This window comes from Luteibacter pinisoli (assembly GCF_006385595.1).
Lineage (GTDB): Bacteria > Pseudomonadota > Gammaproteobacteria > Xanthomonadales > Rhodanobacteraceae > Luteibacter > Luteibacter pinisoli.
The window spans coordinates 4,206,358-4,263,193 of sequence record NZ_CP041046.1 but is presented as its reverse complement, the minus strand read 5'-3'; the positions used below and the strand labels follow the sequence as shown (position 1 = coordinate 4,263,193).

At 65.5% G+C, this 56,836-nt stretch carries 52 protein-coding genes, 1 tRNA gene and 1 riboswitch (2 of these 54 running past the window's edge); of the genes, 22 read left to right on the top strand and 31 right to left on the bottom strand.

Going from position 1 to position 56,836, the window contains the following annotated elements; translation table 11 throughout:
- The 3 genes from FIV34_RS19415 to FIV34_RS19405 all read left to right on the top strand — a co-directional run.
- Positions 1–84: the final stretch of a hemagglutinin repeat-containing protein gene (locus FIV34_RS19415; protein WP_139985136.1), read on the top strand. The gene continues 9,099 nt to the left of window position 1, outside the view; the window shows 84 of its 9,183 coding nt (coding positions 9,100–9,183); its start codon lies off the left edge, out of view; its stop codon occupies positions 82–84.
- Positions 81–926 (top strand): hypothetical protein, encoded by an 846-nt coding sequence (locus FIV34_RS19410; protein ID WP_139985135.1) that lies wholly within the window; start codon positions 81–83, stop codon positions 924–926. The genes FIV34_RS19415 and FIV34_RS19410 overlap by 4 nt, the downstream gene beginning before the upstream one ends.
- Positions 927–2,626: 1,700 nt before the next feature.
- A complete protein-coding gene (locus FIV34_RS19405; RefSeq protein ID WP_139985134.1) occupies positions 2,627–3,337 on the top strand; it encodes a hypothetical protein in 711 nt (236 codons plus the stop codon).
- A gap of 49 nt (positions 3,338–3,386) precedes the next feature.
- Here the strand turns inward: FIV34_RS19405 and FIV34_RS19400 are convergent, their stop codons facing one another.
- A complete protein-coding gene (locus tag FIV34_RS19400; RefSeq protein ID WP_139985133.1) occupies positions 3,387–3,899 on the bottom strand; it encodes a DUF1697 domain-containing protein in 513 nt (170 codons plus the stop codon).
- 49 nt (positions 3,900–3,948) lie between these two features.
- Positions 3,949–4,611, bottom strand: coding sequence for an outer membrane beta-barrel protein (locus FIV34_RS19395; protein ID WP_170207663.1), 663 nt, complete (start codon positions 4,609–4,611; stop codon positions 3,949–3,951).
- A 325-nt stretch (positions 4,612–4,936) separates the two neighbouring features.
- On the opposite strand from FIV34_RS19395, the gene FIV34_RS19390 reads away from it, so the two are divergent.
- Entirely contained in the window at positions 4,937–5,641 is a 705-nt protein-coding gene (locus FIV34_RS19390; protein ID WP_139985131.1) for a glutathione S-transferase N-terminal domain-containing protein, read from the top strand.
- A 116-nt stretch (positions 5,642–5,757) separates the two neighbouring features.
- Here FIV34_RS19390 and FIV34_RS19385 read toward each other — a convergent pair whose 3' ends face one another.
- The 4 genes from FIV34_RS19385 to FIV34_RS19370 form a co-directional block, all read right to left on the bottom strand.
- Complete coding sequence (locus tag FIV34_RS19385; protein ID WP_139985130.1) at positions 5,758–8,808, bottom strand: TonB-dependent receptor; 3,051 nt, start codon at positions 8,806–8,808, stop codon at positions 5,758–5,760.
- A 311-nt stretch (positions 8,809–9,119) separates the two neighbouring features.
- Positions 9,120–9,806: an outer membrane protein gene (locus tag FIV34_RS19380; RefSeq protein WP_139985129.1), complete on the bottom strand. Its 687-nt coding sequence runs from the start codon at positions 9,804–9,806 to the stop codon at positions 9,120–9,122.
- Positions 9,807–9,910: 104 nt separating this feature from the next.
- The gene (locus FIV34_RS19375; RefSeq protein WP_139985128.1) at positions 9,911–10,555 is read right to left on the bottom strand and encodes an outer membrane protein; all 645 of its coding nucleotides are present in this window, start codon (positions 10,553–10,555) and stop codon (positions 9,911–9,913) included.
- A 149-nt stretch (positions 10,556–10,704) separates the two neighbouring features.
- Positions 10,705–11,346, bottom strand: a complete 642-nt coding sequence (locus FIV34_RS19370) for an outer membrane protein (protein WP_139985127.1) — start codon at positions 11,344–11,346, stop codon at positions 10,705–10,707.
- A 257-nt stretch (positions 11,347–11,603) separates the two neighbouring features.
- Between FIV34_RS19370 and FIV34_RS19365 the strand changes: the two genes are divergently transcribed.
- The 4 genes from FIV34_RS19365 to FIV34_RS19350 all read left to right on the top strand — a co-directional run bounded on the left by FIV34_RS19365 (position 11,604) and on the right by FIV34_RS19350 (position 15,400).
- Positions 11,604–13,499: a M61 family metallopeptidase gene (locus FIV34_RS19365; RefSeq protein WP_139985126.1), complete on the top strand. Its 1,896-nt coding sequence runs from the start codon at positions 11,604–11,606 to the stop codon at positions 13,497–13,499.
- Between the two features lie 67 nt (positions 13,500–13,566).
- A complete protein-coding gene (locus tag FIV34_RS19360; protein ID WP_246058690.1) occupies positions 13,567–14,472 on the top strand; it encodes a LytTR family DNA-binding domain-containing protein in 906 nt (301 codons plus the stop codon).
- A 57-nt stretch (positions 14,473–14,529) separates the two neighbouring features.
- Positions 14,530–14,606: transfer RNA gene (locus FIV34_RS19355), tRNA-Arg, on the top strand.
- 8 nt (positions 14,607–14,614) lie between these two features.
- Positions 14,615–15,400 (top strand): uracil-DNA glycosylase family protein, encoded by a 786-nt coding sequence (locus FIV34_RS19350; RefSeq protein ID WP_139985125.1) that lies wholly within the window; start codon positions 14,615–14,617, stop codon positions 15,398–15,400.
- 7 nt (positions 15,401–15,407) lie between these two features.
- Here the strand turns inward: FIV34_RS19350 and FIV34_RS19345 are convergent, their stop codons facing one another.
- Positions 15,408–16,583 (bottom strand): BamA/TamA family outer membrane protein, encoded by a 1,176-nt coding sequence (locus FIV34_RS19345; RefSeq protein ID WP_246058689.1) that lies wholly within the window; start codon positions 16,581–16,583, stop codon positions 15,408–15,410.
- Between the two features lie 149 nt (positions 16,584–16,732).
- On the opposite strand from FIV34_RS19345, the gene FIV34_RS19340 reads away from it, so the two are divergent.
- Positions 16,733–16,981 carry a helix-turn-helix domain-containing protein gene (locus FIV34_RS19340; RefSeq protein ID WP_139985123.1) on the top strand — a complete coding sequence of 83 codons (249 nt, stop codon included), beginning with the start codon at positions 16,733–16,735 and terminating at the stop codon, positions 16,979–16,981.
- A 24-nt stretch (positions 16,982–17,005) separates the two neighbouring features.
- Here the strand turns inward: FIV34_RS19340 and FIV34_RS19335 are convergent, their stop codons facing one another.
- The 6 genes from FIV34_RS19335 to FIV34_RS19310 are packed head-to-tail and all read right to left on the bottom strand — an operon-like array spanning position 17,006 to position 20,470.
- On the bottom strand, positions 17,006–17,785 hold the full coding sequence (locus FIV34_RS19335; RefSeq protein ID WP_139985122.1) for an HvfC/BufC family peptide modification chaperone: 780 nt from the start codon (positions 17,783–17,785) through the stop codon (positions 17,006–17,008).
- Positions 17,782–18,624: an MNIO family bufferin maturase gene (gene bufB / locus FIV34_RS19330; RefSeq protein WP_139985121.1), complete on the bottom strand. Its 843-nt coding sequence runs from the start codon at positions 18,622–18,624 to the stop codon at positions 17,782–17,784. Before bufB ends, FIV34_RS19335 begins: the two co-directional genes overlap by 4 nt.
- A 23-nt stretch (positions 18,625–18,647) precedes the next feature.
- Entirely contained in the window at positions 18,648–18,935 is a 288-nt protein-coding gene (gene bufA2, locus FIV34_RS19325) for a BufA2 family periplasmic bufferin-type metallophore (RefSeq protein ID WP_139985120.1), read from the bottom strand.
- Between the two features lie 34 nt (positions 18,936–18,969).
- Complete coding sequence (locus tag FIV34_RS19320; RefSeq protein WP_139985119.1) at positions 18,970–19,734, bottom strand: alpha/beta fold hydrolase; 765 nt, start codon at positions 19,732–19,734, stop codon at positions 18,970–18,972.
- Between the two features lie 32 nt (positions 19,735–19,766).
- Positions 19,767–20,198 (bottom strand): DoxX family protein, encoded by a 432-nt coding sequence (locus FIV34_RS19315; RefSeq protein WP_139985118.1) that lies wholly within the window; start codon positions 20,196–20,198, stop codon positions 19,767–19,769.
- Complete coding sequence (locus FIV34_RS19310; RefSeq protein ID WP_139985117.1) at positions 20,195–20,470, bottom strand: BufA1 family periplasmic bufferin-type metallophore; 276 nt, start codon at positions 20,468–20,470, stop codon at positions 20,195–20,197. The genes FIV34_RS19315 and FIV34_RS19310 overlap by 4 nt, the downstream gene beginning before the upstream one ends.
- A gap of 253 nt (positions 20,471–20,723) precedes the next feature.
- Here FIV34_RS19310 and FIV34_RS19305 point away from each other — a divergent pair, with 253 nt between their 5' ends.
- From FIV34_RS19305 to FIV34_RS19295, 3 genes are read left to right on the top strand one after another with little or no spacing between them, the layout of a single operon-like run.
- The gene (locus FIV34_RS19305; protein ID WP_139985116.1) at positions 20,724–21,272 is read left to right on the top strand and encodes a thioredoxin family protein; all 549 of its coding nucleotides are present in this window, start codon (positions 20,724–20,726) and stop codon (positions 21,270–21,272) included.
- A 42-nt stretch (positions 21,273–21,314) separates the two neighbouring features.
- Positions 21,315–22,055 (top strand): response regulator, encoded by a 741-nt coding sequence (locus tag FIV34_RS19300; RefSeq protein WP_139985115.1) that lies wholly within the window; start codon positions 21,315–21,317, stop codon positions 22,053–22,055.
- Positions 22,052–23,359: a sensor histidine kinase gene (locus FIV34_RS19295; protein ID WP_139985114.1), complete on the top strand. Its 1,308-nt coding sequence runs from the start codon at positions 22,052–22,054 to the stop codon at positions 23,357–23,359. The genes FIV34_RS19300 and FIV34_RS19295 overlap by 4 nt, the downstream gene beginning before the upstream one ends.
- Before the next feature lie 34 nt (positions 23,360–23,393).
- On the opposite strand, the gene FIV34_RS19290 is transcribed toward FIV34_RS19295, so the two are convergent.
- Entirely contained in the window at positions 23,394–23,894 is a 501-nt protein-coding gene (locus FIV34_RS19290) for a DUF4142 domain-containing protein (protein ID WP_139985113.1), read from the bottom strand.
- 75 nt (positions 23,895–23,969) lie between these two features.
- Positions 23,970–24,143, bottom strand: a complete 174-nt coding sequence (locus FIV34_RS19285; RefSeq protein WP_045831119.1) for a DUF1328 family protein — start codon at positions 24,141–24,143, stop codon at positions 23,970–23,972.
- 307 nt (positions 24,144–24,450) lie between these two features.
- On the opposite strand from FIV34_RS19285, the gene FIV34_RS19280 reads away from it, so the two are divergent.
- Positions 24,451–25,230 (top strand): isocitrate lyase/PEP mutase family protein, encoded by a 780-nt coding sequence (locus tag FIV34_RS19280; RefSeq protein ID WP_139985112.1) that lies wholly within the window; start codon positions 24,451–24,453, stop codon positions 25,228–25,230.
- 62 nt (positions 25,231–25,292) lie between these two features.
- Here FIV34_RS19280 and FIV34_RS19275 read toward each other — a convergent pair whose 3' ends face one another.
- The 8 genes from FIV34_RS19275 to FIV34_RS19240 form a co-directional block, all read right to left on the bottom strand.
- Positions 25,293–25,880, bottom strand: coding sequence for a hypothetical protein (locus FIV34_RS19275; protein WP_139985111.1), 588 nt, complete (start codon positions 25,878–25,880; stop codon positions 25,293–25,295).
- Between the two features lie 126 nt (positions 25,881–26,006).
- Positions 26,007–26,834, bottom strand: coding sequence for an NADPH-dependent 7-cyano-7-deazaguanine reductase QueF (gene queF, locus FIV34_RS19270; RefSeq protein WP_139985110.1), 828 nt, complete (start codon positions 26,832–26,834; stop codon positions 26,007–26,009).
- 44 nt (positions 26,835–26,878) lie between these two features.
- Positions 26,879–27,871, bottom strand: a complete 993-nt coding sequence (locus FIV34_RS19265) for an aldo/keto reductase (RefSeq protein WP_139985109.1) — start codon at positions 27,869–27,871, stop codon at positions 26,879–26,881.
- Positions 27,868–28,296, bottom strand: a complete 429-nt coding sequence (locus tag FIV34_RS19260; protein WP_139985108.1) for a MerR family transcriptional regulator — start codon at positions 28,294–28,296, stop codon at positions 27,868–27,870. The genes FIV34_RS19265 and FIV34_RS19260 overlap by 4 nt, the downstream gene beginning before the upstream one ends.
- A gap of 52 nt (positions 28,297–28,348) precedes the next feature.
- On the bottom strand, positions 28,349–28,885 hold the full coding sequence (locus FIV34_RS19255) for an ester cyclase (RefSeq protein WP_139985107.1): 537 nt from the start codon (positions 28,883–28,885) through the stop codon (positions 28,349–28,351).
- Between the two features lie 76 nt (positions 28,886–28,961).
- Complete coding sequence (locus FIV34_RS19250; RefSeq protein ID WP_246058688.1) at positions 28,962–29,381, bottom strand: acyl-CoA thioesterase; 420 nt, start codon at positions 29,379–29,381, stop codon at positions 28,962–28,964.
- Positions 29,382–29,435: 54 nt separating this feature from the next.
- Positions 29,436–30,464, bottom strand: coding sequence for a ribonucleotide-diphosphate reductase subunit beta (locus FIV34_RS19245; RefSeq protein WP_139985106.1), 1,029 nt, complete (start codon positions 30,462–30,464; stop codon positions 29,436–29,438).
- Positions 30,464–32,965 (bottom strand): ribonucleoside-diphosphate reductase subunit alpha, encoded by a 2,502-nt coding sequence (locus FIV34_RS19240; RefSeq protein WP_425462901.1) that lies wholly within the window; start codon positions 32,963–32,965, stop codon positions 30,464–30,466. Before FIV34_RS19240 ends, FIV34_RS19245 begins: the two co-directional genes overlap by 1 nt.
- A 165-nt stretch (positions 32,966–33,130) precedes the next feature.
- Positions 33,131–33,345, bottom strand: a riboswitch (cobalamin riboswitch).
- A gap of 202 nt (positions 33,346–33,547) precedes the next feature.
- Here FIV34_RS19240 and FIV34_RS19235 point away from each other — a divergent pair.
- Positions 33,548–35,494, top strand: coding sequence for a response regulator (locus FIV34_RS19235; protein WP_139985104.1), 1,947 nt, complete (start codon positions 33,548–33,550; stop codon positions 35,492–35,494).
- A gap of 18 nt (positions 35,495–35,512) precedes the next feature.
- Here the strand turns inward: FIV34_RS19235 and FIV34_RS19230 are convergent, their stop codons facing one another.
- Positions 35,513–35,959, bottom strand: a complete 447-nt coding sequence (locus tag FIV34_RS19230; RefSeq protein ID WP_139985103.1) for a DUF2501 domain-containing protein — start codon at positions 35,957–35,959, stop codon at positions 35,513–35,515.
- A 110-nt stretch (positions 35,960–36,069) separates the two neighbouring features.
- Between FIV34_RS19230 and FIV34_RS19225 the strand changes: the two genes are divergently transcribed.
- From FIV34_RS19225 to FIV34_RS19215, 3 genes are all read left to right on the top strand, one after another.
- Complete coding sequence (locus FIV34_RS19225; protein WP_139985102.1) at positions 36,070–38,616, top strand: family 78 glycoside hydrolase catalytic domain; 2,547 nt, start codon at positions 36,070–36,072, stop codon at positions 38,614–38,616.
- 104 nt (positions 38,617–38,720) lie between these two features.
- Complete coding sequence (locus tag FIV34_RS19220) at positions 38,721–40,388, top strand: methyl-accepting chemotaxis protein (RefSeq protein ID WP_139985101.1); 1,668 nt, start codon at positions 38,721–38,723, stop codon at positions 40,386–40,388.
- A gap of 77 nt (positions 40,389–40,465) precedes the next feature.
- A complete protein-coding gene (locus FIV34_RS19215; protein WP_246058687.1) occupies positions 40,466–42,925 on the top strand; it encodes a membrane-bound PQQ-dependent dehydrogenase, glucose/quinate/shikimate family in 2,460 nt (819 codons plus the stop codon).
- Positions 42,926–42,928: 3 nt separating this feature from the next.
- Here FIV34_RS19215 and FIV34_RS19210 read toward each other — a convergent pair whose 3' ends face one another.
- Both FIV34_RS19210 and FIV34_RS19205 read right to left on the bottom strand, forming a co-directional pair.
- Positions 42,929–44,134 (bottom strand): MFS transporter, encoded by a 1,206-nt coding sequence (locus FIV34_RS19210; RefSeq protein ID WP_139985100.1) that lies wholly within the window; start codon positions 44,132–44,134, stop codon positions 42,929–42,931.
- A 70-nt stretch (positions 44,135–44,204) separates the two neighbouring features.
- Positions 44,205–44,732: a gluconokinase gene (locus FIV34_RS19205; RefSeq protein ID WP_139985099.1), complete on the bottom strand. Its 528-nt coding sequence runs from the start codon at positions 44,730–44,732 to the stop codon at positions 44,205–44,207.
- Positions 44,733–44,819: 87 nt separating this feature from the next.
- Between FIV34_RS19205 and ltaE the strand changes: the two genes are divergently transcribed.
- Positions 44,820–45,833: a low-specificity L-threonine aldolase gene (gene ltaE, locus FIV34_RS19200; RefSeq protein WP_139985098.1), complete on the top strand. Its 1,014-nt coding sequence runs from the start codon at positions 44,820–44,822 to the stop codon at positions 45,831–45,833.
- Here the strand turns inward: ltaE and FIV34_RS19195 are convergent.
- The 4 genes from FIV34_RS19195 to FIV34_RS19180 form a co-directional block, all read right to left on the bottom strand.
- A complete protein-coding gene (locus tag FIV34_RS19195) occupies positions 45,827–46,582 on the bottom strand; it encodes an N-acetylmuramoyl-L-alanine amidase (RefSeq protein WP_139985097.1) in 756 nt (251 codons plus the stop codon). The genes ltaE and FIV34_RS19195 overlap by 7 nt on opposite strands.
- A 5-nt stretch (positions 46,583–46,587) precedes the next feature.
- A complete protein-coding gene (locus FIV34_RS19190; RefSeq protein ID WP_139985096.1) occupies positions 46,588–47,040 on the bottom strand; it encodes a hypothetical protein in 453 nt (150 codons plus the stop codon).
- A gap of 92 nt (positions 47,041–47,132) precedes the next feature.
- A complete protein-coding gene (gene zapE / locus FIV34_RS19185; protein ID WP_139985095.1) occupies positions 47,133–48,251 on the bottom strand; it encodes a cell division protein ZapE in 1,119 nt (372 codons plus the stop codon).
- Positions 48,248–48,943, bottom strand: a complete 696-nt coding sequence (locus FIV34_RS19180; RefSeq protein ID WP_139985094.1) for an alpha/beta hydrolase — start codon at positions 48,941–48,943, stop codon at positions 48,248–48,250. The genes zapE and FIV34_RS19180 overlap by 4 nt, the downstream gene beginning before the upstream one ends.
- Before the next feature lie 48 nt (positions 48,944–48,991).
- Between FIV34_RS19180 and FIV34_RS19175 the strand changes: the two genes are divergently transcribed.
- A complete protein-coding gene (locus FIV34_RS19175; RefSeq protein ID WP_139985093.1) occupies positions 48,992–49,576 on the top strand; it encodes an acyl carrier protein phosphodiesterase in 585 nt (194 codons plus the stop codon).
- Between the two features lie 66 nt (positions 49,577–49,642).
- On the opposite strand, the gene FIV34_RS19170 is transcribed toward FIV34_RS19175, so the two are convergent.
- Positions 49,643–50,176 (bottom strand): c-type cytochrome, encoded by a 534-nt coding sequence (locus FIV34_RS19170; RefSeq protein ID WP_246058686.1) that lies wholly within the window; start codon positions 50,174–50,176, stop codon positions 49,643–49,645.
- Between the two features lie 311 nt (positions 50,177–50,487).
- Here FIV34_RS19170 and FIV34_RS19165 point away from each other — a divergent pair, with 311 nt between their 5' ends.
- From FIV34_RS19165 to FIV34_RS19155, 3 genes are all read left to right on the top strand, one after another.
- Positions 50,488–51,735 carry an efflux RND transporter periplasmic adaptor subunit gene (locus tag FIV34_RS19165; RefSeq protein ID WP_139985092.1) on the top strand — a complete coding sequence of 416 codons (1,248 nt, stop codon included), beginning with the start codon at positions 50,488–50,490 and terminating at the stop codon, positions 51,733–51,735.
- A gap of 75 nt (positions 51,736–51,810) precedes the next feature.
- Positions 51,811–55,053, top strand: coding sequence for an efflux RND transporter permease subunit (locus tag FIV34_RS19160; protein ID WP_139985091.1), 3,243 nt, complete (start codon positions 51,811–51,813; stop codon positions 55,051–55,053).
- Between the two features lie 136 nt (positions 55,054–55,189).
- Positions 55,190–56,836 carry the 5' portion of an efflux RND transporter permease subunit gene (locus tag FIV34_RS19155; protein ID WP_139985090.1) on the top strand. It continues 1,476 nt past the right edge of the window, so only the first 1,647 of its 3,123 coding nucleotides appear in the window; it begins with the start codon at positions 55,190–55,192; its stop codon lies off the right edge, out of view.

The following is a 56,836-nucleotide window of genomic DNA, read 5'->3' as shown; positions in this document are numbered from 1 at the left end:
AACTGCATGTATCGGCCCGATATGAACTGGACAATCAAGAGCCCGGCTTTGGAGAGCAAGAACAGCAGAGAGGGGTCAAGGTGAAGTTGCGCACTTGCATCGTTACCACTTTTCTAGCGGGTGTTTCGCTTTCGGGTTGTGCAACTGATAAATACTACTCACCCGTCGTGCAGCACTCGCCTCCGCAGAGATGGTCTGATCCAGTGACTGTGTGCGTCAGAGAACCCACGATCGTCTCCGATCTCCGGATATCACTGCGCGGCGTATACATTCCAGAGCGCCAAGATGTCCCGTGTTCTCCCCAAGCCCAGGATATTGGATTTCGAGAAGGGGATGATGGATTTGTTGGCGAAGGAAAAGTGGATCCATCCGGCTTTGGTCAGTACGCGATGTCGCTTTACACGCTGGAGATCGACAATCCCGCGTCTAGGCTCCGAGGTGACGGGCTTGCCTCGGAGCGAGTGATGCCGGTGCTCAACAAGGCGGCCGGAGTGACGCCAAGTGGCGATGGTGCGAGATTCTGGAGGCACCACGAAGAGATCTATTCGAGGGACGAACATATTAACGGTCGCGTTTGGAAGCACTACGCTTTCACTCGCTACGATAGTCGGTCGGAAGACCCTACGAAGCCGGGATCGTTCCGGACATGGGGATCGGTTGATGTTGCCGAGCCAGTAAACAATGCGCCGGCAGTATTCGATATCACTGAGGTGTACATCCTTAAGATCGATGAAGGGCACGCCATTCTGGCAACCGGGCGCTACAAGAGGATGGTCATTGAGGACCCTGGTTGGTATGCCTCTCGGAAGGCGCTCCTCGAGCGAATGGTTAGATCCTTGGACCTTACGGACGTGACGGATATCGAGGTAGAGAGGGCGCGCGCTGCGGCCAAACTCAGACGTGCTGCAGATAAGTCACGGAAGTAAAGATGTCTGCCCGGAATCGTGATGTCTCGATTGGCTGCACGATCGAAGACCCATCACTCCGCCGCTTGCCAGATCTCTTGCCGTTCTCCTGAGGATTTATCCAAAGCGAGTTCAATAACGTGATCTATAACGAAAGTAAGAATGTTTGGATCAACGCTGCTGTTCCCGGCGTCGGAGGAGAAGCCGAATTCTTGGCCGGAGGAAATTCACCCAATGGCTGACGACGAAGGTTCCCGCTTCGGTCCTGCCGAAATTGGGTGGCAATGAAGCAGGCGCAGTCGTCAATGAGGGCGCGGGTGCGATCTCCGATGTGGTGAAAGTGCCCGATACGAAGAGGCACGAAGGAGGTGGTGAGTGAAATTCTTAGGTGGATTGGCGGTAACGTTCTGTGCATTCTTCCTTGTTACATCTTCCCTTGTAATGTTTTTTGGAATTGAAATCTGCCTACTCCGCGGCATCGAACTTGATCGTCCAATCCTTTACGAGGTACTCGGTCGGGCCACCAACGCCGGCTACGGATGCGGAATATCGATGGACGTGATTTTATGCGTTGGATATCGAAGATGATCTAAATGCTCCCACCTACAGCTTCAGCCGCGTGAGAGCATAAGCACGATATTCGCGAAGCATATCCAGCCACTTAGTCCGTTTAGATGCCGTGCTGGATCGCGTGGTGATGCTCCCTAAAGCCCGTTAGGGTGAGCGTATCGAAACAAGTCGTCCAACGATGGAGTGTCGAAATGACAAGGCTAGTGAACGCCGTGATCTACGGGTCAGCAATGTTCTGTACTTCGTTCGTAATTGCGGCGTCTTGTGGTGTGATTTACACGATATGCGAAGGCTTGAAGTTTGAGGAAGAGGTTGTCTTTTTCTTTCTTCGGAGAGCGTTTATTTCTGGCGCCGTAGCAGGGGTCGCGTGCCTCTTGATCGGTTACTTCGGAGCTCATCGGCGAATCGGATCTAAGTAGCTTGCAGGTGGTTAATGCGGATGCCATTCGTTCGGGTGTGGCGGGGGTGTCTGGCTACAAGGGGGGCGGCGTGAGTAGTGAATGGATGAAAAAATCCATGCCAAAATCCGTCGTGCCCTCTGTTTACGGTAGCGTCGTCGGCCCCGCGGCGGCGTAGGTCGATCAAGTACTAATGGACACCCTCAAACCCATATCTTCAAGAAGAAGTTCCAATGGGTGCAGGCAATGATGAGATTTTTTCGAATTATCGCGATTGGATTTTTTACTTATGTAGGCACGACGGGTGGAATGTTGCTCCTCGCGTGGGTGGGTTGCGCGATAAAGGGGTGGGAGTTTGACTTCACTATCGCTGTGCCACTTGCTTGCAAGCGTGGGGCAGTTCCGGCGTCTATGGCTACGCTGCTTTTCTGTCTGCCTCAGCCAAGACCTCGAAAGCCGCACTGAGGTGAGGCATCAGAATGAAACGAATGCTCAACGCCTTGCTATATGGATCGGTCATGTTTGGTACGTCATTTCTGCTCGTGGCGTCTGCGGGCGTGATCGGAGTGATTGCCCATGATGTGAAAGTGGACGAGGACGTGGACACTTTCTTGCTCCGAGAAGCATCGATGGCTGGATCGGTAACTGGTGCGGCGTATTTCCTAGTTGCCTATTTCGGAGCTCATCGACGAATAGGGCCAAAGTAGTAGCGGGCTGAGAAGGTAGGAATGTACTAATGACAAGGAGTTATACATGCGTTACTTCGTTGTTCCGGCGATGATCGCCGCGCTCGTTCTTTCCGGCTGCGCTACTGACCCGAAGCGCCAGGTACTGAGTTCCGATGTGATCGACACGATCCGATCAGAAGGGCTCAACTTTAAGCCGCCATCCGACGCGAACTTTCTCACGCAGACCAAGGGCAAAATTGTGGCGCTCACGGCATTGAGTGTCGTTGGAGCGGCGATGGGTGGTGGCGGATCCGTGCATTTGGGCCAACGCAACAGCATGCCGAAAGGTGGTTACCTGGACGCCGATGCGTGGCTTCTTTCGCCTACGGTCGAGGGCGCCGGAGTATTCAAGGATCCGGGAAAGGCGATGGATGTTAGCGTCAGAGATCGTCTGGCCCAAAAGGGCATTGTCCATAATCCGGATGCGAGCTACGCGATCATCGGTTCGGCCGACTTCTGGGGCCTCGACTACGAGAAGCTCACTGAGTCTGACAACTACCGACTCTACTTCAATCTGACGCTTACACTGAAGCGAGGTATGTTCTTCCAACGGTCCGTATCCTGCGCAGGCGCTTCGCTTGAGAAGCACGGCTACGACGACTGGATGGCAGGCGATCGCGAGCGCATTCATCGCCCTGCCGCCGTCATTGGGGATAGCTGCGCGAGTCGGTTGCTGGCGGAGCTTGACCTTGCTGGCGAGGAGCCGGTGCCTCTGGTTGGTGAGGCCGACGGGTAGTCGGGAGGTCGTCGCGCTGGGGCGCAGCCCGTCGCGCGCAAGCGCGCCCCTACAGAACAGCGGCCATCTCGGCGAGTTTTTCAACCGTATTGATATTCCGCCCGGTCCCGGCCTTTGCGGCCGGGATGACCAGCTTCGATGAGGCCATCCCATCGTCGTAGCGGACATAGATCTCCCGCTTTCCCAGCCGGACTTCTTCGTTCCCCTGGTGCCGCACCGCCGCTAACGTATCCTTTGGCGGCGCCGCATCAAGGAAGATGGCAACCACCCGGTTACCCGGCGCGTCCGGAAATGGATTGTCAGCAAGCACGGCGGCCATTTCGGCGGCGGTCCGCACCATAACCCCAACGGGTTTGCCGGCGTACGCCTCGAGCCGCGACTCGAGCGCAGCTTTTACCGCCTGTTCCTTCAGCTTCGAAGTAAACACCACATTGCCACTGGCGATATAGGTCTTTACCGCAAGGAACCCTTCCTCCTCGCACATGGCCTTCAGCTCGGCCATCGGCAACTTCCCGGTGCCGCCAACGTTCACGGCGCGGAGCAAGGCGATATAAGCGGGCATGCGTGAATTCCCCAATGGAAGGCATGCCCGCAGTGTAAGCCGCTGTCGGTCAGAAGGTGTACTCGGCGCCAAGGCCAAGGGTGTTCACGGCCAGGAGCTGCGTGCGGCCGTCGGTGTAATGCACCTTGTTCACGAAGTAGCGGTTCGCATCGATGCTGAGGGTCAGCTTGGGAATGACGGCGTATCCGAGGCTAAGGCCGACGTACGGGCGGACGCTGTCTGCGTGATTCGACGACGTCCTGTGCAGGCCGGGGCCCTCGAGCCGGTCGCGCTGGTGGCCGTGACTCCGGGCAATGCCGCCACGTACCGCCAGGGACAACTGGTCGTCGATGTGCCATTTGAAGTTGCCGCCCAGGAGATATGCGCGCAAGTCGATGTTGCGGGTGTATAGGGCCTTGTTGTTGCTGCCCCTGATGGGCAGGTATTGCCTGTGGTTCATCTGGCCGAGCCAGGCGTAGCCGCCTTCGACGCCCAGGGCGAATCGGTCGGCGACGGCCCAGCGATAGCCGACCAGTACATTGGCGTGACGGCCGTGGGTGTCCTTCTGCACCTTGCGATCAATGTTGATGGAGGATTTCCCCAGGGTGCCATGGAGGAACAGGCCGCTTTGTGCGGTGCCCTCCTTTGACGGAGCAATACCGCCATCGGCGGCATGCGTGGCGAGGGGTACGGCGCCCAGCAGGAGGGCGGTAAGAATGAGGGTTCGTTTCATGACAAGTCCCTTGTCGTTGAGGGTGGGTCGGGTGGCGCGCGAGCAGTTTAGGCGTCGCACAACGCTCATGCGGACGTACCCGATAGCCGCGACCCTGCTTCCGGCCAAAGCCCGAATGCACCCCAGCCCGCGCCCAGACTCGTGAATAGGTCGACGCCTACAGTGATGACGAGGCAATCACCTACAGCGCGTAGCGACAAAAGCGGACGCACAGCACCGCCACAAGCCGTCGCGTATCCGGGAACAAAGGCAGGCGACGGTTGAATCCTGCACGCCCCCGCCCTACCTTCGGGGGATTACCTCGCGCGAAACCCAAGGAATCCCCATGGCAGACATCGACTCGTTCCCGATCACCGCCCGCTGGCCCGCGCAGCATCCGGACCGCATCCAGCTCTACTCGCTGCCCACGCCGAATGGGGTGAAGGCCTCGATCATGCTGGAGGAGACGGGGCTGCCTTACGAAGTCCATACGATCGATATCGGTAAGAACGAGAGCAAGCTGCCCGAGTTCGAGTCGCTGAATCCCAATGGCAAGATCCCGGCGATGATCGATCCGAATGGCCCGGATGGTAAGGCGATTGGCCTGTTCGAATCCGGCGCGATCCTGCTTTACCTCGCCGAGAAGTCGGGCAAATTCCTTCCGAAGGATCCGATCAAGAAGTGGGAAACCATCCAGTGGGTGATGTTCCAGATGGGCGGCATCGGCCCGATGTTCGGCCAGGTGGGCTTCTTCCATAAGTTCGCGGGGCGCGAATGGGAAGACAAGCGTCCACTGCAGCGATACATCGCCGAGGCGAAGCGCCTGTTAGGCGTGCTGGATAAGCAGCTCGACGGCCAGGACTGGATCGTCGGCAGCGAGTACACCATTGCCGACATCGCCACGCTGGGCTGGGTGAATAACCTGGTCACGTTCTACGGCGCGCGTGAGCTCGTCGAGTTCGATCAGTTTCAGAACGTGATTGCGTGGCTGGAACGCGGCACCTCGCGCCCGGGCGTGGAGCGCGGGCTGAAGATTCCCGCGCGTCCGTGATCTGGTAGGAGCCAACCCTGTGGGCGACAGCTTTCGCGATTCCGTTCCGGTCTTGTTGGGCTTTCGCGAAAGATGTCGCTCACAGGGTGAGCTCCTACAACGGTGGCGTATGCGGGTTAGTAGTCGTAATTGACGCTCAGGCGCACGTACCTGGGTTGCTGCATCGACGTCGGCGTGCCGTATAGCGGGTTGGCCAGGTTCGGGCTGGATTCGGCGTTGGGGAAGATCGCCAGCACCTTCTGCTCGTTGGTCACGTTGAAGACGTTGAGGTTGAAGGCGAGGCGCGAGGCGGCGAAGTCCGGCCGGTACGTGGCGCCCAGGTCCAGCTGGCGGACCCACGGCAGGCGGCCGTGGCTGCCGGGCGGCGAGGGCTCGCCGTTGCAGAAGTGGTAGCTGTTGCCGTAGCCCGCGGGGTCCGTGCGGTCCTCGCCGAAGTAACCGAGGCACGGCTTGGGCGCACCGGAGATGAGGCTGAGGTTGGCGCTGACCAGCCATTCCGGGGTGAACTGGTAGTAGCCGAAGAACTTCAGCTGGTGCTTGTGATCGTTGTTCTGCACGCCATTGGTGTTGACCATGATGTAGCTGTTGTCCCAATCCTGGGTGGTCGACACCGCGGTCTGGCCCGTGCCGCGTGATTCGCGGAACAGATCCGAACGCAGCTGCCCTTCCGTGTTGCCGTAGCTGCGCGAGAACGTATAGCTCACCTTGCCGTACCAACCATCCGCGAAGGGATGTTCCAGGAACGTCTCCAGGCCGTAGTAGCGGCGCTTGAGGCGGTCGAAGCCGAACTCCTTGTTGCTCAGCGGCACGCTCACGTAGTTGCCGTTGGTATCGACCAGGTTGAAGGTGTTGGCCTTGCCCGGGTTGAACAGCCAGCAGCTGACGGGGTTGCTCTGGGTGGTCACGTCGTAACCGAGCGACTGCGCCTTGGCCAGCACCAGGTCGATATCGCAATAGTCATCGATGGCGTTGCGCAGGATGCGCTGCGTGGCCTTCGCCCCGTAGACCCAGTTGGTGCCCAGCGTCTTGGTGAAGCCGAGGATGAACTCGTCCTGGTATTCGGACTTCAGGCCCTGCGTGGTCACCGTTTTCGGATCCGGCAACTGGCCGAAGGTGTTGTTGGCGGCGACGGGCACCGAGATGGCCGTGAGGTTCGTCGGCGTGCCATCCGCCGCGATACCGCCATAGGTGAAGTACTGCGAGGTGGTGAGCGCGCCGCCTGCGGCGTTCAGCGCCGGATTCAACGGCAGGCCGAGGTAATAGCGGCCCGCGTTGGCATACACCTTGACCGTCGCATCGCCATTCACATCCCAGCTCGCCCCCAGGCGCGGCGCCCACTGCGGCTTGTGCTGCGTGATGAAGGGATCGCCGTCGGCGTTGAAGTTCTCGAACTGGTCATTGCGGATACCGAACGACAGCAGCCAGCGATCCGAGACCTGCCACTTGTCCTCGATGTACTGCGCGCGCTGTGCCGAGCGCACGGTGGCGAGGCTGCTGTTGATGTTCTGGATGACGTAGTAACCGCCGGCGCCATTGGGGAAGCCACCGGTGGCTGGCACGCCCAGGCCGGTGGAAATCGGCGTGTTCGGATCGCCCTGGCCGTAGGTCCACGAGTACCCGCCGGGGCCTGAGGTCACCGAGCCCTGGTCGATTGCCGTGGCCGTCTGGTTGTCGATGCCGGCGGTGATCGTGTGGTCACCGAGCTTGTAGGTGATGTCGATGCGGGTATTGGTGGTGCGGTTGCCCTTGCCGGCCGGGATCAGGCTCGACACCGTCTGCGAGTTGCCGCGCGGCGCGCCGCCATTCAGCGCGGGGTTCTGGTTCACGATGCCGTCGACGTACGTCAGGCTGGGGTCGTAGCCGCCCGGCGAGTCATAGGCCGTGGTGTGCAGCTTGCCGTACTGGGCGCTGATGGTCAGGTCGTCGGTGATGTAACCGGTGTACTTCGCCGTCCACAGGTCGCCACCGTTCTTGGTGTCGTCATCGGCGCCGATACGCTGCTGCTTCGTGCGCGAGGCGTAGTCGTAATCGTAGATGGAGCCGGATGTCTGGTATTTGTCCGACGCGCCGGTGAGTTCGAGGATGTGGTTGTCGGTGATGTTCCAGTCCACCTTGCCGTACCAGCGCGGCGAGTTGTAACGGTAGTCCACGTACGGTTTCGTACTGGTATAGCCGCTGACGGGATTGACCGTATTGCCTTGCTGGCGCTCGTACTCGGCGGCCACGAATACGAAGAGCTTGTCCTTGATCAGCGGACCGCCGGCGTAGGCGCTCACCGTCGTGCTGTCGCTGCCGTTCTCGCTATCGGGTGCGTAGAGGTTCCCGGCCACGGGCGAGGCGGGCAGGCCGTTCTCGAAATAGCGGTTGCGCTGCGAGGCGCGTGCGAAGGCCGGCTCCCACAGCACCTGTGCACCGAAGTGCCATTCATTGGTGCCGCGCTTGCCCACCACGTTGATGACGCCGCCATCGGAGCGGCCGTACTGCGCGCTGTAGCCGCCGGTGTACACCTCCTGCTGCTCGATCGCGCCGTAGGGCAGCGACAGGCCGCCGAAGCCCTGCAACGGGTCGGTGGTGGCAAAACCGTTCACGTAGTACGCGTTCTCGCTGGCCGCGGAGCCGCCGAAGCTCACCAGGGAATTGCCCGTGGCGCCCTTGAAGTTGCCGCCGTTGTTGACCACGCCGGGGGCGAGCAGGGCGATGGCTTCCGAATTGCGACCCAGCGGCAGCTTGGCCAGCTGCTCGGAGGTGACGACGGTGCGAGAGTCGATGCTGGAGACGTCGATCTTCGCCAGCGCGGAGGCCGACACCGTCATGCCCGAGAGGTCCTGCGCATTGGCCGCGGTGCTGACGAACGACACCTCCGTACCGGCGCCCACCTTCAGGACGATGTTCGTGCGGGTATCCACGGTCTGGCCGTTGGCGCGCAGGGCGACGGTGTACGTGCCCAGGGGCAGCTGTCCCACGCTATAGCGGCCGCGGTCGTCCACGGGGGTCTCACGGCTCAGGCCCGTGTCGCTGGTGACGACGACGGTCTCGCCCGCCGCGGTGGGGGCCTGGCCGAAGATGCCACCGGTGGTGGACTGGGCGAAGGCCACAGGGGCGGCCAGGGCCGTGGCGACAGCCACAGCGAGTGCGATGCGGTGGGGTCGGGTAGTGCGGCTGAACATGGGAAAACGTCTCCTCGGTACGTTTTTCGGGCGCACGGCTACCTGCAGGGCCGCGGCACGGCCCTGTCATGGCTTCGATGGAAAAACCCCTGGGTGCACTCCACCGCACCGGCGAAAAAGCCGGGGGCGCGAGGCGGACTGGTTGCTTCCTTTCGGAATCCCTTGCGTGCTGCGTCGCAACACGTGCTATCGGTTATAGCGAAGAACCGCAGGGTTGTATAGGGGTTTAGCCGGCCAAACCCAAAATAATGCGAAACGAAAAACGGCCGCTTGCGCGACCGTGTGTTTCTCTACCCGATGGACTCGGCGGTTTACCAGAAGCGGTATTCGGCCGTGATGCCCGCGACATTCGCGTGCGCCGTATGACCGTGGTCGATGGGTCCTTCCGCCTTGAAGCCATAGCGATCAAAGGACAGCGTCAGCCCCACGTTCTCGTTGAAGTCATAGCCGAAGCCAACGCCACCATAGATCGCATTGTCGGTCGACGACGAGCGCTGGAGAGACATCGGCGGCGTCGGCTTGTAGACGACGTAGGCGTCGCTGCCGGCCTGGTACCGTGTCCGCACGTGCGCGAGGCCCAGGCGCGCAGTCGCGGTGAAGCCGTGGGGAAGATCCACCTTGCCGTTGACACCGACTAGCACCGCATCAGATTTCGTTTTTTCGCGATCACGGAAGCGGGTGCTGAGCCCGCCGGAAATCTGCGACCAGTCGGTCTTGCCGAGGCTGACGTAGCCGCCTTCGATACCCAGCGAAAAAGGCCGGGAAACCACCCAGCGATAACCGCCGACGACGCTGAATGCCGTACTGCTATCGTCTTTCGTCAGGAAATGGCTGGCCGACGAAACGTTGCGGTCGATGTCGTTATGCGACGTGCCGCCGCTGACGGCGACAAAGGCACCTGTCTGGGTGACCGAGGCCGACGACGATGACGCGCTTGCGGTGAATGACGCGGGCAACAGGAGAACGGCGGTTGCCGCGGCGAGCATGGCGTTACGCATGGTTACGTTCCTTCCTTGAGTGCTATGCGGAGCCGGGAGTGGCCCGCCAAGCCACGACGTTCGTCGTGGCTTGGCTTGAAACGCAGCCAACAAAAAAGCCTGGATTACCAGAAGCGGTATTCCACCGCCGCGCCGAACACGCCTACGTTCACCGTGCGCTTGTCGCCGGTGATGTCGTCCGCCTTGAGGGCGTAGTGGTCGTAGGTCAAGGTAATGCCGACGTTTTCGTTGAAGTCGTAACCGAAACCGAGGCCACCGTAGACGCCGTTGTCGTTGGAGTCGTTGTTCGAGTAGTACGGCGTGTAGCCCGGCACGGACGGCGACAGGTATTCAGTAACGGTGTACTTCACGCGCGAATGCGCGAGGCCGGCGCGAGCCGTGATGGTGAAGCCGTGCGGGAGATCCCACTTGCCGTTGGCACCAATCAACAGTGCCTGGCCCTTGAACTTGGCCTTGTACAGGTCGGAGTAGCCAGTGAAGCTCTCGTCGTCGGTGGCCTTCATGCTGCCGAGATCGACGTAGCCCGCTTCCACGCCAAGCGAGAACGGACGATCGACGACCCAGCGATAACCGGCGACGGCACCGAATGCGCTGTCGTTGTTATCGTCGAAGCTGGTGTGGCTGACGCTGTAATGCGAGCTGCCGCCGTTTACGCCGATGAACCAGCCCTGCTGGGTCACCGCGCTGGCGGAGAAAGAAGCGAAGGAAAGAGCGGCGGCCGCGGCCACCGAAAGCAGAACCTTTTGCATGATGAAATCCCTTAGTCCTTGAAAGTCCGCCGGCCCCGTTGCCGGCGTGCCCTTCGGGCAGGGGTATCTTACGGGGCTTTACGTATGGCTGCCATGGCAGCTAGTTGTGACGCGTGTCACAACGCACTGCCATGGCTGCCCGCGCACGATCAGAAGCGGTATTCCACCGCGGCACCGTACACGCTGATGTCCACGCCACGCTTATCCAGCAGCACGTCTTCTGCCTTCGTGGAGTAGTGGTCGTAGGTCACGGTGATGCCGATGTTCGGCGTGAAGTCGTAACCGAAGCCAAGGCCGGCGTAGATACCGTTGTCGCTCGACGTACGCTCGTCGTGGAACACGTCGTAACCGGGGATGGCCGGCGACAGGTGCTCGTTGGCCGTGTACTTCAGGCGCGAGTGCGCCACGCCCAGGCGGCCGGTGATGGTGAAGCCGTGGGGGAGATCCCACTTGCCGTTGGCGCCCACGAGGAGGGCCTGGCCCTTCTGCTTATAGTTCACGACGTCGCTGTAAAAGTTGTCGCTGTAGTCGAGCTTGGCGCTCATCTTGCCGAGGTTGGCATAACCGACTTCCACGCCCAGCGCGAACGGACGATCGACGACCCAGCGGTAGCCGGTGGTCACGCCGAAGGCGGTGTCGTTCTTGTCCTGCCAGCGGGTATGGCTGATGTCGTACTGCGAGCTGCCGCCGTTGACGCTGATGAACGCGCCATCGTGGGTAGCCGCCGCGGCGGAGAACGAGGCAAACGAAAGCGCGGCGGCCGCGGCCACCGAGAGCAGAACCTTTTGCATGAGAAGTCCCTGAGTCCTTGAATGTGTCTGCCGGCGTTTTGAGGCCGGCCCGCCCCCTGTGGGCCGCGAGATTTTACGGCGTTTTAACTTGCGATGCCATGACAGGTATCTCCCCGCCACCCCCCCGTGACCTCTGGCATGGGGAGACCCGGCCCCTGCCGTTTAGCATCGGAGGCTTGCGCGGACCGCAGGGGCCCGCGCGGACCCACTCGCAGGCAGGATCGCCCGGCGACCCACCGCTCCACGGGAGAAACCCTTTGAAATCCAAGCTTCTCGCATCTGCGCTGCTGGCCGCCCTGGCTGGCATCGGCGCCACGGCCTACGCCGCGGATGATGTTCCGGCCATCCAGGATGGTCCGTTCAACGGCACGCTCAAGGTCGTGGTCGATGCCACGGACCTCGACCACCGCATCCTCCGCGTCAAGGAAACCGTCCCGGCGCAGCCCGGCAAGCTGACCCTGCTGTTCCCGGAGTGGATCCCGGGCCACCATTCGCCGACCGGTCCGATCGACCAGTTCGCGGGCCTGGTGGTGAAGGCCAATGGCCAGCGCATCGAGTGGACGCGTGACGAGTTCAACGTCTACGCCTTCCACATGGACGTCCCGGCGGGCGCCACCTCGGTGGACCTCGAATTCCAGACCCTGACCCCGCAGGACACCCGCCAGGGCCGCATCGTCATGACCCCGGACATGGTCAACGTCGAGTGGAACCAGGTGGCCCTGTACCCGGCCGGTTACCGTGCCGACCAGGTCCAGGTCGAGCCGTCGGTAAAGTTCCCGGCGGGTTTCCAGTTCGGCACCGCGCTGGAGCAGGCGAGCAAGGACGGCGACACCGTCACCTTCAAGAACATCGATTTCGACAACCTCGTCGATTCGCCGATTTTCGCCGGCCGCTACTTCAAGCGCGTGGACCTGGACCCGAACGGTCGCTCGCCGGTGCACCTGAACATCATCGCTGACAGCGCCAAGGCGCTGGAGATCAAGCCGGAAGCGCTTGAGATCCACCGCAACCTCGTCAAGCAGATGGACAAGCTTTACGGCGCACGCCACTACAACCATTACGACTTCCTGCTGGCGCTGACCGACAAGCTCGGCGGCATCGGCCTGGAACACCACCGTTCGTCGGAAAACAGCGCCTCGCCCAACTACTTCACCGAGTGGGACAAGAGCTGGCTGGGCCGCGACCTGCTCGCACATGAGTACAACCACTCGTGGGACGGCAAGTACCGCCGCGGCGCCGACCTGGCCACGGCCAGCTTCAACGTCCCGATGGGCGACAGCCTTCTGTGGGTGTACGAAGGCCAGACCCAGTTCTGGGGCAACGTGGTGGCCGCGCGTTCGGGCCTCGTCTCGCAGGACCAGGCACGCGACGTGCTCGCGCTCGTTGCCGCCACCTACGACAAGGGCCGCCCGGGCCTGTCCTGGCGCAACATCCAGGACACCACCAACGACCCGACCATCGCCCAGCGTCGTCCGCTCTCGTACCGCAACTACCAGATGAGCGAAGACTATTATTCGGGCGGCCAGATGGTGTGGCTGGACGTGGACACCAAGCTGCGCGAGCTGACCAAGAACAAGCGTTCGCTGGATGATTTCGCCAAGGCCTTCTTCGGCATGAAGGACGGTGACTGGAAAGTCAATCCGTACACCTTCGAAGAAGTGGCTTCGACCCTCAACGGCATCGCGCCGTACGACTGGGCGAAGTACCTGCGTGACCGCATCGACGGCCACAAGGGTGACCTGGAAGGCATCGAGCGCGGTGGCTGGAAGCTGGTCTACAACGACAAGCCCTCCGAAGCCGTGAAGGCCTTCGAGGCACGCCGCCACTACACCGACCTGACCTACTCGGCCGGTTTCGCCGTGTCGTCGAAGGGCGACATCGCGGACGTCCGCTGGGACGGCCCGGCCTTCAACGCCGGCCTCTCGCCGGGCATGCATATCGTCGCCATCAACGGCAAGGAATTCGACGGCGATGCGCTGAAGGATGCCGTGACCGCGTCGAAGGGCACCTCCGCCCCGATCGAGCTGCTGGTGAAGAACTTCGACACCTACAAGACCATCAAGATCGAATACCACGATGGCCTGAAGTACCCGCACCTCGAGCGCGACGCGAGCAAGCCGGACTGGCTCGGCCAGCTCTACAAGGCGAAATAAGCACGACAAGGGCCCCGCAAGGGGCCCTTTTTTTCATGCCGGCACCGCATCGGCATACACTCCCGCCATGGACAGACCGCACAGCGAACCCGGCAAAGACCTGGACACGGCGCACCGCCGGCGCCGATGGATCATGGTGATCTTCTGGACGGTGATCTTCGGCACGGCCGCGATCGGCAACACGCTGACCTCGCGGATCGACGCCGCCCGCTACAACGTGCCGTACGAGACCTGGCACATCGCGATCAACGAGTTCAGCAGCCCGCTGGTCTCGCTGATGCTCCTGCCTTTCCTGCTGATGGCCTGCGACCGCTGGCCCCTGCATGCCGACACCTGGCGCCGCTACCTGCCGTACTACGTGCTGGGCAGCCTGGCCTGGTGCCTGCTCCATGTCACCGGTATGGACCTGCTGCGCCTGGGCGGCTACGCGCTGGGCGGGGACCGTTTCGACCCGGGGAACCTTGGCCTGCAGTTCGTCTATGAGTACCTGAAGGATTCCCGCACCTTCTTCTTCATCGTGGCCCTGTGCCACGCGGTGGAATGGTTCGGGCGCCAGATCAAGGGCGAGGCCAGCCTGCTGGCCGAGCCGGACGAAGGCGCCCCGGTGGAACCGGTGGACCGCCCTGAGCGCTTTCTTGTCCGCAAGCTGGGCCGCGACTTCCTCGTGGCCACCGCGGACATTGAATGGGCCCAGGCCGCGGGCAATTACGTGAACCTGCGGGTTCGCAGCCGTGACTACCCGCTGCGCAGCACCCTGGCGGCACTGGAAGCCCGGCTGGACCCGGCCGTATTCGTGCGGGTGCATCGCAGCTATGTGGTGCGCCTGGCCCAGGTCACGGCGATCGAGCCGCTGGACGCCGGCGAGGCCCGCCTGCACATGGCCGACGGCACCGTGCTGCCGTGCAGCCGCCGCTATCGCGAGGCGCTGCGCGCCGTCGCGGGCGGCCACGAGCCCGCCGTGGCGCGGGCCTGAGAGGAAAGCTAGGCCAGCGGCGGGTAATGCCGCTACAATGCCGGTCCGCTCAGATACGCGCCCGTAGCTCAGCCGGATAGAGTAGTGGCTTCCGAAGCCATTGGTCGGGGGTTCGAATCCCTCCGGGCGCGCCATTTTCCGCATGGCTACTGACGATCTCCACCTCTTTCGCCATTACGCAGGCCTCCTGCGCGACCCGGGCGTGGATTTCGCCGCGCACACGCCATTGCCCGCGGCCCTGCGGATGGCCAGCGACGGTCGCCACGAGATCTACTACGCCCCGTTCGATTTCCTGAACCCGCACGCGAAGATCGTGCTGGTCGGCATCGCGCCAGGCCGTGCGCAGGCATTGGTCGCCCTCGACACCGCACGCAGCCAGCTGCTCGCCGGCGCCAACGATGCCACGGCGGCAGCCGCCGCTAAATACGCCGCGAGCTGGTCGGGTCCGATTCGCAGCCACCTGATGCGCATGCTGGATTTCCTCGGTGTCGCGGCCCGGCTCGGCATCGCGTCGACGGCTGCGTTCTGGACCGCGCGCACCGATCTCGTCCATATGACGGCGGCGATCCGCTACCCGGTGTTCACCGGCGGAAAAAACTACAACGGCAGTGGTGTCGACCGGAGCCCGCTGCTGCTGGAGCGCATCGATACCGACTTCGCCGCGGAATGCGGGCACCTGCGGCGCGCCCTGGTGATCCCGCTGGGCGCCGCCGCACAGGTGGCGTGCGATCGCATGGTGGCGCAGGGGCGGCTAGACCCCGCGCGCATACTCGCCGGCCTTCCGCACCCCTCGGGCGCCAATGCGGAGCGTGTTGCCTATTTCCTCGGCCAGAAAGCGCGCGGGCATCTGTCGGCGCAAACCCGTCCCGAGCCCCTCGACGCAGCACGCGAGCAGGCGTTGCAGCGCATCGCCGCGTGGTCGCCCTGAGTCGGCTTCAGCGCCACGCACTACCTATCTGGATGTACCAGGCATGGTCGTCCTGGCTCCATGCCCAGTCGACGCCGGCATACAGGCCCAGCGCACTGGCGATCAGGTAGCGAAAGCCGACACCCTTGCTCGTTTCGGTGGAGGCATCGCCGAACGAGACTTTCTTGCCCCAGGCACGCCCCGCGCCGCCAAACACCAGTGCGGCCCAGCGCCGTGTCGCATTCCATCGCAGCTCGGCTTCCACCATGCCGACCGAGCGATCCTGGTAGCGGCCGTAGGACACGCCGCGCAGATCCACCGAAGGCAACTGGTAAAACGGTGTGTCGCCGGGTGCGGTGCGGTAGTCAGCACGCAGGCCAAGCACGAAGCGCTGCCCGAGGGGGATGTAGCCGAGGGTGTGTGCGCGGTACGACTGGAAGGTGTTGTCACTGCCGATGCCCGGCGCGTAGAACGTCGTCTCCACCATCGACAGCACGCCGCGCGATGGCGTCAGCGTATTGTCGCGCGTGTCGTACTCGAAGACCGCACCCAATCCCGACGCGCGGCTGGCGAAGTCCCGCGGCTTGAAGAACTGGCGGTTGCTCTCGATGTTGAGGCTGCTGTCGAGGTCGATGTAGAGCCAGCGAATGCCCGCGTACAGCGGCGTGTCGCCCAGGCGGCGCTGCACCTGCTGGAACGAAAAGATGCCGTCGAGGTTGTAGCCGATCTTACGCGGTGCCAAAACCACGCCCTGCGTGTAGAAGTCGAGGTTCACCGATGCCTTGCCGATGGCGCCCTTGTAGCGCCACTGGTCGTCACGGAAGTGGAACTCGCCCGCGATCGCGCCACCGTAGGTGCCGTTCTGCGTCTTCGCCGCACCAAAGCCGTAGATGTTCGGCGGAATGCGCTCGCCGCGATCCTTCGACGCCTGCGATTGCTTGGCCGGTTTGAAGAACACCGCCGCTGCACCACCGCCATTGCCGACGGCCGGTTCGGTGATGATGATCGGCACGATCAACGCGCCCTTGTGCTGCAGCAGCCAGCGCGACATGTCGATGGCGTGGTCGTTGGGGTCGTGCATCAGCTGCCAGAAGGTTTCCTTGGCTGGCGGCGCGGGTGGTTCGAGGGTCTGCGCGGCGGCGCCAAGGGGAACGAGCGTCAGGGTGGCCCACGCGGCGAACCGGATCAGGGGTAGGGAGGCCATGATGTGCCGCGTCGCAGGGGCAGGAGCACACATCGTCGCGGTCGGCGCGAGCGTCCAACAGCGCAGGGACGCGGGGTTTGGCCGCGTATTTCTACCTAGTATCCCCTGTAGGGTATATTCTCGAGATATACCCTATAAGGTATGCCCGTATGCCCCAACAATCGATCACCCTTCCATCCCAACTCGCTGCCGCGCTACGCGATCAGCGGGCGCGGCTTCGGCTGACTCAGGCCAGCGCTGCCGCCAGCGTCGGTCTGCTGGCGAAAACCATTTCGGCACTGGAGTCCACGCCGGAGCGTAGCTCGATCGGCTCATTGCTCAAGCTTCTTGCCGCCTTGGACCTTCAACTGGTCCTTGAGACGCGCGGAAAGCGCAGCGATACCGGGTCGGAGTGGTAGCGCATGGCACTCCTTCGTTCGGCATCACGCGAGCTCCGCTCGCTGCTCTAGGCCTTCGTTCTCCACCGCGACGACGATCCCAGATGCGAGCCAGTCTCCCAGCAGCTGGCCAGCCCGCTGGATGCCGGTCTCCTCACCAAGGCGCTCGACCAGCGTGTCACAAAGCGTGCTGAATGCGGCATCCGTGGCAAGCGTGAGCAGCGCCGTGGTTTCGATATCATCGGCACGGCGCAGGCGCGAGACGTTGTCGCGGCGCCAGACGACCAGCCCGGCCGGTTCGGCGAGCATCTCACTTTCCATGCCTTCGTGACCTTCGTGCAGGCCCGTCCACACGTCGTCGGCGTTGGTGGTGGCGCGGCGTACACGGAGGCTGGGCGACCGCACGAGACGGGCGTTGTCCCAGTCGACGTTTGCCAACGCGTCAGGCGCTATCGGCATGGCATCCGCGGCGACGAAGGCCTCACCGAGCATCCATTCGATCCACGCGATCTCATCGAGGTCAGGGTTGGCCGGATGCAGCGCCTGGAGCGTCTGCGCGAACTCGGCGCCGTAGTGGTCCAGCGTCCAGCCACGCGGTGCGTGGGCGTCGATATGGGTGATGGCGGCGACGCGGAACGCCTCGTCGCCGATGAACTGGCGTAGCAGCGGGTAACTCACTTCCAGGCAGCCCATCAGCTGGGCGCGGTAGTTGTTCTGGTAGACATGGAGTCCCGCAATAGCCGTCGCACCGAAGGCGGCGGCATCGTCGTCGCTGCCGGTCACCAGCCAGTCGCGGAAGCGCACCTGCATCGTCGCCAGGTTCATGCGGCCTCCCGGCGGATGTGACGCTGGCCGATGGCGCGGGCGATCTCGAGCTCGTCGAGCAGGTCGGTCAGCGGCGGAATATCGTCGTCGCGTTCGATCATGGTGGCGACGTCGCCGAGCAGCGAGCGCGCCATCGCATAGAGCGACCACACGTCATCGCATACGGGTTTGTCGTGCGTATCGATCAGCAGGCCCGGGCCTTCGGTGTGGCCGGCAAGATGCACCTGGCGTACGCGGTCCGCCGGGATACCGTGCAGGAAGGCATGCGCATCGAAGCCATGGTTGTGGGCGCTGACGTAGATGTTGTTCACATCCAGCAATAATCCGCAGCCGGTGCGGTGGGCCATCGCGGTGATGAATTCCCACTCCGCCATCTCCGCGCCCTCGAAGGCCACGTAGCTGGACGGGTTCTCGAACAGCATGGGCCGACCGAGCGCCTCCTGCGCCATGTCGATGTTGCGGCAGACCATGTCCAGGGCCTCCGCGGTGTACGGCACGGGGAGCAGGTCGTGCGAGCTGAAGCCGGCCACGCGCGACCAGCTCAGGTGGTCGGAGACGAACAACGGCTGGATCTCATCGGCCAACGCACGAAGGCGGCGCAGGTAGTCGCGATCCAGGCCATCGGACGAGCCGATTGACAGGGAGACGCCGTGCATCGCGACCGGATGCTTCTCACGGATGCGTCGGAGGATGTCGCGCGGCTGCCCGCCATCCACCATGAAGTTCTCGGAGATGACCTCGACGAAATCCACCGGCACGTCGCCTTCGAGGAAATCGCGGTAGTGCTCCTTGCGCAGACCGAGGCCATAGCCGGCGAAGGTGGGGATGGATGTCGTCATAGCGAAGGTCCAATGCGACGGTGTTATTGCGGTTCGGTCAGCGTGCCGCCGGCGGCCTTGCATTCGCTGGGCAGCTTCACGACCACGCCCTGGCCCTTGCAGGTGTTCAGGCCCTTGCAGTCGTTCTTGGCGGTGGCGCAGAGGCTGGTGCCCTTGCAGGTGTTCACGCCGTAGCAGCGCGACAGTTCTTCCTTCGCGGCACCGGGCTTGTCGGCGGCATGCGCTGGCGCGGCGAACTGCGCGATGGCGATGGCAACGAGGGCGGCGGCGCCGGCGAAGGTCGAGCGGGACTTGGTGACGGTGGTATTCATCAGAAGGTATTCCTTGAGGTGGGATGGGTGGCGCTTACTTCGCGTCGCGAGCGGCTTCTTCGATCACCGCGGCGACTTTCTCCGGCTGGGAGATGTAGGAGACATGGCTGCCCTCGACCTCGGTGACATGCGCATGGGCGCGCTTGTACATCCAGCGCTGGAGATCGGGGCTGAGCGCGCGGTCCTGGGTGCTGACCACGGCCCAGGTGGGCTTGGTGTGCCATGCGGCGGCGGGCAGAGTGGCGTTGAACGCGGCCTTGGCGGCGGGTACCTGCGAGACGGCCATGAAGTCGGTGCGGTTGGTCGTCAGGTCGCCGGCGAAATCGGCGCCGAACTTGGCTTCATCGAAGAACAGATGGTCGTCGCGGGTGGCTTCGATGTCGTTGCTCGGCGAGGGCATGGACGACACGAGCTGCGACACGCTCTCGCCCACTTCCGGCACCAGCGCGGAGACGTAGACCAGTGCGGCCACCTTGTCGCGGGCACCGGCCTGGGTGATCACTGCACCGCCATAGCTGTGGCCGACGAGGACCACGGGGCCGTCCTGCTTGCGGATCTGCTCGCGGGTCTGGTCGACGTCATCGGCCAGCGTCTCGATGCGCGGCTGCACCACGCTCACGTGATAGCCCTTGTGGATGAGGATGTCGTGGACGACGCGCCAGCCGGAGCCGTCGACGAAGGCGCCAGGGACGATCACGATGTTTTTCACGCCGGTGGGCGCGGGAGCATCGGCGGCGACGGCGGCGGTGCCCGTGCCGAGGGCGAGCGCGGTCAGCGCGACGAGGAGGGTCTTACGCATAGGAGTGGGCCTGCGATGGAAGGGGGGTGGGATCAGCGACGCGAGGGGAAGAGGAGCCGGTCGAGCGACCAGCCCCCACCGCCGCGGGCGAGTAGCGGGAGCAACAGCCCCGCCCAGGAAAGGTGCGTCGGCCATGCGTCCGGATACACGAACACCTCGATCACGGCGGTCATGGCCAGCAGGGCAAACGCGGATACGCGGGTGAACAGGCCGAGCACGAGGAGCACGGGAAAAAGGTGCTCCGAATACGTGGCAAGGTGCGCGGCGAGGTGGGAAGGAATCAGCGGCAGGGCGTATTCCGAGTCGAACAGGTCGTAGGTGGACTCCTTGAGGGTGAGGAAGCCCTCGACCTTGGTGCGGCCCGACTGGAAGAACACCGCCGCGATGCCGAGGCGCGCCACGAGCAGCAGCGCGCTTTCCGGGATGACCCGCGACAGGACGCCAGCCGTGGCGACACGGCTCACGCCTTGGCCTCAAGGCTGCCCGGGCCCTTCGGCGTCTTCAGGGTGACGCAGGTGCCTTTTTCGACGAGCTTCCAGGCGTTGCCCTGGTAGTCCGTCTTCGAGGTGCCGGCGCAGCTGGTGCCGGCGCCGGCGGCGCAATCGTTCTGGCCGGCCTTGGCTACGCCATAGCATTTCTCCATCGGCTTCTTCGCTTCATCGGCATGGGCGGCGCCGGTGAGGGCGGCAAGGCCGAGGGCGAGGGTGGCGGCGAGGCTGCTGTACTTGCGATTCATCGGGATGTCCTTGTGCAGTGGGTGGGTGGCTGGTGGCCAGCCGGTGATGCACATGAAAACGTCCGGGCGTATCCCGCTTGTGTCGCGTGGCGTGCCAAAACGCATCGCAATGTGTCCTGCGACGGCCTGGATACGTTTCGATACAAAACCGGCCGCTTTGTACACTTCGATACAAAAAGCCCCCTCACGGGACATGCCCGGGACAAATGGCGCGCCTTTAATGCAAGGCGTACCCACCTGACCCGAGGTCACCATGAACGTCCTCTCCAAAGTCCTTACCGTGTTCGCGCTGGGCGTTGGCCTGGCGGCCGCCTGGCCGGGCCTGTCCAGCATCGCCCGCGCTGGCGACCACACCGCGTCGGCCAGCACACCCGCACCGGAATTCACCGGCATCGACCGCTGGTTCAACTCACCCCCGCTGACCATGCAGGGCCTGCACGGCAAGGTGGTGCTCGTGGAGTTCTGGACCAACGAATGCATCAACTGCCTGCACGTGCTTCCGCACACGAAGGCGCTCTACGACAAATACGCAAAGGACGGCTTGGTCGTCGTGGGCGTACACACCCCCGAATTCGATGAAGAGCGCGACCCGGCCACCGTGCAGGCGGCCATCAAGCGCTTCGGCATCACCTGGCCGGTGGCGACGGACAACCAGCTGGCGACGTGGAATGCCTGGGGCAACCAGTTCTGGCCCGCGCTCTACCTGGTCGACCAGAACGGCCGCGTTGTGTACACCCACTTCGGCGAGGGAAACTACGACACCACGGACGCGAAAGTAGCCCAGCTGCTTGGCAAGGGCTGATGCCCGGCACGACACACCTTCAGGCGAACGAACGACACGCGCATGGACCACATTGACCACATCCTCGTTGTTGACGACGACCACGGCATCCGCACGGGCGTCGTCGATTACCTGCGCAAGAACGGCCTGCGCGCCACCGCCGCCGCCGAGGGGCGCGAGATGTTTGCGCAGCTGGATGCGTCGGCGTTCGACCTGGTGGTGCTCGACATCATGATGCCGGGCGAGGACGGCCTGGCCTTGTGCCGCACCCTGCGCGCGGGCAAGCACAAGGCGATCCCGGTGCTGCTGCTGACGGCGCGCGATGATGAAACCGACCGCATCGTCGGCCTGGAAATGGGCGCGGACGATTACCTCACCAAGCCCTTCTCGCCGCGCGAGCTGCTGGCGCGGATCAAGGCGGTGATCCGCCGTACGCGGATGCTTCCCCCCAACCTGCGCATCACCGAGGCCACCGAGATGCTGGCCTTCGGTAAATGGCGGCTGGATACCACCGCGCGACACCTGCTCGATGAAGAAGGGACGGTGGTGTCGCTCAGTGGCGCGGAATACCGCCTGCTGCGTGTGTTCCTCGATCATCCGCAGCGCATCCTCACCCGCGACCAGCTGCTCAACCTCACCCAGGGCCGCGATGCCGAGCACTTCGATCGCAGCATCGACCTCCAGGTAAGCCGCCTGCGCCAGCGCCTGCTGGACGATGCGAAAGAGCAGGCGTACATCAAGACGGTGCGCAGCGAAGGTTACGTCTTCAGCATGCCGGTGACCGTGGCCGGAGGCGGCGCATGACACGGCGCCTCCCGGCGTGGCTGCCGCGGAGCATGGCATCGCGGCTGTCGGTCATCCTCATCTGCGGGCTGCTGCTGGCGCAGGGCCTGACGTTTGGCCTGCTGGCGTACGAGCGCTACCAGAGCGCCACCATGGTGATGCTCAACACGCTGGAGCACGAAGTCGGCACCTCGGTCGCGATCCTCGACCGCCTGCCGGCCGACGAGCGTGCGGCGTGGCTTCCGCGGCTGGCGCGTGACAATTACCACTTCCTCCTTGGCCCCGGTGAGGCCGGTGCGCCGCTGGTGTCCGAGCGTTCGCGCGAGGTGACGCAGCGGATCACCAACGAGGTGGGTGCGGCGTATGCGGTGAAGGCGCAGACGGTGTCCATGAAGCCCGAGCGCTACCAGGTGCACCTCACGCTCAGCGACGGCGCGCCGCTCACGCTGGAAGTGAACCCGCATCCGCCCGCGATGGCGAGCTGGCTGCCGTTCGTCTTCATGGTGCAGATGGTGGTGTTGCTGGTGTGCGCGTGGCTTGCCGTGCGCTTCGTCACCCGGCCGCTGGCGCAGCTGGCGGGCGCCGCGGAAGCCATGTCACCCACGGCCGACACGCGGCACCTTCCCGAGGATGGCCCCACGGAAGTGGCGCAGGCCGCCGCCGCGTTCAACGCCATGCAGGACCGCATTGCCGTGTACCTGAAAGAGCGCCTGCATATCCTCGCGTCGATATCGCACGACTTGCAGACGCCGATCACGCGCATGCGCCTGCGGGCCGAATCCCTCGACGCCGGCCCGGAGAGCGATCGCCTGCTTGCCGACCTCGCTGAGATGGAACACCTGGTGCGCGAAGGCGTGGCCTACGCGCGCAGCGCACACGGTGGCGACGAAGCGCCGGTGAAAATGGACCCCGCCGCGTTCATCGAAAGCCTCGTGTTCGACTACCAGGACGTGGGCCAGCCCGTGTCGCTGGCCGGAATGGCCCACGGTGTGGCCATGGTGCGTCCGCGTGCGCTGCGGCGGGTGCTGACCAACGTGATCGACAACGCTATCAAGTACGGCGGTAGTGCGGAAGTCGCCAGCTGCCGCGGCGCCGATGGCGCATTGTCCATCACCGTGTCGGACTCGGGCCCGGGTATTCCGGAGTCAGAGCTGGAGAACGTGACCCAGCCGTTTCACCGACTGGAAGGGTCGCGCAACCGCGATACCGGTGGCGCAGGCCTCGGCCTCGCCATCGCGGTGCAGCTGATGCGTTCGATCGGTGGCGACCTTCGCCTGGCCAACCGCGAGGACGGCGGCCTGATCGTGCGGCTGTCGTTGCCTTGACCGTCAGCCGGAGCCGAAAGCCTACGCCGCTGGCTCAGAACGGCGGAAGGTCGTCGGCGAGCTTTTCGTGCGCCTTGAGCACGGGGAGCTGGCTTCGTGCGAAATCGCGGATCTCCGCGTCTTCGCCCTTGTCTGCCTCCAGCTGGAACAGGCCGGTGGTGAGCTTGTGGTCGCGGACCATCGCATCGGAGTAAGCCCGGTCGAAGGTGGCGCCGTCGAGATCCTTCAGGCGATCGATCTCCTGCTGCTGGGCTGGCTCGGGTGCGACGGCCATTTGCACGCCCTTGCTACCCGCCAGCTTCGCCAGGTCGGCATTTGAACGGGTGTGATCCTCCACCATGCGCGCGGCGAACTTCTTGACCGAATCGCTGGACGCCTGCTGCGCGGCCATCTTTCCCAACGCGACTTCGGTCAGGCCCGCGCTGCTGGCACGGCGGACAAAATCCGCGTCGGCGGTGGCGATGCTCTTGGGCGCCTGGGCAAACGCCGTGGCGGTGAACAGGACAACGGCAAGGCAGGTAAGGCTGCGCATCATCGGTCTCCGTTGCTTGAATAAAGAAACGCCCCGGTCTGGGGCCGGGGCGTTTCCCTTCGAACACGTATCAGGCGCTTATAAGCGGGGCCCGCGGCGCAGGCCACCGAACAGCAGCGACAGGATAAACAGGATCAGGAACACCACGAACAGGATCTTGGCGATGCTGGCGGCACCGGCAGCAATGCCGCCGAAGCCGAAGATCGCGGCAACGATCGCGACGATGAAAAAGACGACGGCCCAGTAAAGCATGGAGGTTCTCCTGGCGGTGGATCGGTAGTGGAGTGATTCTTCGCCTGCACGGCCATCTGCCGCCGCGCCAGGTCGGGTGCCATTCGAGCATCGGCCGTCTGAAAGAGTCGTCTTCACGCGGTGAGGCAAGGTCTCACCGCGCATTGGCGCCTTGCTCACATAGCCTTGCCGTGGCTGAACCAAGCCGTAGGTTTACCTAGGCGGAAGGCGTTACCGACGCTCCGGATGCGTCGCCGGTGGCGCGAAGGCTGGCGGCTGGCTGAATGGTGAGTACGATGGCGAGACTTAACATGCTGGATGCCTGCCGATGACTGCTTCCCGGTTCCGCGATCTCCACCACGGCGATTCGCTCCTTGTCCTTCCCAATGCATGGGACGCGGGTAGTGCCGTCGCCATCCAGCATGCGGGTGCGCCCGCCGTGGCGACGACCAGCGCGGGCGTGGCATGGGCGTGTGGCTGGCCCGACGGCGACAAGCTGCCCGCCAGTGAATTGCTTGGCTCGGTCACGCGCATGGCCCGCGTGCTGACGGTGCCACTGAGCGCGGATATCGAGGAAGGCTGTGCGAGTGATCCGGGCGAGGTCGGGCGCTTCGTCGCGTCGCTCGTGGACGCGGGCGTGGCCGGCATCAACATCGAGGACGCCGGGCGCGACCCGGCGGAACTCAGCGCGAAGATCCGCGCCATCCGCACCGCCCTGCGCGGGCGCGATCTGTACATCAATGCGCGTACCGACATTTACCTGCGCGGCCTGGCTTCGGGCGACGAAGCCGTTGGCGAAGTCGTACGCCGGGCCAGCCTGTTCCGCGAAGCGGGTGCCGATGGGATGTTCGTCCCCGGCATCGCGAAGGTGGACGAGATCCGCCGCGTTGCCGCCTCGCTGGACGGCATGCCGCTGAACGTGATGCTGGTGCCAGGGCTGCCTTCCCACGCCGAACTGTACGCCGCGGGTGCGCGTCGCCTGAGTGCCGGTATCGCGCTGGCGCTCGATGCCTACGCGGCCACCGCCCGCGGCGCCGCCGATTTCATGGGCACGCCGCAGCCGGAAGGTCTCAGCTATCCGCTGCTCAATCGCCTGCTTGCGCGCTGACCGGGCACGAAAAAGGGCGCGGGGTTAGCCGCGCCCTATGGGCATCGCCGTGAGGCGGTGGCTTACTTCTTCTTGACGTCGAACGAGGTGTCGCCAGCGGCGGCGCCGTTCAGCGAGATCGAGACCTTGTACTTGCCTTCCGGCCACTCGTTCGGATTCTGGATCTTGAACGTGGTGACCGCCGGGCCGTCGGTGCTGATCGACTGGCTCAGGTCGCTGACCGTGGTGACGGCGTCGCCGTCCTGGTAGGTCCACTTGGCGTTGAGCGTGGCGCCGGCGCTGCTGCCTTCGGTGGCGACCGAGGCGTAGATGGTCTTCTCGTTCGGTGCGAACGAGGTCTTCGCCTTGGCGACCTTCTTGTCGGCGCCGACGGTGCTGCCCAGGGTGACCGAGCCAACCTTCAGCGTGTCAGCGGCGGCGACCGGAGCCGGTGCCGGCGCGGCAGCCGGGGCGGCCGGCGCTGCGACAGCGGCGGTGCTGGCGGCGGCCGGGGCCGTGGTCGGGGCGGTGGCGGCAGCGGCCGGGGCAGCAGCCGTGGAAGCGGCGGCCGGGGCGCTGGTCTGCTCTTCCTTCTTGCCGCAGGCGGTAAGGACCAGGAGGCCGGCGAGGGTGGCCGTGGCGAGGACAGGCGTGCGGAAGGAAAGCTTCATGTCTGGATTCCGGAAATAGAACAGGTCGAATGCATGGTCGGGGCGAGGAACACCCTCAGCCGCGGCAGGTTACAGGCTATACAACTAAAGGCAAGACCAATGAAGAGTGCATGAATACACGGTTCATCATTGGCGGGCACCACGCGGATTCCCCGGCTCGGCGGCCGGGTCCGTGCTGCGGAACGGGTTGATATCGAGGCCGCCGCGGCGGGTGTAGCGCGCGTACACGGCCAGCGCGCGCGGGGCGCAGCGCTCGCTCAGGTCCATGAAGATCCGCTCAACGCACTGTTCGTGGAATTCCGTGTGGCGGCGGAACGAGACCAGGTAACGGAGCAGGCCGGCCCGGTCGATCGGCGCGCCGGTGTAGCTGATCTGCACGCTGCCCCAGTCCGGCTGGCCGGTCACCGGGCAGTTCGAGCGCAGCAGGTGGGACACCAGCACTTCGCGCACTTCGCCTTCGTGGGTCGAGAGGAAATCGGGGCGCGGCGGGCCGTAGCTGTCGAAGGCCAGCTCCTGGTCGTCCAGCAGGATGCCCTCCGGCTCGTGCAGGGGCACGCCGTTGAGTTCCTCGGGCGCGTGCAGGGCGACCTCCACCGGGCCACCCGAGGCGGCGGAGAGGTCGCGCACCAGCGTGTCGCGCAGGTCGTCGCGGCTGCCCAGGGTCTCCTGGGCAAAGCTGTTCAGGTACAGCTTGAACGACTTCGATTCGACGATGTTGGGCGTGGTGGCCGGGAAGCGGAATTCCGCCACGGCCACCATGGGCTTGCCGCGCGGGTCCAGCCAGCTCAGCTCGTAGCCGTTCCAGATATCCACGCCGTGGAAAGGCAACGCGGCGCCATCCACGCCGATCTCGTCGCGCTTGGCCTGGCGGGGGATGGGGAAGAGCAGGCTGGCATCGTAGCGGTCGGCGTACGTGGTGGCCTTGCCCAGCGGCGAGTGATCGGGGGACGACATGGCGGTTTGCCGGGTGGGACAAACCGCCATTATACGGCCGCGGGTCAGGCGTTGATCGAACCCATCATGTTCGTCTGGTAACGGTCGCCCACCGCCGAATCCGGCGGGAAAACCGCATCGATCTCGGCGATCTCGCTGGCGCTGAGCTTCACGTCCATGGCCGCCGCGTTCTCCTCCAGGTACTTCACCCGCTTGGTGCCGGGAATCGGCACGATGTCCTGCCCCTTCGCCAGCACCCAGGCCAGGGCCAGCTGGCCGGGCGTGCAGCCTTTGTCGGCGGCGAATTGCTTCACCTTTTCCACGATCGCCAGGTTCTTCGTGAAGTTCTCGCCGGTGAAGCGCGGGTTGTGGCGGCGGTAGTCGTCCTCGGCGAAATCATCCGGTTGGGTGATGGCGCCGGTAAGGAAGCCGCGACCCAGCGGGCTGTACGCGACGAAAGCGATGCCGTGTTCGCGGCAGGCCGCCAGCGTGCCGGTGGTTTCCGGATCGCGCGTCCACAGCGAATACTCGCTCTGCAGCGCAGCGATTGGGTGCACCCGGGCCGCACGGGCGATGCTGGCGGCGGACGCTTCGGACAGGCCCAGATGGCGCACCTTGCCTTCCTTCACCAGCTCGGCCATGGCACCCACGGTCTCTTCGATCGGCACCGTGCGGTCCACGCGATGCTGGTAGTACAGATCGATGTAATCGGTCTTCAGGCGGCGCAGGCTGCCTTCCACCGACTGGCGTACATAGTCCGGGCGGCCGCTGACGCCGCGCGCGGCGGGGTTGCTCGGATCGCGCACGATGCCGAACTTCGTGGCCAGGAACACCTTGTCACGACGTCCCTGCAACACGCGCCCAATCAGTTCCTCGTTGGTGTGCGGGCCGTAAGCGTCGGAGGTATCCCAGAAGGTGATGCCGAGTTCCAGCGCGCGCTCCAGCGTGGCGATGTTCTGTGCGTCATCGCCCGGGCCGTAGAACTCGCTCATGCCCATGCAGCCAAGGCCTTGTGCCGAGACGTCGGGGCCGTTCGACCCAAGTTTGCGGGTGATCATGCTTGCTTCCTCCGGGGAGTGGGGATGGTGTCACCGGGGCCGCCGGCCGCGCCGTCGGCACCGTAAATGGAGCGGTACAGGGCGATCTTCTCGTCCAGCCGCGCGATGGTTTCGGTGAGCGATACCAGCTCGTCGCGCAGGTGCGCTGCGTGGCGCTCGAGCAGGTCGCCGCGGCCCACGATGCTTTCCTGGGTTTCACCCAGGCGGCGCAGGCGTACGTACTCCTGGATATCGCGCATGGCCATGCCCGTGCCGCGCAGGCGCAACACGAACTGGATGAGGCGCATGTCGTTCTCACCGTAGATCCGCTGGCCGCCCCGGCGGGGTACCGGGTCGATCAGGCCGATCTGCTCGTAGTAACGCAGCGTATAGGTGGTGGGGCCGGTGGCGAGAGCCGCCTCGGCAATGGTCAGGGATGTGGGCATAAGGGAAGCGTACGGCTTAGAGTGCGCTCTAAGTCAACACCCTTCTGCGTCGTTAGGGCTGGATGACGCCCAGCTGCTTGAGCAGCGTGAGGTTGTCCTCGAGGTGCCAGTCCTCGCCAATCCTGCCGTTGACGATGCGGTAGATGTCCGTGGCGATGAAGTCCACCGCCTGGCCGGTGCCCTTCTTGCCGTGGGCCTCGCCGGTGAAGTGGCCCTTGAAGTGGAGCAGGGCGACGACGCGGTCGCCGCTGACGATCAGCTGGTCCACGTCGCAGGTGAGATCCGGCACGGCGCTGCGGAACATTTTCGACGCCGCGATCGGGCCTTCCACGCCCTGGGGGCGGCCCGGCGGCAAGGTGTTGTCCTTGAAGGCGGGCGCCAGGGCCGCGCGGGCCAGTGACTCGTCGCCGGTGTTCCAGAAGGTGTCATAGCGCAAGGCTGCCTGGACCATGCGCTCGCGGGCCGCCTTGGGCAGGGATTTGTCCGCGATGACCACGCCGGGTTTCACGAGCTTCTCCGCGGCCTGCGCCATGGGTGCCACGACCAGGAGGAGGGTGGCGAGGGAGAGCAAGGCGTGCCGGGTGGCCATGGGTACCGCTCCGCGCAGGATGTGGCGCTGAACATACCTTGCGCCCGCAAGGACCGCTCTCAGCCTTTGGTATAGGTCAGGCGCGGTCGTCCGCAGCGAGCGACTCGACCAGCGTGGGCTTGTGGTTCTCGTCCAGCGCGATCATCACGAACGTGCCGCGGGTGCACAGCTCGCGCTCACCCGTGATCAGCTCTTCGGTGAACATGGCCACGTCGATATTCATCGAGGTGCGGCCCACGGAAACCACGGTGGCGACCAGCTCGACCATCTGGCCCTTGCGCACCGGCACGTGGAAATCCACCTGCTCGGAGCGCGCGGTCACCACGATCTTGCGGGAGTAGCGCGAGGCGGCCAGGAAGGCCGCCTTATCCATCCAGGCCAGCGCCTGGCCACCGAACAGGGTGCCCAGGTGGTTGGTGTGGTCCGGGAAGACGATCTCGAGGACGCGGGCTTCGGTGGGGCGGGCAATGGGGAGCATGGCGGGGGACTTGGGCATGATGGGCTCCATTTTACTGCATTGCAGCATTTCCTGCCGCCGCTCCCCGTTGGCTCAGAACGACTGGTCGAAGGCCACTTCGCCCTGGACGCCCACCTGGTAGGACGAAACACGGCGTTCGAAGAAGTTGGTGAGCTCCTGGACGTCCTGCAAGTCCATGAAGTCGAACGGGTTCTTCGAGCCGTACTTCTTCGGCATGTCGAGCTGGACCAGGCGCTGGTCCGCGCAGTACTCGAGGTACTGGCGCATGTCGTTCACCGACAGGCCGGCCACGCCACCGGAAAGCACGTCCGCCGCGAACTGGGTCTCGCAGGCGATCGCGTCTTCCAGCATCTGCTCCACCTGCAGGCGCATCTCGTCGTCGAAGAGATCCGGCTCTTCCTCGCGCACCGTGCGAACCACGTCGAAGGCGAAGGCCATGTGGCCCGATTCGTCGCGGAACACCCAGTTCGTACCCGAGGCGAGGCCATGCAGCAGGCCGCGCGAGCGCAGGTAGTACACGTAGGCGAAGGCCGCGAAGAAGAACAGGCCTTCGATGCATGCGGCGAAGCAGATCAGGTTGAGCAGGAACTGGCGGCGATGCTCGCGGGTCTCCAGGCGGTTGACGTCCTGGATGGAGTCGATCCACTTGAAGCAGAACTCGCCCTTCTGGCGGATCGAGGGGATGTTCTCGATCGCCGCGAAGGCCTTGTTGCGCTCGTTCGGATCCGGGATGTAGGTGTCGAGCAGCGTGAGGTAGAACTGCACGTGCAGCGCTTCCTCATACAGCTGGCGCGACAGGTACATGCGCGCTTCGGGCGAGTTCACGTGCTGGTACAGGTTAAGCACCAGGTTGTTCGACACGATGGTGTCGCCGGTGGCGAAGAACGCCACCAGGCGATGGATCAGGTGCCGGTCCGCGTCGGACATCTTCGACTTCAGGTCGGTCACGTCCAGCGAGAAATCCACCTCTTCCACCGTCCACGTATTGCGGATGGCAGCGCGGTACATCTCGTAGAACTTCGGGTAACGCATCGGACGCAGCGTCAGCTCGAAGCCCGGGTCGAGGAGGTGGGCGTCGCGGGTGATCGGATGGGCGGACATTACTGGCAGGCCTCGCAGTATTCAGGATTTTCGAGCGAGCAGAACACTGCTGCCGTGGCTTCGTCCTGCGCATCGACGACCGGTGCGACCGGTGCGGCGACCGACGCGGTGACGGTGGTCTTCGCAATACGGGTGGCCGGACGCGAACGCAGGTAGTAGGTGGTTTTGACGCCGGACTTCCATGCGTACATGTACATGGACGACAGCTGGCCGATGTTCGGGTTTTCCATGAACAGGTTCAGCGACTGGCTCTGGTCGATATAGGCGCCGCGCGCGGCGGCCAGGTCGATCAGGGCCTTCTGCGGCAGCTCCCACACGGTGCGGTAGATCGCGCGCAGCTGCTCGGGAATCGAGGTGATGCCCTGCACGGAACCTTCGGCCAGCTTGATCTGGTCGCGGACGTCGGCGGTCCACAGGCCCAGGGTCTTCAGCTCGTCGACGAGGTAGCGGTTCACCACGAGGAAGTCACCCGAGAGGGTTTCGCGCTTGAACAGGTTGGACACCTGCGGCTCGATGCATTCGTAGCAACCGGCGATGGACGCGATGGTGGCGGTCGGCGCGATGGCGATGAGCAGCGAGTTGCGCAGGCCCTTCGCCTTGATCTTCTCGCGCAATTCGGCCCAGCGGTCGTCCTTGCCGGTCGGCGTGGCGGCCGGCCAGTAATCGAACTGGAGCTCGCCGTTGGCAGCGCGGCTCTCGTCGAAGCCCGGGTGGGCGCCATCGCGCTCGGCGATCTCGTTGGACTGCGACAGGGCGTGGAAGTAGATCTCTTCCGAAATGCGCGTGGAGAGCTGCAGCGCTTCGGCCGAGTCGAACGGCAGGCGCAGCTTGAAGAACACATCCTGCAGGCCCATCACGCCCAGGCCCACCGGGCGCCACTTCATGTTCGCCGTGCGCGCGGTGTCGATCGGGTAGAAGTTCAGGTCGATGACGCGGTTGAGCTGGCGCACGGCCGTACGCACGGTGGTGGCGAGCTTGTCGAAATCGAACGCGCCGTCCACGACGTGGCGGGAGAGGTTCACCGAGCCGAGGTTGCACACCGCCGTCTCGCCTTCGTTGGTCACCTCGAGGATCTCGGTGCACAGGTTCGACAGGTGGATGACGTTCTCCGGGCGCGCCGTCTGGTTGCTGGTGGCGTTGGAACGATCCTTGAAGGTCATCCAGCCGTTGCCGGTCTGCGCGAGCGAACGCAGCATGCGGGCGTAGAGCTCGCGCGCCTTCACCGTCTTCGAGGCGATGCCGTCGGCTTCGGCCTTCGCGTACGCGGCTTCGAAGGTCTCGCCCCAGGTGTCGACGAAGTGCGGCACGATCTTCGGATCGAACAGCGACCAGTCGCCGTCCGTTTCCACGCGACGCATGAACAGGTCGGGCACCCAGTTGGCGAGGTTGAGGTTGTGCGTGCGGCGGGCGTCGTCGCCGGTGTTTTCGCGCAGCTCGAGGAATTCCTCGATGTCGGCGTGCCAGCTTTCCAGGTACACGCAGGCCGCGCCCTTGCGCTTGCCGCCCTGGTTCACCGCGGCCACCGAGGCGTCCAGCGTCTTCAGCCAGGGCACCAGGCCGTTCGAATGGCCGTTGGTGCCGCGGATCAGCGAGCCGCGCGAACGGATCCGCGAGTAGGCCAGGCCAATGCCGCCGGCGAATTTCGAGAGCTGGGCCACGTCGCCATACTTCGCGTAGATCGACGCGAGGTCGTCCTGCGGCGAGTCGAGCAGGAAGCACGACGACAGCTGTTCGTGCGCCGTGCCGGCGTTGAACAGGGTGGGCGAGCTGGCCAGGTATTCCAGCGACGAGAGCATGCGGTACAGCTCAAGCGTTTCCGCGACATCGTTGCCGCCGAGCGCGCAGGCGATGCGCATGAAGAAGTACTGAGGCGTCTCGATGACGTGGCGCTTGGTCGGGTGGCGCAGCAGGTAACGGTCATACACCGTGCGCAGGCCGAAGTATTCGAAGCGGCGCGAGGCGGTCAGGTCGATCGCATCGTTGAGCTTGCGGGCGTTGGCCTGCACGAACGCGCGCAGGCGCTCGTTGAGGATGCCCAGCTCGACGCCCAGGTTGATCGACTGCGAGAACGACTGGATGTCCTGGCCGCTCACTTCCTTGTCGACGAAGGCCGAGAGCAGGCGCGCGGCAAGCTGGCCGTATTCCGGCTCTTCGGCGGTGAGGGCCGCGGCGGTGCGGATCGAGAGCTGGTCGAGCTCCTGGGTGGTGGCGCCGTCGTAGAGGCCGCCGATGGTCTTCAGCGCCACGCGCATCGGGTCTACCGCGAACAGGCCGTCGGCGCTGCGCGTCACCGCGCGCACGATCTTGTTCACGTCCACGGTTTCCTGGCCGCCGTTGCGCTTCTTCACGCGCATCTGGCCGGGGTTGTGCGGCGGGGTCAGCGCGAAGGCCGGCGGGGCATCCTCGCGGTAGCCGGCCGCGGGGGCCTGCTCGGTGGTGCGGGTGGAGGGGGTGGCGGCCGCATCGGCCGTCTCGGTGCGCTCGCGCGCTGCGGAATCCATTGTCGTCATGCTTGGCGTGCCCCAGGGCCTAGGTCCAGTCGCCCGCTCCCTCGCACGGGTCTCGACGCAGTGGGGCGCAACGGGAAAGCCGGGGACGAAGCCGCGCAACGGGGCTTCGGTCCGCGACGTGCTTCCCCGCGGAAGCCGTCACTACAAACCGGGCTGCTTGGGCCACGGCTGCTGGCAGGTCTTCGGACTTCGTGGACGTTTGCGGCCGTGCCGCCTCGCCTACCCGTCGCTTCCCAGCCTTTGGGGGCCAGTGCATTGAACGGGATCGTTTCCACTTACCGCTGCGGGGCAGTTCCGGATTTACACCGGATTCCCTATTAAGTCCGACGGGCAGTCGCGCCGCCTCGGACACCAACGGGACACACGATATAGGCGAGGGCAGGGCAGGTCAACACAAGATATAGGGTAAAGTGCCAATGCACTTGGTAACTCAATGAGTTGCAATCCGCGCGCCCGTGGGGCTTGCCTGAACGGCCGTGCGGGCATGTGAAGATCCCCTACACCCAAGGCCCCATGGCCCGACGATAAGATTCCGCCCCCATCCCATACAGACACCCAGGGCAGCCCGGTCCCATGCCATCTCCGTTCGCGTTGCAGGACCATGCACTGCTCAATCAATCGCTTGATGCGGTGCCCTTCGGCTTGGTGGCGTTGTCGCCCGCCGGCGAGACGCTGTACGCGAATGCGTGGGCCAGGGCCCGCCTGCGCGGGGCCGCGTTCCTGTCGCTGTGGGATCCGGCCGGACGCACCACCCTGGAGTCCCTGCTGCCGACGATCGGCGCCCGGGGCGTGCGCGACCTCGAACTGACGGCGATCGACGGCCTGCTCTGGCGCCTCGCCCTGGAAACATGGAGTGTCTCCGCGGTCGGCGAGGGCGTGGTGCTGGCGACCTGGCGCCCGGCCAGCGACGACAAGGCGTGGATGAGCCCCGGTGGCCAGGGCCCGATGGACATCACCCAGGACCAGATGCGCCAGGCGCAGAAGATGGACGCCATCGGCAAGCTCACCGGCGGCGTGGCCCACGATTTCAACAACCTCTTGCAGGTCATCAGCGGCAACCTGCAGCTGCTGGCCACCGACGTGCGCGGCAACGCCCGCGCCGAGCGGCGCGTGGCCAATGCGATGGCCGGCGTCACCCGCGGCTCAAAGCTGGCCGCCCAGCTGCTCGCCTTTGGCCGGCGCCAGCCGCTCGCCCCCAAGGTGGTGAACATCGGCCGCTTCGTGCGCGAGATGGACGACCTTCTGCGCCGCGCCCTGGGCGAGGCGATCGAGGTGGAAACCGTCATCGCCGGCGGCCTGTGGAACACCCTGGTGGACGTGGGCAACGTGGAAAACGCGCTGCTCAACCTGGCCATCAACGCGCGCGACGCGATGGGTGCCCAGGGCAAGCTCACCATCGAGGCCGGCAACACCCAGCTCGATGAGGCCTATGCCAAGGCCCACGGTGACCTGAAGCCGGGCCAGTACGTGATGCTGGCGGTGACCGACACCGGCACGGGCATTGCGCCGGATGTGCTGGCGCACGTGTTCGAACCGTTCTTCACCACCAAGCCGGAGGGCCAGGGCACCGGCCTGGGCCTGTCCATGGTCTACGGCTTCGTGAAGCAGTCCGGCGGCCACGTGAAGATTTACAGCGAGGCCGGCCACGGCACTACCGTGAAGATCTACCTGCCCCGCTCGGCGCAGAGCGAAGACCGTCTTGTCGATCTCGACGAAGGCGGCGTGCGCGGCGGCGACGAAACCGTGCTGGTGGCCGAGGATGACGACGAAGTGCGCGAGACCGTGGTGGGCCTGCTGGCCGACCTCGGCTATCGCGTGCTGAAGGCGCGCGACGCGGAAAGCGCGCTGTCCATCATCGACAGCGGCATCGCCATCGACCTGCTGTTTACCGACGTGGTGATGCCCGGCCCCCTGCGCAGCCCCGAGCTCGCGCGCAAGGCCGTGGAACGCCAGCCCGGCATGGCGGTGCTGTTCACCTCCGGCTACACCGAGAACGCCATCGTGCATGGCGGCCGCCTCGATGAAGGCGTGGAGCTGCTCAGCAAGCCCTATACCCGGGAGGCGCTGGCGCGCAAAGTCCGCCAGATCCTCGCCGCCCGCGTGCTGGTCCCTGCGATGGCGCCCACGCGCCTGCCGCCGCCGGCCAGTACCGCACCGGCAGCGGCACCGTCATTGCGCGTGCTGGTGGTGGAAGACGACGCCCTGATCCGCATGAGCATCGCCGAGATGCTGGAGAGCCGTGGGCATACGGTGTTCGAGGCGGGCGACGGCAACGAAGCCATCCGCCTGCACGGCAGCGAAAACATCGACGTGCTGCTTGCCGACGTGGGCCTGCCAGGCATGAACGGCGTGGACGTGGCCTCGCGCATGCGCGAGGCCCAGCCGGACCTGCCGGTGCTGTTCGCCACTGGCGACCAGAACGCCAACGGCGTGGTGCGTGATGCGCGCACCGCAGTGATCGTGAAGCCCTATGGCGTGGCGGATCTCACCGAAGCGCTTGGGCGCATCACGCGCGCCTGAGTTACATCCGCGCCCAGGTTACATCCCGGCCATCTTCTTGCCCTGCTTGAGCACGGCGTCGCAGGCCTTGTGCACCAGCTTGGCCTTCATGTCGTCCGTGCCGCCGCCGCTCCCACCGATGCCGCCCAGCTGGTTCAGGTCGGTCGTGGTCTTGCCGTTGCTGCCGGTGAGCAGCCCCTTGGCGCCCGCCAGGTAGCCCTTGTCCTGGGTGGGCTCGGGTGCGGACGTGTTACCGGAGAGACTGCCCAGCAGCTTGTCTTTCACGCCCGACGCGCCCGAACTGCCGCCGAGATAGTTGTTGCTGATGCAGTACTGGATGATGCCGGCGGCGTTGCCCGCGCTTCCCGCCGTGAGGCTGCTGCCGCTGCCGCCCATGAGGCCGCCCAGTTTGTCGAGTTGTCCGGCGTAGGCCGCGGTACTGGCCAGGGCAAGGCCCAGGGCGAGGCCGGCGAAGGAGGTCTTCATGACGGTGGCTCCGGTTGGCTTGGGGTGGGTACTGTGTAGACCCGCACACGTTAGAACGATGTGTGCGGGTATGCTCGGCGGTTGATGACTGCCTCCCGGGATTCGACGCCTTGCCGCCACGCGCCCTCTGCCTCGCCCTGTTGCTCGCCCCCTCGTTCGCCCATGCCGCCCACCTTGAGCGGCTGCGCATGGAACGCGTTGATGCGCCGCTCTACGTGGATACGGCCAAACCGCGTTTCGCCTGGGTCATCCATGCCGAAAAGAACGGCACCGTCCAGCAGGGCTATCGCCTTCGCGTCAGCCAGGAGGGCAAGCCGGTGTGGGACAGCGGCGAGGTGCGTTCGGCGCAGTCGTTCGACGTGGCCTACGCCGGCCCGGCGCTGGCCCCGGGCAGCCGCTACCAGTGGCAGGTGGATGTCCATACGTCCGAAGGCGACGCGAGTGCCACCTCGGTGTTCGGCACGGCCCTGGATGCCTCGGGCTGGGCTGGCGCGCAGTGGATCGGCAAGGCCGATGCCGCGAGCCTGCCGGCCCCGTTGCTGCGGCGACGCTTCCATGTGGACGGCGCCGTGTCGCGCGCCACGCTATACGTGGCCGCCGGTGGCTATGCCGATATGAGCGTGGATGGGCGCCCCGTCAGCGACGCCGTGCTGTCGCCAGGCTTTACCGACTACACGAAGCGCGTGGAAGTCGTCACCACCGATGTCCCGCTCACGCCGGGTGACCACGAACTCGGCGCCGAACTCGGCCGCGGGTTCTACGGCATGACCAACACCAACGTATGGCATTGGGAGCGCGCGCCGTGGCACGGCCAGCCGCGCGTGCGGGCGCTGCTCGTCATCCGCTACGCCGATGGCCGCGTGGCGCGCATTCCCACCGACACGTCCTGGCAGCAGGCCGACGGCCCGACGCGACTGGACGACCTCTACGGTGGCGAGGTGTACGACGCACGCGCCGCGGCGCCGTCGCAGTGGAACGCGGCCGCCGTGCTTCCCGCACCGCCAGGCCAGCTCGTGGCGCAGATGGAACAGCCGATCCGCGTGACCGACACGCTCGCTGCCACCGAGGTGACCGAGCCCAAGCCGGGCACCTTCGTTTTCGCCTTTCCGCGCGTCATCGCCGGCTGGGCGGATTTCGACGTACAGGGGCCCGCGGGCACGACGATCACCGCGCACTACGGCGAAAAGCTGCTGCCCGACGGCATGGTCGACGCGCGCGACGAACACCACTACTTCAAGGCCGGCTTCCAGACCGATCGCCTTACGCTGCGCGGAGGCCGTACGCAGTGGCACCCGCGCTTCTCGTACAAGGGCTTCCGCTACGTGCAGGTGGATGGCTGGCCGGGGCGTCCCGATCTCGCCGCGGTGAAGGCGGCGGTCGTGCACACCGATGTCGGTGTCACCGGCCATTTCGACAGCGCGAACGACCTGCTCAACTGGATCCACCAGGCCGCCGTGGACACCATGCTCAACAACCTGCATGGCATCCCGACGGATACGCCCATGTACGAGAAAAACGGCTGGACCGGCGACGGCATGCTGGGCGTAGACATGTTCCTGCGCAACTTCGATGCGGCGGCGTTGTTCACCAAGTGGGAGCGCGATATCGCCGACACCCGCGGCAGCGATGGCGTGCCGCGCGTCACCGCGCCCAACGCGGGATGGGCGCTCGACGTGCATGCGCCCACGTGGAATGCGGCGTACGTCATCGTGCCGTGGGCGCTGTACATGCACACCGGCGATCGCGCGCCGATCGATGAACACCTCGACGGCATCGCCCGCTTCGTCGCCCGCGAAGACGCCCATTCACCGGGCGGCATCGACGATACCGAACTGGGCGACTGGGTCAGTCCGGAAACCGACCCTTCCGGTGAAAATGCGCCCGAAGACAAGAAGGTGGCCGCGACCGCCTACCTCTACCGGATGGAGCGCGTCGTCGCCGACATGCAGCGCCTGGGCGGCGACACCGCCGACGCGGCACGCTTCGATGCCATGGCTGGGAAGGTCCGCGACGCCTTCAACGTCCGCTTCCTCGACCGCACGGCGGGTGTCTACCGCGGCGAAGGCGACCAGGGCTATCGCCAGGCGCATAACCTGCTGGCGCTCGGCTTCGGCCTCGTTCCCGACGCCGACCGGGCACGCGTGGCCGCCTCGGTGGCCGCCGACGCGAAGGCTCGCGGCGACCACCTCGACACCGGCGCCCTGGCGACAAAGCTGATCCTGCCCGTGCTTACCGCCACCGGCCACGCCGACGAAGCCTGGGCCATCGCCACCCAGGTGACCTTCCCCAGCTGGGGTTTCTGGCGGGCCAACGGCGCGACCAGCCTGTGGGAACACTGGAAGCTGGCCTCGCGCTCGCGCGGCCATTACTTCCTCGGCACGGTGGACGACTGGCTGTTCGAGGACATGGCCGGACTGCGTCCGCTGGCCCCGGGCTGGCGCCGGTTCGCGGTGCAGCCCGCCCTCACCGGGTGGCTGGACCATGCGTCGGCCACGGTGATGACCCCCTACGGCGAGGCCTCCGTGGCCTGGCGCAAGGTGAACGGCCACGTCGAAGCGGAGGTCGTCGTTCCCGTCGGCACCGAGGCCGAGGTGGGATTGCCAGGACGCAAGGCGCTCGCCGTGGGCAGCGGACGGCATCGTCTCAGCCTGCCCTGAGGCTGGCCGGTGTGAACGCTGTCACATAAGTGACGTCAAGCGCCGCAGGTTTTTGCCGATAAAGCGTCCGTGGGGGACATCTTTATCCCGAGGGCGCAGGTTGTATGTCGGCAGTAATGAACTGGTTTGGACGCACCACGCTGAACACGCGGGTGTGGATGGTGATGACGATCGTCGTGCTTGGCCTCGTGGGCCAGACGGTCATGGCCGGCATCGAAAGCCGCGCGGCGCAGATGCGCGGCCTGGAAAATACCCTTGGGCAGCACGTGTCCGCAGCGAGCTCCATCGCTGACGCCTGGCATGCGCGCGCCGCCAAGGGCGAGATGAGCGACGTCGAAGCGCGCGTCGCCGCGTTGCGTGACATCGAAGCCATGCGCTGGGACAACGGCACCGGCTACGTCTTCGCCTTCGACTCCGGCCTGGCGATGCGCATGCATCCGCTGCGCAGCGACGAGATCGGCAAGAACATCCGCGACGATGCCGACGGCCATGGGTTCCATCAGTACGTGGCCATGCAGGAAGCCGACGCGAAGGATGGTCACGGCCTCACCCGCTACACCCAGGTGATGCCGAAGACGAAGGAGCTGCGCGACAAGATCAGCTACTCCGCGCTGTACCAGCCGTGGGACCTGCATTTCGTCTCCGGTGCGTACTTCACCGATATCGACGCCGCTTTCCAGGCGCAGATGGTGCAGGGTCTGGCCAAGTCGGCCGTGCTCGCCGCGCTGGCGCTGTTCGTGGTCTGGTTCTCGATGCGCAGCATCCGCGCGACCATCGGTGGCGAACCGCGTGATGCGCAGGCCATCGCCAGCCGCATCGCCGGCGGCGACCTGCGCCACGATGCCGCCAGCGATTTCACGCCGGATAGCCTGCTTGGCGCACTGGAACGCATGCGCGGCACGCTCGCCTCCATCGTGGCCGAAGTGCAGACCGGCGCCCACGTGGTGTCGACCACCGCGGGCGAAATCGCGCGCGGTAATGACGACCTCTCGCATCGCACGCAGGAACAGGCCTCCAGCCTGGAAGAAACCGCGGCGTCGATGGAAGAGATGACGGCGACGGTGAAACAGAATGCCGAGAACGCCAATGCCGCGGATCGCCTCTCACGCCATGCCCGTGGCGAAGCGGAGAAAGGCGGCGACGTGGTGGCGAAAGCCATGGATGCGATGCGCGACATTGGTGACTCCAGCCGCCGCATCGCCGACATCGTCGGCATGATCGACGAGATCGCCTTCCAGACCAACCTGCTCGCCCTGAACGCGGCCGTGGAAGCGGCGCGTGCCGGCGAACAGGGTCGTGGCTTCGCCGTCGTCGCCAGCGAGGTGCGTCGCCTGGCGCAGTCCAGCGCCGCGGCGTCGAAGGAGATCAAGGCACTCATCGTGGAAAGCGGCGAGCGCGTGGAGACCGGTGCGGAACTGGTCGAGCGTTCCGCCAACGCCTTGCGTGACATCGTCAGCAGCGTGTCGAAGGTGACCGACATCGTGGCCGAGATTGCCGCTGCCAGCGCCGAGCAGTCGGCGGGTGTCGACCAGGTGAACATCGCCATCGCGCAGATCGACCAGGTAACGCAGGAAAATGCGGCCCTGGTGGAAGAAGCCGCGGCCGCGGCGAAGTCCATGCAAGACCAGGCCGGCTCGCTGCGCGAACAGGTGGCGTTCTTCACCGTCGACGACGGCGCGCCGGTCGTGGTGGCCGAACCCACGGTGCACGACCTGCGTTTCGGCCAGAAGAAAGCGCCGGAAAACGCCGACGCATGGGCGGAATTCGCCTGAGGCATGCACCACCGCTTCACGTGTCAGATCACAGTCTAGGCAGAGGGGTGGGTGCCGTCCTTTGCGAGGTCTGACACGTGAGAAGGGTAAGAAGGTTCCACCCGGCGACGCTCTTCTCTGCGTTTGTCTTCGCGCTGGCCGGCGTGGCCATGCTGCTCGGCGGCATCCGCCTGACCCACTTCGGCGGATCGGTCTACTTCGTCGCCACGGGCGCACTGCTTTTAGTGGTAGCCGCACTGCTGTTGTTCCGCGTCCGTTTCGCCGTGCCCCTCTACACCGTGTTCCTGCTGGCCAGTGCCGCGTGGGCGGTATGGGAAGTGGGCTTCGACTGGTGGCAGCTGCTGCCGCGCCTGGATGTGTGGTTCGTGCTGGGGCTGTGGCTGCTGTTGCCGTGGCCACGACGCGGGCTGGGCCGTAACCCGTACCATGACACCGCGCGTGGCACGGGCGGCGGCTTCCTGTTCCTTGGCCTGCTCGTGGTGGCCGTCGTGGGCCTCGTCGGTGTTTTCCAGCCGGTGCCGGATCTCGCCGGCGAACTGCCGATGGCCGATGTGTCCGGGCCGCAGGGCGATCGCGCGTCACGTGCGGACGGCGACTGGACCGACTATGGAAGTTCCTCGTGGGGCCAGCGCTATTCGCCGCTGAAGCAGATCACGCCCGACAACGTCAGTCAGTTGCAGGTGGCGTGGAAAATCCAAACCGGTGATCTTCCCGGCCCCGATGATCCGACCGAGACCACGGCCGAGAACACCCCGCTCAAGATCGGCGACACCGTGTACCTGTGCACGCCGCACAGCCGGGTGATCGCCGTGGATGCTGCGACCGGGGCAAAGCGCTGGGAATTCGATCCGAAGATCCAGAGCCCCATCGGCTTCAAGCACTGGGAACATATGACCTGCCGCGGCGTGTCGTATCACGACGATGCGCGCTACGCGGCCGCGCTGATTCCCGCGCCGGCCACCACGGCACCCGGCGTGCCGGCGCCTGCGTCCACCGCGCCGCTGCCGGCCAACGTGCTGGCCTCGGGCACCTGCCCGCGCCGCCTGTTCCTGCCCACCGCCGATGCACGCCTGATCGCGATCAACGCCGACAACGGCCAGGTCTGCGAAGACTTTGGCAACAAGGGCACCGTGGACCTGCGCGCCAACATCGGCCCGTTCACGCCGGGCGGTTACTACTCCACCTCGCCGCCCGCGGTCACGAAGGACCTGGTGATCATCGGCGGCCATGTCACCGACAACGAATCGACCAACGAGCCGTCCGGCGTCATCCGCGCCTTTGATGTGCACGACGGACATCTCGTGTGGAACTGGGATCCGGGCAAGCCGGACGACACCGCACCCATCGCGGCCGGCGATACCTATACGCGTAACTCGCCGAACATGTGGTCGCTCTTCAGCGTCGACGAACAGCTGGGCATGGTCTACCTGCCGATGGGCAACCAGACACCGGACCAGTTTGCCGCCGGGCGCACACCGACCTCGGAGAAGTACGGCGCGGGCCTGGTCGCGCTCGATGTCACCACGGGCAAGGTGAAGTGGAATTACCAGTTCACCCACCATGATCTGTGGGACATGGACGTGGGTGGCCAGCCCACGCTGGTGGACCTGACCACCGACGGTGGCGTCAAGCCGGCGATCATCGCGTCGACCAAGCAGGGCAGCATCTACGTGCTGGACCGGCGTGACGGCACGCCCATCGTCCCTATCCATGAAGTACCGCGGCCGCAGGGCGCGGTGCCGGGTGACCACACCGCGGCGACGCAGCCGATGTCCGACCTCAACATGGTGCCGCCGGACATGCGCGAGCGCGACATGTGGGGCACCACGCCGTTCGACATGCTGTGGTGTCGCGTGCGCTTCCGCTCGCTGCGCTACGACGGCATGTACACGCCGCCGTCGCTGCAGGGCTCACTGGTGTTCCCGGGCAACTTCGGCGTCTTTGACTGGGGTGGCGTATCGGTCGATCCGACGCGGCAGCTTCTGCTCGCCAACCCGAGCTACATGGCCTTCCAGTCGCGGCTGATCCCGAAGGACCAGCTCGACAAGATGGAAGTGGTCGAATCGAAGAGCGAGACCGAAGGCATCAAGAAAGCCGTGGGCATTCCTTACGGCATCGAAGTGTCCGCGTTCCTTTCGCCGCTGGGCATCCCGTGCCAGGCGCCGCCGTGGGGCTATGTCGCCGGTATCGACCTGCGTAGCGGCAAGACGCTGTGGAAGCACCGCAACGGCACCATCGTGGACAGCGCACCGCTGCCGATCCCGATGCCGCTGGGCGTGCCCAGCCTGGGCGGCATGGTGACCACCGCGGGTGGGCTGACCTTCCTCAGCGGCACGCTGGACTATTACCTGCGCGCCTACGATGTGCGCACCGGTCGCAAGCTGTGGGAGGCGCGCCTGCCCGCCGGTGGCCAGGCCACGCCGATGAGCTATGCGGACAATACCGGCCGCCAGTACATCCTGGTGGTGGCCGGCGGCCACGGTTCGCTGGGCACGAAGCAGGGCGACTGGGTGATCGCCTACGCCCTGCCGAAATAACCCTTACTTCTTCGGATTGGGCAGGAAGGCGGCGAGCAGGCCGATCAGCGGCAGGAAGGCGCAGAGCTGGTACACCGCCTCGATGCCGTAATGGTCGGCCATCTCGCCAAGGACGGCGGCGCCGATGCCACCCATGCCGAACGAGAAGCCGAAGAACAGGCCGGAAATCATCCCGACCTTGCCCGGCACCAGCTCCTGCGCGAACACCACGATGGCCGGGAACGCCGAGGCCAGGATCAGGCCGATCGCCACGGTCAGCGGCGCCGTCCAGAACAGGCTCGCATGCGGCAGCAACAGCGTGAACGGCAGCGTGCCCAGGATCGAGAACCAGATGACGCGCTTGCGTCCGAAGCGATCACCCACCGGGCCGCCGAGCACCGTGCCGACCGCCACTGCGCCCAGGAACACGAACAGGTGCAGCTGCGCGGTTTCAACGGAAATGTGGAAGCGGTGGATCAGGTAGAACGTGAAGTAGCTGGTCAGGCTGGCCAGGTACACGTACTTCGAGAAGATAAGCGCGAGCAGCACGGCGATGCCACGCGTCGCTTCACGCGTCGGCGGCGCGCTTTGCGCGTGCGCGGCATGCGAGGCCTGCAGGCGCTGCACGCCGTGGTGCTTGTACCACTGGCTCACGTTCCACAGGATGGCGCACGAGAGCAGGGCCAGCAGCGCGAAGAACGCCAGGCTCGACTGGCCCCAGCGCACCACGACGATGGCGGCGGCTAGCGGGCCGAGCGCCTGGCCGGCGTTACCGCCCACCTGGAACAGCGACTGGGCCAGGCCATGCCGGCCACCCGAGGCCATGCGCGCCACGCGCGAGGATTCGGGATGGAACACCGACGAACCCATGCCAAGCAGGGCGGCGCCGCCGAGCAGCACCGCGTACGCATGCGCCTGCGAGAGCACCACCAGGCCAGCCAGGGAGAACAGCGTGCCACCGGGCAAGGCCAGCGGTGTCGGCCGTCGGTCCGCATAGAGGCCGATCAGCGGCTGCAGGATCGATGCGGTGATCTGGTAGGTGAGGGTAATCAGGCCGATCTGGCCGAAGTCGAGCTGGAAGTCGCTCTTCAGGCCGGGATAAATCGCCGGCAGCAGCGACTGCATCATGTCGTTCAACAGGTGGCAGAAGCTGATGGCGAAGATCACGCCATAGACAGTAGGGGCGGCAGCACGGTTGGCCTGCGCCGCCGCGTTCGCGGGGGCTTGCATGGGGCGATCCGGGGGGAGGGGACCCTTATATGAGAACACGCGCCGCCACGCCGCGCACGTGACAGCCGCTTTAGCCGCCGGGGACGGGCCGGGTCGCGCGGCGCGCCTCGGCACAACCGGCGCGGATCACCTTCTCCACGATCGCCGCCGGGGCGTCGGTGGTCTCGATCCACACCGCTTCGCTGCGCGAGGGCTCTTCCAGGGTGGCCAGCTGGCTGTCGAGCAGGGCGGGATTGAAGAAGTGGCCGGGGCGATGGCCCAGGCGCTCGGCCAACAGCTCGCGGCTGGCGTGCAGGTACACGAAGCGAACATCGTCGTGGCCGGATCGCAGGAAGTTGCGATAGCGGCGCTTGAGCGCCGAGCAGGCCAGCACGAGGGACACGTGGTTGGCCCGGTGCTCGTCCATGACGGCCACGATCGCCTCGAGCCAGGGCTGGCGGTCGGCGTCGTCCAGCGGAATGCCCGCCGCCATCTTGTCGCGGTTGGCCTGGGGATGGAGGCTGTCGCCGTCGATGAAGGGCAATCCGAGGTGGGCCGCGAGGTCGCCGCCTATCGTGCTCTTGCCGCTGCCGGAGACGCCCATGACGATGGTGATCATGGGTAAAGCATGGCGTGACGTGGGCTACGGATTCGTGAACGGGCTGGCGTACCATCTGCCGCTGGCCCCACCACCTTTGACACCCCCATGCGAACGATCGACCTGCGCAGCGACACGGTCACCCAGCCCGCCGAGGCCATGCGCGACGCCATGCTCCGCGCGCCCGTAGGCGACGATGTCTACGGGGAAGACCCCACCGTCAATGCCTTGCAGGACCGCCTGGCCGCCGAGCTCGGTTTCGCGTCGGCGTTGTTCGTGCCCACCGGCACCCAGAGCAACCTGCTGGCGCTGATGAGCCATTGCGAGCGCGGCGACGAATACATCGTCGGCGGGGACGCCCACACCTATAAGTTCGAAGGCGGCGGTGCGGCGGTGCTGGGTTCCATCCAGCCCCAGCCCATCCCGCAGGCGGCGGACGGCACCCTGCCGCTGGACAAGGTAGAGGCCGCGATCAAGCCGGTGGATCCGCACTTCGCCCGCACCCGGCTGCTGGCGCTGGAGAACACCTGGCACGGTCGCGCGCTGCCTTTCGAATACCTGGCGCAAGCGCGCGAGCTGGCCACCCGTCGCGGGCTTGGGTTCCACCTGGACGGTGCGCGCCTGTACAACGCGGCCACCGCCTACGGCCGTCCGGCACGTGAGGTCACCGCGGGTTTCGACAGCGTGTCGGTCTGCCTGTCGAAGGGCCTGGGCGCTCCGGTCGGATCGGTGCTGCTCGGCGACAGCAAGCTCATCGACCGCGCACGGCGCTGGCGCAAGGTCACCGGTGGTGGCTGGCGCCAGGCGGGCATGCTGGCCGCGGCAGCGATGCATGCGCTGGACCATCACGTGGCGCGCCTGGCCGAGGACCATGCGCGCGCCAGGCGCCTGGCCGACGCTTTGAGCGCCATCGATGGCCTCACGTTGCAGGGCTGCCATACCAACATGGTTTTCGTCGACGTGCCAGCGCCCCGCCTGCAGGATCTGGCGAAACACATGGCCACCCACGGCATTCGCCTCAGCATCGGCTACCTGCCGTCCATTCGCCTGGTGACGCACCTCGACATCGATGACGAAGGGGTCGAGCGTACCGTCGACGCGTTCCGCAGCTTCCGTTACTGACGCGGCGCCATCAGCTTGCGCTGCAGCGAGTACAGGATGGAGGCGTCGGTGGGATCGAGGGTATCGGTTTCCATCGCCCGGTAGTGGCGGTGGAAGGCGATGATGGCGTTGCGCGGATTGGAGACGTCGTAGCCCACCAGGCGCATGGCCGCGAGGCTGTCGAAACCTGGCGGTGCCGGCGTCAGCGGTGCGTCGAACCAGAGGCCGAAACCGTAGCCGGCCAGCGTGGCCCAGGGGAACTGCACGCTGGGGTCGTCCTTGCGACCGGGCGCGATGTCGCCGTGGCCGACAATGGCGGTGCGCGGAATGCCGAGGCGCGTGGTGACATCCGCGAGCAGGCGGATCAGCGCGTCGATCTGCGGCTGGGTAAACGGTGAGTGGCCGTCGTTGTCGATCTCAATGCCGATCGACGATGAATTCAGGTCGGTCATGTCGCCCCAGCGTGATGCGCCGGCGTGCCACGCACGGTTGCCTTCATCCACCAGCTGGTCGATGCGTCCATCCATCTCGACGAGGTAGTGCGCACTGACCTCGCCCTGGCTGTTATGCGTCTTCAGGACGCGCAGGGAGGCCTGCGCGTTGCCGATGGACGTGTGGTGCAACACGATGAGCTGTGCCTTGCGCGCGTTGAAGTTCGGCGAAGGCGACCAGTGGGCGAGGGCGCTGCGTTGCGGCGCGACGGCTGGCGCAGTGGCACAGCCGGCTAGCGTGGCGAGAAGCAGGATCACAGCGCACAGGCGGATCCCCATGGCCGTCAGTCCGCCGCTTCGACGCGGAAGTCGCTGCTGGTGATCACCCAGGCGATGCCGTCGCCCGTCTCCGGTTCGTTGATCAGGTCATCGGCGGTCGCGACGACGATCTGCAGGTCGATGCAGTCGCGGCCTTCGCTGAGCCATTCGGTTTCATCCTCGAGGACGAAGCCGCTGTTATGCAGCGCATCGCGAAGCGCGCGGAACTCCGTGTTCTTGAGCTCGATGCCCTTGTGCGTGAGCGAGCCACCCAGGACTTCGATGTCGCACAGCTTGCCGTCGAGGTAGCGCAGGCGCAGCCAGTCGTCGCTACCGCTGGCGTACTCGTCTTCGTCGCCCCAGATGGTTTCGGTGGGCTGGCCAAGCGCCGCGCGCACGGCGCTGCGCTGCATGCCGAAGAAGATCTCGGTGTCGTCGTGGCGAATGCCACGGCCAGGAACCAGTTCGCAATGCATCATGGTGTTTCTCGTCTGAAGTGTCGCGGCAATCCCGCCCGGATAGAATCGTTCGCATCCCATGGTTGCGAACAGGCGGCGTCGCCCACGTCAACTCACGGTTTGTGCTCACGTCCCAGGTAGTCTTCGCTCTGCATCTCGATCAGACGCGACTCCGTCCGGCCGAACTCGGCACGCACGCGCGTGCCATCGTAGAGCTCCGTGATCGGCGCCGCCGCCGATAACGCCAACTTTACGTGGCGATCGTAGAACTCGTCTACTAGCAGCACGAAACGCTTTGCCTCGTTCTCCGTGAAATCGGTGAACTGGGGGACGCCCGACAGGATGACCGTAGGATAGGTGCGCGCCAGTTCGATGTAATCGGTGACCGCGCGCGGGCCTTCGCACAACGCGGCGAAATCAAACCAGATGACATCCGAGGCGCGTCGGCGCGTCGGGATCTCGCGGCCATTCACCGTGATCGAGCCGGCGTCTTCCACCTCGCCCTGCACCTGCGTCGAAAAGATCTTCGCGAGTGAGCGCTCGGCCTCGGGGCCGGGCGGCACGAGGTACACCGAGGCCTGGCTGAGCGCGCGCAGGCGCCAGTCGCGCGGCGATGCCATCTCGTGCACCACGCAATGTTTTTCCAGCGCGGCGATGGCCGGCAGGAAGCGCGCGCGCTGCAGGCCGTCCTTGTAAAGGTTGGCGGGTACCGTGTTCGACGTGGTCACCAGGGTGACGCCACGCGAGAACAGGCCTTCGAGAAGGCCGGCCATGATCATCGCGTCACCGATGTCGGAGATGAGAAATTCATCAAGGCACAGCACGCGGTGCTTCGCGGCGATGCGGGCCGCGACCTCGTCCAGCGGATTCTGGCGTTCACCCAGCTCGCGCAGGGTGGCGTGCGTTTCCTGCATGAAGCGATGGAAGTGGCGACGCAGTGCCAGGCCCGGCGACAGGCTCGACACGAAGAGATCCATGAGGAACGTCTTACCGCGGCCGACGCTGCCCCACAGGTACAGGCCCTTCACCGGCTCGCGCGACGCGTCGCCGCCGAGCATCGACTTCAGGCGGCCGAACAGGCTGCCGCCCGGGTTTTCCGCCGGCTGGCAGAGCGCCGCATGCATGCGGTCGAATTCGGCCAGCGTGCCCAGCTGCGCCGGGTCGGATTCCCAGCGGTGGCCCGTCACCCCGTCCCGGTAGCGCTCGCCGGGGGTCAGTTCCGTGCAGCTCATGCGTCCGCCGGCGCCGGGGGCCAGTCTTTCACGGTGTGCCTGATCACGCCGCGCAGGTCCATGAGGCGGCGATGGAAGAAGTGGCTCGTCTCTTCCATCTTCACCAGGGTGGGGCGCTTGTCCTCGGGGAGGCTGTCGACCCAGTCGTACACGGCCTGCGGCTCGACGATCTCGTCCGCATCGCCCATCACCACCAGCCAGGGGCAGGAGGGCAGCTCGAGCGGGCCGAAATCCCAGCCGCGGCCGGCGGCCGGCGGCGCGATGCTGATCAGCGCGCCGGCGCCCAGGGCTACGGCGTTGCGCAGGGTCACGTAGCTGCCGAAGGAGAAGCCGGCTAGCCAGAGCGCGGCGCCGGGCCGCACCTTGCGCGCCCAGGCCACCACGGCGGCCAGGTCGTCGCTCTCGCCATGGCCCTGGTCGAAGTCGCCCTCGGACCGGCCCACGCTGCGGAAATTGAAGATGACCGTGTCCACGCCGGACTCGCGCAGGGCGCGTTCCACCATGGTGACCACCTTGTTGTGCATGCTGCCGCCGTCCGTCGACAGCGGGTGGCAGATCACGGCGATGGCGTCACGGCGGCCTTCGGTGGCGGCCTTGGCCTCGCATTCGAGCTTGCCCGCAGGGCCGGCCAGCGCGAAGCTCAGCGTTTCGTCCGGAAACACTTCCGGCGCTGTAGGTAGAAGATCAGTCATGCCCACCATGATACCCGCTGCCCGCGTGAGTCGCGCCGGAGCCAGGCAGTGAACGTACTGGCCCACGCCCTGCTGGCTGGCGGTGATGCCGGGCTGCGCCTGGGTGGCGTCATGGGCGATTTCGTCCGTGGCACGCCCGATGACTCGCTGCCCCCGCGGGTGGTCGACGGGATCTACCTGCATCGGGCCATCGACGGGTACACCGACAGCCACCCGGCCGTCCGGGCGGCGCGGGAGGCCTTCGAGCCGCCGTTCCGGCGCTACGCCGGGATTTTCCTGGATGTCTGGTTCGACCACTGCCTGGCCCGCGACTTTGCACGCTACTGCCCGACACCCCTGCAGGCCTTCTCCGACAACCTGCGGGCGGAGCTGCATGCCGCCGACCCCATCCTGCCGGAGGGGCTGAAGCGGTTCCTCTCTTATATGGATGCGAATGACCTGCCGGCGGGCTATGCCCAGCGCGATCGCGTGGCGGCGGCCCTGGCCGGGTTGTCCCGGCGGCTGTCGCGGGCGAACCCGGTGGCCGAGTCGGTGCCGCTGCTGGTTGGCCACGACGCGATGCTTCGGGCGACCTTCGCTGGGTTTTTCCCGCAGCTTCAGGCGTTTGCGTCGGAGTGGGTGGCCTCGCGCTGAGCCTGGCCCATGAAAAAAGCCGCACCCAGGGGGCGCGGCTTTCTCAGGCAGGTCGATGGCCGGGGCTTATTTGGCCTGGTCGACCATCCACTTCACGGTGTTGGTCACCTGCTCGTCGTTGAGCGACGGATTGCCGCCCTTCGCGGGCATGTGGTTGCCGTCCGGGCCGGTGTAGCCCTCGATCGCATGCTTGATCAGGGTGGCCGTGCCCTCGGCGATGCGAGCGCCCCAGGCGCCCTTGTCGCCCAGCTTCGGCGCCCCTGCCACGCCTGCCGTATGGCAGCTGTGGCACAGGTTGTCGTAAATCGTCTTGCCGTCCGTGCTGCCGCCGTACGCCACCTGGGACGCCGCCAGTTTCGCCGCCGCCTCCTGGGCCGCCAGCATGGCCGCACGGCCGGTATCACCGGCGTAGACGGCGCCCACGGGCGCAATTCGCTGCTCGGTCCGCTTAGCCACGGCCGGGTCCTGCTCCTTCGGAATGTTGGAGTAGATGGCGTAAGCGAGCACCATCAGGACAAGGGCGAGAAGACTTAAGCCGGCTGTAAGCCACGAAAATTGTCGGATGAAGTTCTGGTCGGACTTGCTCGGAGAACCACTCACGCATTGACTCCCATCGAGATTGGGTGTGCCGTCCCCCTCCCCGGGATCCGGCTTGCCTGGCGCCTGACGGCGGTCGAACCGCCCGAGTATAACGGAACCTTCGCATTCGTCAGCGGTCCCCGTCGAAGCGTCCGTAGCATGCCGTCAGTCATGGGGTACCCCTGTCAACCGGCATTGTTCAACCCCGTTCCCCTACACCTATATTTGTCGCCGCCGAACGTTAACGTTTTCAGGGTATAAAGCCCGCGGCGCCCGGCGCGCCCCCGCAGGCAGCCCCGGGCCGCCGACCGGATTCTCATTGGGAGTTTTACATGTCGCGTTTTTGGAAAATCGCGCTGGCCGTCATCGCTGTCGTCGTGATAGCGGCCGTCGTCATCGTCCCCCGCATGCACAAGGGTGGTGCAGATGCCCAGGCGGCATCGGCCAACGGCGAAGGCGAGGGCAAGGACCAGCCACCGGTACCGGTCACCGTCGTGCCCGTCGCCGCGCAGGACGTGCCTGTCTACCTGAGCGCCACCGGCACGGTGCAGGCGCGCAACCAGGTGACGGTCAGCCCGCAGGTGGGCGGCCAGCTCATGAAGCTGAACTTCACCGAGGGCCAGGAAGTGAAGCAGGGTGACGTGCTCGCGGAGATCGACCCGCGCACCATCCAGTCGCAGTACGACCAGGCCACGGCCAAGCTCAAGCAGGACCAGGCCCTGGCCGCCACCGCCAAGAACAACCTCGAGCGTTCGCAGAACCTCGTGAGCAAGGGCGGCCAGCAGTACGTGTCCAAGCAGGACCTGGACAACCTGAAGAACACCCTGGACCAGGCCGCTGCCACCGTGGTGGCCGACCAGGCCTCCATCCGCGCCGCGCAGGTGCAGCTGGGCTTCACCAAGGTCATCGCCCCGATCACCGGCCTGGCCGGCATCCGCGGCGTGGACGTCGGCAACATCATCACCACGACCACCTCGATCGTGACGCTGACCGAAGTCCATCCGATCTATGTGACGTTCACCCTGCCGGAAAAGAACCTGGACATGGTTCGCAGCGGCATGGGCAGCGACGGCGGCCAGCTCATGGTGGATGCGCTCGACCGCATCGACGCGCACGTGGTCAGCACCGGCAAGCTCGAAGTCATCAACAACACCATCGACACCACGACGGGCACCTTCCGCCTGCGTGCCCTGTTCGATAACCAGAAGACCGAGCTGTGGCCGGGCCAGTTCGTCAATGCGCGCCTGAAGGTCCGCACCGTGCCTAACGGCCTGGTGATCCCGGCCCAGGCCGTGCAGCGCGGCCCGGATGGCGACTACGTCTACCTCGTGCAGGGCGACAACACCGTCAAGATGCAGGCCGTGGAAACCGCCAGCGAAGTCGGCGACAGCCACGTCATGATCGGCAAGGGCCTGAAGCTGGGCGACAAGGTGGTGACGGAAGGCCAGTTCCGCCTGAAGCCGGGCTCGAAGGTGCAGCCGCTGGCCCCGGGCCAGGTGCCGGCCGCGCCGACGGCTGAAGAGCTGCAGAAGGCGAAGAACAAGAACTCGGGCCGCCAGGGCGGTCGCCGCGGCGGCTAACCCTCGACGGGAGCGGCGCGTCCATGAGGGACGCGTCGCCAACGGGCCACACGGCCCAGACACCAGGATTGCAACGTGGGTTTCTCGACACTCTTCATCCGCCGTCCCATCGCCACCTCGCTGCTCATGGTGGCGGTGCTGCTGCTCGGCATCCTCGGCTACCGGCAGCTCCCGGTTTCGGCGTTGCCCGAAATCGACGCGCCCAGCCTCGTCGTCACCACGCAGTATCCGGGTGCCTCGGCCAGCACCATGGCCGCGCTCGTCACCACGCCGCTGGAGCGCAACTTCGGCCAGATCTCCGGCCTGAACATGATGAGCTCGGACTCGTCGGCGGGCCTGTCGACGATCGTGCTGCAGTTCAACATGGACCGCGACATCGATATCGCCGCGCAGGACGTGCAGGCGGCGATCAACCAGGCGCGCGGCACGTTGCCTAACAACCTGCCGTACCCGCCGGTGTACAACCGCGTGAACCCGGCCGATGCGCCGATCATGACGCTGATGCTCACCTCCGATACGGTGCAGCTGCGCGACGTGAACAACTACGCCGATTCGATCATCGCGCAGAAGCTGGCGCAGGTGCAGGGCGTGGGCCTCGTCTCCATCGCCGGCAACGTGCGCCCGGCCGTGCGTATCCAGATCAACCCCGCGCAGCTGGCCAACCTCGGCCTGACGATGGAAGACGTGCGCAGCTCGCTGACGCAGGCCAACGTCAACGCGCCCAAGGGCACGCTCAACGGCAAGACCCAGTCCTACAGCATCGGCACCAACGACCAGCTCGCCACCGCCGCTGACTATAAAGACACGATCATCAGCTACACCAACGACTCGCCGGTCCGCCTGAAGGACGTGGCGAACGTGGTCGACGGCGTGGAGAACGACCAGCTGGCCGCGTGGGCCAATGGCAAGCCGGCCGTGCTGCTCGATATCCGCCGCCAGCCGGGCGCGAACATCGTGCAGACAGTGCAGTCCATCCGCCAGACGATCCCGGACCTGCAGAAGGTGCTGCCGGCGGACGTGCACCTGAAGGTGTTCTCCGACCGTACCATCACCATCCGCGCGTCGGTCGAGGACGTGCAGTTCACCCTGATCCTCACCATCTGCCTGGTGGTGGCGGTGATCTTCGTGTTCCTGCGCCGCCTGTGGGCCACGGTGATCCCGTCGGTCGCGGTGCCGCTGTCGCTGATGGGCACGTTTGGCGTCATGGCCTTCGCGGGCATGTCGCTGGATAACCTCTCGCTCATGGCGCTCGCCGTGGCCACCGGCTTCGTGGTGGACGATGCGATCGTGATGATCGAGAACATCGTGCGCTACATCGAGCAGGGCCAGGACGCCAAGACGGCCGCCGAAGTCGGCGCCAGGGAAATCGGCTTCACCGTGCTGTCGTTGACGGTGTCGCTGATCGCCGTGTTCCTGCCGCTGCTGCTGATGCCGGGTGTCACCGGCCGCCTGTTCCACGAATTCGCCTGGGTGCTCACCATCGCGGTGGCCATCTCGATGCTGGTGTCGCTGACCCTGACGCCGATGATGTGCGCCTACCTGCTCAAGGCCGACCAGCTGCCGGACGCGGACGACGCGCACGAGCATGCCACGGCCTCCGGCAAGCACACGGCGTGGTCGCGCATCGTCGAAGGCTACGCCGGCAGCCTGGACTGGGTGCTGGCGCACCGTCCGCTCACCATGCTGATCGCCGCGCTGTCGGTGGCGCTCACGGTGGTGCTGTACATCATCATCCCGAAGGGCCTGCTGCCCGAGCAGGACACCGGCCTGATCACGGCCGTGGTCCAGGCCGACCAGAACGTCGCGTTCCCGCAGATGGAGCAGCGCACGCAGGCCGTGGCCAACGCCCTGGCGAAGGATCCCGCCGTGTCCGGCGTGGCCGCCTTCATCGGTGCCGGCTCGATCAACCCGACGCTCAACCAGGGCCAGCTCTCGCTGGTGCTGAAGGATCGTGGCGACCGTGACAGCCTCGACGACGTGCTGCCGCGCCTGCAGAAGGCCGCTTCGCAGATCGCCGGCGTGGCCCTGTACCTTAAGCCGGTGCAGGACGTGACGCTGGACAGCCAGGTCTCGGCCACGGAATACCAGTACTCGCTGTCGGACGTGAACTCGATCGAAGTGGCGGGTTACGCCAACCAGATGACCTCGGCCCTGCGCAAGCGCAAGGAACTGGCCGATGTCGACAACAACCTGGCCGACCAGGGCACGGCGCTGAAGCTCACCATCGACCGCGACACGGCCAGCCGCCTCGGCGTGCCGGTGCAGACGATCGATGACACGCTGTATGACGCGTTCGGCCAGCGCCAGATCTCGACGATCTTCACCCAGCTCAACCAGTACCGCGTGGTGCTGGAGGTGTCGCCGGAGTTCCGCAACAGCGCCGACCTGCTGAACAAGCTCACGGTGCGCGGTAACGGCAATGGCGCGCTCACCGGCTCGAACGCCACCAGCTTCGGCCAGGTCGCGTCGAGCAACTCGGCCACGCCGGCCGGTATCGGCAACACCGGTAACGTCGGCTTCCAGGTGGGTGCGGGCGGCACGATTCCCATCGCCTCGCTGGCCAGTGCGCAGGTCACCACCGCGCCGCTGGTGGTCACCCACCTGCAGCAGCTGCCGGCGGTCACCATCTCGTTCAACCTGGCGCCGGGCTATTCGCTGTCCGAAGCGGTGTCGGCCATCCACGAGGTGGAGAAGGACCTGAACTTCCCGCCGCAGGTGCGTGGCCAGTTCATCGGCAAGGCCGCGGAGTTCTCCTCCTCGGTGGGCGACGAAGTGCTCCTGCTGCTGGCCTCGATCATCGTCATCTACATCGTGCTGGGCGTGCTCTATGAGAGCTATATCCATCCGCTGACGATCATCTCGACCCTGCCGCCCGCGGGTGTGGGCGCGCTGCTTGCACTGCTGATGTGCGGCATGACGCTGTCGGTGGACGGCATCGTGGGCATCGTGTTGCTGATCGGTATCGTGAAGAAGAACGCGATCATGATGATCGACTTCGCCATCGAGGCGAAGCGCACCGGCATGAACGCCACCGATGCCATCCGCCGCGCGTGCCTGCTGCGCTTCCGTCCGATCATGATGACCACCGCGGCCGCGCTGCTCGGTGCGCTGCCGCTGGCCCTGGGCAACGGCATCGGTTCGGAGCTGCGCAAGCCGCTGGGTGTGTCCATCGTCGGCGGCCTGCTGCTCTCGCAGCTGGTCACCCTCTACACCACGCCCGTGATCTACCTTTACATGGAGCGGTTCTCCGACTGGCTCGCCGAGCGCAAGCGACAACGCGCGCTGGCACACCATGCCCAGCCACGGCCTGCGGACTGATGCAGGCCGGGCCAGGGCTCCATGGCTCACTCTTCTTTCGCCGGACGGGCTCCCGTCCGGCGAAACCTTTTTCCGGGTCACGCGTTGGTAATGGATTCCCCCGCGTTTTTCCCCGCCCCTTGAAGCGTCCCGTTTAATGAATATTTCCGGCCCGTTCATCCGCCGTCCCATCGGCACCTCGCTGCTTGCGATCGGTGTCTTCGTGATCGGCCTGATCTGTTATTCATTGCTGGGCGTGGCCGCGCTGCCGAACATCCAGTTCCCGGCCATCTTCGTCCAGGCGCAGCAAAGCGGCGCGGATGCGAGCACGATGGCTTCCACGGTCGCGGCGCCGCTGGAGCGCCATCTCGGCCAGGTGCCTGGCGTGGAGAGCATGCGCTCGAACAGTTCGGAAGGCAGTGCGTTCGTGCTGCTGTTCTTCCAGAACGGCACCAACATCGACGCCGCCGCGCGCGACGTGCAGTCCGCCATCAACGCCGCGCAGCCGGATCTTCCCGCCGGCCTGCTCAACGCGCCGTCGTACCAGAAAGCCAACCCCAACGACGATCCGGTGGTGGTGCTCGCACTCACCTCCGATACCGTCGCGCCCACCGACCTCTACAACGTCGCCGATTCGATCCTTGCGCAGCGCCTTCGCCAGCAGGAAGGCATCGCTTCGGTGGATATCGCCGGCTCGGCCACGCCCGCCATCCGCGTGGACGTGAACCTGCGCGCGCTCAATGCGATGGGCCTGTCGCCGGACCAGCTGCGCAACGCGCTCACTGCCGCCAACGTCACCTCGCCGCAGGGCTTCCTGTCCAACGGCAAGACCACCATGGCCGTGGTCGCCAACGATTCGCTGCACAAGGCCGACGAGTTCGCGCGCCTGGTCATCGGTGTGAACAACTCCACGCCGATCCATCTCTCCGACGTGGCCAAGGTGTACGACGGCCAGCAGGATGCGTTCCAGGCCGCGTGGTTCAACGGCAAGCCCGGCATCCTGATGTACGTGTACCGCAAGCCGGACGCCAACGTCATTGAAACCGTGGATCGCATCAAGGACATGATGCCGACGATGCAGGCCTGGTTGCCGAAGGGCGTGCAGCTGCATTCGTTCTTCGATGGCACGCCGACCATTCGTGCGTCGCTGCACGAGGTGCAGGCCACGCTGATGATCAGCCTGTGCATGGTGATCATGACCATGGCGCTGTTCCTGCGCCGCCTCGCACCCACGGTGATCGCCGGCCTGGCGGTGCCGTTGTCGCTCGCGGGCGGCTTCGTGGTGATGTACGCGTTCGGCTATACGCTCAACAACCTGACGCTGCTGGCGCTGGTGATCGCCATCGGCTTCGTCGTGGATGACGCGATCGTTGTTATCGAGAACGTCATCCGGCACATGGACGAGGGGATACCCCGGTTCGAGGCCGCGCTGCTCGGTGCGCGCGAGATCGGCTTCACCATCGTCTCGATCACCGGCTCACTGATCGCGGTGTTCATCCCGCTACTGCTGGCGCCGGGCGTCATCGGCATGTTCTTCAAGGAATTCACGGTGACGCTGATCGCGGCCATCGTGGTGTCCATGCTGGTCTCGCTGACCCTCACGCCGTCGTTGTGCGCGCACTTCCTCACGGCACATGCCTCGGATGAACCGGAGTCGCGCCTTGGCCGCGCCCTGGAACGTGCGCAGGATCGCCTGCTGGCGCTCTACCGCGTGTGCCTGGACTGGACGCTGCGCCACCCGTTGCTCATGGCGCTCACGCCGCTGGTGCTCATCGGCATCACCATCGTGTTGTTCGGCATGGTG

Bases quoted from the DNA above. Each gene is read 5' to 3' on its own strand.
- FIV34_RS19245 (WP_139985106.1), bottom strand. From the start codon at position 30,464: ATGTCCGCCCATCCGATCACCCGCGACGCCCACCTCCTCGACCCGGGC.
- FIV34_RS19210 (WP_139985100.1), bottom strand. From the start codon at position 44,134: ATGCAAGCCCCCGCGAACGCGGCGGCGCAGGCCAACCGTGCTGCCGCC.
- FIV34_RS19260 (WP_139985108.1), bottom strand. From the start codon at position 28,296: ATGCCCACATCCCTGACCATTGCCGAGGCGGCTCTCGCCACCGGCCCC.
- queF (WP_139985110.1), bottom strand. From the start codon at position 26,834: ATGTCGTCCCCCGATCACTCGCCGCTGGGCAAGGCCACCACGTACGCC.
- ltaE (WP_139985098.1), top strand. From the start codon at position 44,820: ATGCGAACGATCGACCTGCGCAGCGACACGGTCACCCAGCCCGCCGAG.
- FIV34_RS19375 (WP_139985128.1), bottom strand. From the start codon at position 10,555: ATGCAAAAGGTTCTGCTTTCGGTGGCCGCGGCCGCCGCTCTTTCCTTC.
- FIV34_RS19345 (WP_246058689.1), bottom strand. From the start codon at position 16,583: ATGGCCTCCCTACCCCTGATCCGGTTCGCCGCGTGGGCCACCCTGACG.
- zapE (WP_139985095.1), bottom strand. From the start codon at position 48,251: ATGAGCTGCACGGAACTGACCCCCGGCGAGCGCTACCGGGACGGGGTG.
- FIV34_RS19385 (WP_139985130.1), bottom strand. From the start codon at position 8,808: ATGTTCAGCCGCACTACCCGACCCCACCGCATCGCACTCGCTGTGGCT.
- FIV34_RS19310 (WP_139985117.1), bottom strand. From the start codon at position 20,470: ATGAATCGCAAGTACAGCAGCCTCGCCGCCACCCTCGCCCTCGGCCTT.
- FIV34_RS19350 (WP_139985125.1), top strand. From the start codon at position 14,615: ATGGCTACTGACGATCTCCACCTCTTTCGCCATTACGCAGGCCTCCTG.
- bufA2 (WP_139985120.1), bottom strand. From the start codon at position 18,935: ATGAATACCACCGTCACCAAGTCCCGCTCGACCTTCGCCGGCGCCGCC.
- FIV34_RS19405 (WP_139985134.1), top strand. From the start codon at position 2,627: ATGCGTTACTTCGTTGTTCCGGCGATGATCGCCGCGCTCGTTCTTTCC.
- FIV34_RS19390 (WP_139985131.1), top strand. From the start codon at position 4,937: ATGGCAGACATCGACTCGTTCCCGATCACCGCCCGCTGGCCCGCGCAG.
- FIV34_RS19400 (WP_139985133.1), bottom strand. From the start codon at position 3,899: ATGCCCGCTTATATCGCCTTGCTCCGCGCCGTGAACGTTGGCGGCACC.
- FIV34_RS19240 (WP_425462901.1), bottom strand. From the start codon at position 32,965: ATGGATTCCGCAGCGCGCGAGCGCACCGAGACGGCCGATGCGGCCGCC.
- FIV34_RS19320 (WP_139985119.1), bottom strand. From the start codon at position 19,734: ATGCGTAAGACCCTCCTCGTCGCGCTGACCGCGCTCGCCCTCGGCACG.
- FIV34_RS19280 (WP_139985112.1), top strand. From the start codon at position 24,451: ATGACTGCTTCCCGGTTCCGCGATCTCCACCACGGCGATTCGCTCCTT.
- FIV34_RS19290 (WP_139985113.1), bottom strand. From the start codon at position 23,894: ATGATGCGCAGCCTTACCTGCCTTGCCGTTGTCCTGTTCACCGCCACG.
- FIV34_RS19395 (WP_170207663.1), bottom strand. From the start codon at position 4,611: ATGAAACGAACCCTCATTCTTACCGCCCTCCTGCTGGGCGCCGTACCC.
- FIV34_RS19235 (WP_139985104.1), top strand. From the start codon at position 33,548: ATGCCATCTCCGTTCGCGTTGCAGGACCATGCACTGCTCAATCAATCG.
- FIV34_RS19295 (WP_139985114.1), top strand. From the start codon at position 22,052: ATGACACGGCGCCTCCCGGCGTGGCTGCCGCGGAGCATGGCATCGCGG.
- bufB (WP_139985121.1), bottom strand. From the start codon at position 18,624: ATGACGACATCCATCCCCACCTTCGCCGGCTATGGCCTCGGTCTGCGC.
- FIV34_RS19285 (WP_045831119.1), bottom strand. From the start codon at position 24,143: ATGCTTTACTGGGCCGTCGTCTTTTTCATCGTCGCGATCGTTGCCGCG.
- FIV34_RS19195 (WP_139985097.1), bottom strand. From the start codon at position 46,582: ATGGGGATCCGCCTGTGCGCTGTGATCCTGCTTCTCGCCACGCTAGCC.
- FIV34_RS19275 (WP_139985111.1), bottom strand. From the start codon at position 25,880: ATGAAGCTTTCCTTCCGCACGCCTGTCCTCGCCACGGCCACCCTCGCC.
- FIV34_RS19305 (WP_139985116.1), top strand. From the start codon at position 20,724: ATGAACGTCCTCTCCAAAGTCCTTACCGTGTTCGCGCTGGGCGTTGGC.
- FIV34_RS19250 (WP_246058688.1), bottom strand. From the start codon at position 29,381: ATGCCCAAGTCCCCCGCCATGCTCCCCATTGCCCGCCCCACCGAAGCC.
- FIV34_RS19190 (WP_139985096.1), bottom strand. From the start codon at position 47,040: ATGATGCATTGCGAACTGGTTCCTGGCCGTGGCATTCGCCACGACGAC.
- FIV34_RS19205 (WP_139985099.1), bottom strand. From the start codon at position 44,732: ATGATCACCATCGTCATGGGCGTCTCCGGCAGCGGCAAGAGCACGATA.
- FIV34_RS19335 (WP_139985122.1), bottom strand. From the start codon at position 17,785: ATGAACCTGGCGACGATGCAGGTGCGCTTCCGCGACTGGCTGGTGACC.
- FIV34_RS19255 (WP_139985107.1), bottom strand. From the start codon at position 28,885: ATGGCCACCCGGCACGCCTTGCTCTCCCTCGCCACCCTCCTCCTGGTC.
- FIV34_RS19165 (WP_139985092.1), top strand. From the start codon at position 50,488: ATGTCGCGTTTTTGGAAAATCGCGCTGGCCGTCATCGCTGTCGTCGTG.
- FIV34_RS19230 (WP_139985103.1), bottom strand. From the start codon at position 35,959: ATGAAGACCTCCTTCGCCGGCCTCGCCCTGGGCCTTGCCCTGGCCAGT.
- FIV34_RS19340 (WP_139985123.1), top strand. From the start codon at position 16,733: ATGCCCCAACAATCGATCACCCTTCCATCCCAACTCGCTGCCGCGCTA.
- FIV34_RS19300 (WP_139985115.1), top strand. From the start codon at position 21,315: ATGGACCACATTGACCACATCCTCGTTGTTGACGACGACCACGGCATC.
- FIV34_RS19220 (WP_139985101.1), top strand. From the start codon at position 38,721: ATGTCGGCAGTAATGAACTGGTTTGGACGCACCACGCTGAACACGCGG.
- FIV34_RS19360 (WP_246058690.1), top strand. From the start codon at position 13,567: ATGGACAGACCGCACAGCGAACCCGGCAAAGACCTGGACACGGCGCAC.
- FIV34_RS19380 (WP_139985129.1), bottom strand. From the start codon at position 9,806: ATGCGTAACGCCATGCTCGCCGCGGCAACCGCCGTTCTCCTGTTGCCC.
- FIV34_RS19370 (WP_139985127.1), bottom strand. From the start codon at position 11,346: ATGCAAAAGGTTCTGCTCTCGGTGGCCGCGGCCGCCGCGCTTTCGTTT.
- FIV34_RS19180 (WP_139985094.1), bottom strand. From the start codon at position 48,943: ATGACTGATCTTCTACCTACAGCGCCGGAAGTGTTTCCGGACGAAACG.
- FIV34_RS19265 (WP_139985109.1), bottom strand. From the start codon at position 27,871: ATGATCACCCGCAAACTTGGGTCGAACGGCCCCGACGTCTCGGCACAA.